We start from the raw sequence: 56850 nt of genomic DNA on the forward strand, positions 1-56850 counted from the left end.
AAGATGACTTGTCCATCTGCCTCTACTTCGAAGTTATCCAAATAGAAGCCATCCATCACGAATGCGACATCGGTCACATAGTTAAACTCGACTTGTACCTTTTTACCGACGAACTCGTTCAGGCTGATTTCTTCTTTGTCCCAGCCTTTGGTTACGTCATCGTATTTTTGAACTTCTTTTTTCTCGCCTGTATCCGTATCGATTACATTGACGTTCACGTAGTCATAGCCTTCCTCGATGCTTCTCCACGAATCGAATTTCATCGTTGCGGAGCTGACCCCTGTTAAATCGATCACATCAGACGTCATTTTTGTATTCAGCTTGTTGCCTTCATCCGAGAAGTACGAGTATCCGCCATCTTTTGGCTCCACCGGAGGTTTCTTTTCGACCTTCGGCATGTTCAGCTTGATGACCTTGCCGTCCTTCTCAAGGCTGCTCGCATCAATGAGTCGAAGGCTTCTCTTGCGCTTCTCTACATCCTTGTAGTCTAGCACATACGGATTAATCCAGTTTCCGCCGAACATTTGCTGCAGAACCATTTTGGACCAAGGATCAAGGCCAGTAGGTTCCGTTTGGAAAACCTTACCTGTGTGGCTACCAGACGACATGAGGGACCAAGCACCTACTGGCGAATCTTTTCCACCTCTTGTCGTGTCATACAAGTCTGGCAAACCGAGGTTGTGTCCGTATTCGTGAGTGAATACACCTGGTGCGCCATCCTCTGGTTGGATCATGTAATCAAACGCTTTGAGGCTTGTGCCTGGAATATCCACTGGTTTGCTCAAGGTCCAACGGTGAGACCAGATCGCATCTGGGTCTTCCCCTGTCTCTTCTCCGATCCCTGCATGAACGAGCATGAGGTTGTCTAGATTGCCATCCGGCTCCATCAGGTCTCCATCACCATCGATGTCATACGGATCACGCTGATCGTACAATTCCTCTTTCCCAGCAATGGATTCCCCAACTGCCTCAAGCGTCTCGATTACAAGATCGCGCGGATTGGAATCGTCACCGGCTTTCGAGTTTTCTCCATAATATTTGTAGCTATTTTCTGCCATTTGCCATGGCGTTACCACACCATCAACCGTCCACGTTTTTCCCGATTGCAGATAGAAGTATTTCGCCATCGTTGTCATGCTGATTCCTTCAGGAGTTTCGTATCCCTTCTGATCAAACAGCATCTCTTTATAATGCTTTTCGTTAAAGTCTTTCGTCCAAAGCGAGTCACTCACTTTTGGTAACTCGTTATGCTCCCGGTCAGGGAACTCGACAAGAGCAACAACGATGTTATCGGTATGTAGTCGTTTGGAAGAGCGCAATTCATCGCCGTCCTCCATCTCAGCCACTTTCTGAGATGCCTTCGCCAATGCTGCCTGCTGACCTCTGCTAGCTTCCCTACCATAAGAGGTCGACTCGTCAACACCGTGCGGTACTTTTTTGTCTTCCAAGTACTCGAGCAACGCCTCGTCAATCTCTTCCTGATCGGCGTCTTCATCAATGATTCCTTGCTCCATTAACCCTTTGATCAGTCGCTCCAGGTTAACAGTGGACAAGTCTACTTGCAGATCATGCTTGTCCTCTTTTGGTTTGGCCAAACCAGCTGTAGGTGCAGCCACGAAAGTACTAAGCACGAGTGAGGAGGAAAATAAAACGGATAAGAGCTTCTTGCCTTTCTTCACTACGGTTCACCCTCTTTTTCTATCTATTTGTGATGCATCGGAAAAATTAAACCCCCAATTCCGACTATTCATAATTATTGCGTGATACGTAATTTTTGCCAAATTCTTTCCTTCGACAAAAAATACTTCCCGTTCAAAAGAAATTTCTTAATAAGGCTATTGAACTATTTACAACAAGTGCCGAAATTTCGGCTAATCATTTATTTACAGGGTATCAGTTCGATATATTACCATCGTGTCTACCACCTAAAGACCTACAGAATTTTAGCGAATTTTGTCGAAAAAACTCGATATTTTTCTATCATATATTTCTTTCGCCTCCCTCTCTTTCTTGCAAAACAACTCGATTATCGGTACGATCGAATAAAAATGCTCGTGTTTTCCATGGAGGATTTTGATGCTGCAAACATTTGGTTTTTCTCTGTATGAGAGTAAAGTTTATGAAGCGTTGGCGTCTAGCGGCGAGCCTCTCGATGCAGCAATGGTCGTGAAGCATTCGGGGGTGCCAAAGGCAAAAATTTACGAGGTGTTGAATCGTCTGGTAGAAAAGGGGATGGTCCTTGACACCGTATCGGAAAAGAAAAAGCGGTATACAGCCCTTCCTTTGGACAGCCTGGTAGAAAAGCTGACCCGCCAATTTCAAACAGACGTCAAAAAATTGACCAGCTCCCTTTCTCATAAAGCCGTACGTGATGACCGGGTCTGGAGCCTGAAGGTTAATGAATCGATCCGCGCGGAATGCAAACAATTGATCCAACGAGCAACACGGTCTATTCGCATCTCTGCCTGGTCCGATGATTTTTTGGAGTATATACCCCTACTGGAGATGAAAGAAAAAGAAGGGGTGGAAATCGAAGCCTTGGTCATCGGGCAGATTAACACCAAGCTCTCCTGTGTTCATTCCTTTATCCCTGTGCAAGAGCATCAAGGCTTGGAGCGCTATCAGCTAATCGTAGCGGACCAAGATGAAATGATTTTTGCAGGCGAGGAAGACACGGGCTGGCATGCGATCAAGACACGTGGTCAACCGTTCGTCAAATTTTTTGCCGATTCTTTTTACCATGATGTCGCGCTGACAAAAATCACCCAAAAATATGTGGATCAACTATTTGACGATGAAGAAATCCGCAAGATGATCATCCGCCTCCGATACTGACAATACCTGGACTTTGGCTTTTGGCCAGAGTCTTTTTTATTTGTATGGAGAAATTTGTAGTTGCATAGGGCGAAAAAGGTTACTATTATGGTAGTAACCTTTTTACTGGAGAGGAGCTATTGTTTTGAATCCACGTGTCTTCATCTTAGCGATTGCTACCTTTGTTGTAGGTACGGTGGAATTGATTATCGGTGGTACGCTCGATCTGATTGCTCGTGATCTTCAGGTATCGATTAGCGCTGCCGGACAATTGATCACCATATTCTCCCTAGCATTTGCCATTGCCGCTCCTCTGCTCCTGCATGTGACGAGGCGTGTCGAGCGCAAAAAGCTATACATGTATGCATTAGCGGCCTTTTTCCTAAGTAATGTGCTCGCGGCACTTAGTCCGAGCTACGCTGTATTAATGACGGCGCGCATCTTGAGTGCAGCAAGCAGTTCCATCCTGATTGTGCTGTCGATTACCATTGCGACAAGTCTTGTGGAACCTGCTTATCGCGGCCGTGCCATTGGCGTTATTTTCATGGGGATTAGCGGTTCGCTCGTACTCGGCGTCCCTGTCGGATTGGCTCTGGGGAATGCCTTCGGATGGCGTGCCCCGTTTTGGCTAATTGCGGCTCTGAGTATTGTCGCGATGATTTTTATCCTCTTGTTTTTGCCAAAAGTTCGAACTGCACCGCCCATTCCGCTACGTGATCAAATGACTACCCTCCGTAGCGGCAAGCTATTCAGCGCATTGTTTATCGTCTTGTTAATGCTGACAGGTCACTTGACGCTGTATGCATACTTTACCCCTTATCTGCAAACGACGATGAATGTGGACGCAACGACTCTGAGCTGGATTTATCTCTTGTTCGGGATTGCTGCCGTTGCAGGCGGTGGTATTGGCGGTTGGATCTCAGACAAATGGGGAGCAACCAAGAGCATTCTGTTCATCATTCCAGTGTTTGGCTTGATCATGTGTGTCTTGCCATTTTTTACAGGCTCACTTTATTTGTTCTTGCCGATCATGGTAATCTGGAGTGCGCTTAGCTGGGCTATTTCGCCAGCACAGCAAAACTATTTGATCTCCTGCTCACCTGCTACCGCAGACATTCAATTAAGCTTGAATACTTCTGCCCAGCATTTAGGTATCGCCCTTGGCTCTCTGGCTGGCGGTCTCGTCGTCGAGCGGTCATCTGTCATCTACACGCCTTGGGTTGGAGCCGTGTTCGTCCTGCTTTCGTTCGGGTTTGCCTTCTACTCAATCTCACGTCCATTTCAAGCACAGGAAAGCCAAGTGGCGCAGCCTGCGTCAGGACAAAATGCATAGCGACTCGCAAAAGCAAAAAGCCGTCAACTATTTGACGGCTTTTTCTTATCATCCTAGAATTGTTTTCGTTACTTGCCTATTTCACTGGCAACCGGACGGTAAATCTCGTGATTCCTTGCTCGGACCAAACCTCAATTTTCCCCTTGTACTTGTGAACAACTGAATCTACGATCGTCAGACCCGTTCCACGCGAGCCACACTTTTTCTCTGTTTTCGTTGTATAGCCTTTTTCGAAAATACGTGCACGTTGTTCTGGCGATATTTCTGGTCCTGTATTTTCCACTTGGAAAATAACGTGTTCTTCATCACAACAAAAATAAATGCTGACCCGCTTTTCCCCATTCGCTAACTCAGCCGCTTCTATCGCATTATCAATAAGATTCGATAAAATTTTGATCAGATCAATGGAAGGAATGCTATCGATTGGATCAGAACATTCTTCAAATTGCATCACGATTTGTTTGGATTTAGCTTGCTCCCATTTGGTGTGAAGCAATACCATTAAGGCAGGATTCGCAAACCTCACGGTGAGGTCCAAAAGCTTGGTTTCTTTCAGCAACGACTGCACGTAATCTCGTGCTTTTGGATAATATCCGCATTCGATCAAACCATAGAGCACTTGCATGTGATTGACGAAATCATGGCGTATGGAGCGCATCGAACAAATGACTGAGCGCAATTCATCCTGATAGGTTTCTTCCGTCTCGTCAACTGCTGCCTTGATGGCACGTTGGTACCAGCGTTCCATGCAAAGAACCAGGAAGATCAGTACGACGACAAACAAACCTTGAATCGCAAAAACAGGAATGCTGCTACGAACGACATCATCTCCAATGTCCTCGACGATGGCTACGTCTGTATCTACTCCGATGATTCCGATGATTCTTCCTTCTCTATCTCTAAGCGGCGCGCCAGCAGACAAGTAGACCCCGTAATTTGGATCCCTGATAATATCTGAGTAGTACGTTGATGATCCTTCGTAAATCATTTGAATGTGCTTAGAAGATAGAACAATAGGCATACCGATATCAAAAGTTTGCTTCGCATTTGGAGGCCTTGCGACGATCATCGCGCGACCACTCTGCCTGTCTTCACTGATTTGAATCGTGTATAAATACAGCAGACCGAACTGCTCACGCGCTTGATTCAATTGCTGTTCGATTCGTTTATAGGCGGGGGTCCCTTTTACCGGATTTCGTAAAAACTCCTGATACGCGTCAACATCTAGACTGTCTGCTACTGTAGAGGCAGCTTTCATGCTTTGATTCGCAATGGAGAGTCGGACGGATTGAATCGTATTGAAATAAGAAATCGCGATGCTTACACAAGTCAAGATCAAAACAAGGATGCTAGAAACGAGCATAATGATTAGAACTCTGGGGTTTTTTGGGTGTGTTGGACTCGTCATAATCTCCTCAATCCATCTGTTCAAAAAGTCGTCTTTTGATTACGCAGCTGTACTAAAAACACGACTTTTTGAACATGTCTCTCTAATATTCTAGAGATTTCTACTGGAAATGTCTACATAATATGAATTCAGCTTCATTATACTTCTCGAAATCATACATTGAATTATGATTCGGAATATTTTTATAATAAGGCGAATACGAAATACCAATCTCTTTCCCTAGGAAAAAGGAGTGGGTTCGATGGAAGAAAAACTGTTTGCCCGGCTGCAGGAGATTTATCCTGAGCTTGTTACATTCAGACGTGATTTGCATATGTATCCCGAGCTTTCCTTTCAGGAGGAAAACACAGCGAAGAAAGTAGCAGACAAACTGGCTTCTTTTGGGATAGAAGTCCAAACCGGGGTCGGGGGCATGGGTGTTGTCGGTCTCCTGAGGGGTGGAAAGCCAGGAAAAACAGTTGCGTTGCGCGCTGACTTCGATGCCTTGCCCATTCAAGATGAAAAAGAAGTACCGTATAAGTCCCGCATTCCAGGCGTTATGCATGCTTGCGGTCACGATATACATACCTCCGGACTTTTGGGAGTCGCACAAGTGTTGAGCCAGTTCCGTGATGAGCTCCCAGGAAATGTGGTATTCCTGCATCAATTTGCGGAAGAGCTGCCACCTGGTGGCGCCAAAGCCATGGTGGAGGCGGGGTGCCTCGAAGGAGTCGATGTCGTGTATGGCGCGCACGTTGCCTCCGAGCTTCCCGTAGGCACTGTAGGGATTGGTCATGGCTACATTACGGCCGCAGCAGACAGCTTCGAGATCGTCTTGTACGGAAAAGGCGGACACGGTGCTTATCCTCATACCTCCGTTGATCCAATCGTATTGGGCAGTCAGGTTGTCATGAATTTGCAGCAGATTGCCAGCCGTCAGGTAGATCCGCTGAAACAAGTCGTTCTGTCTGTTTGCTCCTTCGTGGGCGGGGGCGAGGCGTTCAACGTCATCCCTGATCAAGTGAGGCTAAAGGGGACCGTCCGTACGTATGACGAGGAAGTGAGAGTCGCGGTCGAGCAGTCTCTGAAACGTATCGTGGAAGCCAGCTGCCAGGCAGTCGGCGCTACTTGCGAAATCATGTACCAACGCGGCTATCCAGCTACTTGGAATGATGAGACAGAGACTCCGCTTTTTGTAGCAGAAGCCAAACGTATTTTTGGTGAGGAGCGCGTTTTGAAAATCCCACCAGGCATGGGCGGAGAAGATTTTGCTTACTTTGCCCAAGAGCGCCCCGCTACCTTCTTCATGGTCGGTGGACGCAACCCGGAGATTCAGGCGACGTATCCACATCACCATCCCAAATTCGATGTCGATGAGCGCTCCATGATTCAAACCGGTCAGTTATTCATTGCAGCGTTGCTTGCCTATCAGGCACGTCATCAATAAGCAAACAAAGTTGAAAGGCAAGGGCCTCATGCTCCTTGCCTTTTTTCGGCGCCGTATTCACACCTCGTGTCCAACAATCCAGTCCAGTCTTCTGCTCTGGATACGGGCAGGGATCGTTTTTAACATGAAATGACGAGCCGCGATGGCCAACGGATTTTCCCATTGGGTGACTGCCCCCATCAAGCGGGAACCTTTCACAATCGCATTCGCCCGCTTCTTCCGTAGCTCTTCATACATGCGCAAAGCGTCAGCCGAGTCCGTATTATCTGCCACTGCCAAGCATCTTGCCAGCACAAGTGCGTCTTCCATTCCCTGACCCGCCCCTTGCCCCAGATTCGGCAGCATTGGATGTGCCGCATCGCCTACTAATGTAACCCGGCCCTGACTCCATCTCCTGAGTGGTGCACGGTCGTATATATCATGCCGCAAGATGGCTGCATCCTCTGTCGCCTCAATTACTGCACGTACTGGCTCATACCATCCATCAAGTCGGTGCAACGTCTCTCGCTTCCGGCCCAGCGGCCCATCTTTTTCTCCCTCAGGTGCATTGATGGCGGCAAACCAATGAATTCGATTGTTGCCGATATGAGAAAACCCGAAACGAATCCCCCTGCCCCATGCTTCAAAGCCTCCTCCTGATTCCAGTGGATAACGAGGGTCTTGGTAAGTAGCAATCCCGCGAATCGCCGTGTACCCGGAGTATCTCATCAACTCTTCACCGAATAGGCTCTTCCGTACACGAGAGTGAATCCCGTCCGCTCCGATCAGAATCGTTCCATGTGTACTTGACCCATCTACAAAAGCGGCATGAACCCTTCCTGCTTCTTGAGAAAAAGAAACGAACTGCTTGCCGAGTACCAACTCATGCGTCGAGATTTTCGCCAAAAGAGCCTGCTGTAGATCAGCCCGATGAATCAAGTAGCTGTCAGCCCCATACCGATCTGCTTGTTCCGCGACAGGCAGCTCGACTAACAAGTTTCCCTTCCAGTCGCGAATCCTTGCTGAACGGACAGCTGCCCCAAGCTCGCGTACTTCCTGTCCAACTCCCAGCTTATCCAATGCCTTCATGGCATTGGCTGCCAAAACGATTCCAGCACCGATGCCTTTATGCTCCTTTGCCTGTTCATAAAGCGTCACTTGCCAACCCTTTTGCTTCAAGGCAAGCGCCGATGCAAGCCCGCTCAAGCCTGCCCCGATGATCAGCGCGTGTTTTTCGTTGCTCATCGCCTTTTCTCCTATTAGAAAAGATTCATACTCAAATACCGCTCCCCTGTATCAGGCGCAATGCAAACGACCCGCTTACCCACTCCCAGCCTTTTGGCAATCGTGATGGCAGCAAAGACCGAGGCACCCGATGAAGGCCCAACGAGAATCCCCTCCAACGCTGCAAGCTGGCGCATGCTTTGTAGGGCGTCTTCGTCTGCGATTTGAATGATTTCATTATAAACGCTTGTATTGAGGATTTGTGGAACAAAACCAGGGCTCGTGCCGACCAGTTTATGTGGACCAGGCTTTCCGCCAGACAGAACCGGGGAGCCTTTTGGCTCGACAACAGCGATATACAGCTCCGGGAGCTTTTCCCGCAACGCTTCGCCTGTTCCGGTAATCGTTCCACCCGTCCCAGCTGTGGCGACAAAAGCATCCAACCGACCATTCGTTTGCGCAAAAATTTCTTCAGCTGTCGTCGTTCGATGGATATCCGGGTTTGCCTGATTCTCGAATTGCTGAGGAATAAAGCTGCGCGGAATCTCTTTTTGCAGCTCCTGCGCTTTGGCAATCGCCCCCGGCATCCTCAGCTCGCTCGGAGTCAAGACAACCTCTGCCCCATACGCTTTCAATATATTGATCCGTTCCTTCGACATATTGTCAGGCATGACCAAAATCGCGCGATAGCCTTTTGCTGCGGCATTCATCGCCAAGCCGATTCCCGTATTGCCGCTCGTCGGCTCTATGATCGTATCCCCCGGTTGGATCAGTCCCGCTTGCTCAGCTGTCAAAATCAGATTGTAGGCAGCGCGGTCCTTCACACTCCCGGACGGATTGAATTTCTCCAACTTCACAAAAACTTCTGCTGCTCCTTCAGGAACCATGCGCCTCAGTCGAACAATCGGCGTATTTCCAATCAATTCGGTAATGTTCTGGTAGACGCTCATCGTACTCCTCCTGGAAAATTTGCCTTATGATTATCTCTTAGTAATACTATAAGAATAATACAATTTTTCCGACCTGAAAACGATAAGGGTGCTCAAATGGGAAAAAGCTCTCGAATGAGAGCCTTGTTCCTGTCTAAAAACCATACTTTGCTTTTGTCTGATTCAGTACATTCGCCGCTTGTTGATACAGGCTGTTCGCGGTTTCTTTCACTTTTACTTGTCCGCTTTTGTCTACCGAGCCTTGGCGCTTCTTCGCCTGCGCGATGGAATCAGTGGCCGTCTTGATGGCCGCATTGATTGCTTTTTCCCGTTTCTCGGCATCCGGCACGCTCGCTTTGATTTCCGCCCAAATCGTTTGGATATCCTTCATGTCGGTCTCCATGATGGCGATCATTTCCTGCATGTTTTTGTTTTTATCCTGGATCGAACCATCCATGGTGTTCATCCCATCGACCAACACCTTCATACTGCCCAGCGTTCCTTGCATGACCTCGAATTCCATCTTGCTCAAGCCTGGCTGCGTCGAATAGGTCCGAATCTCTTCCAATAGTCTTTGCAGCTCCGCTATTTGATCGTTTGAAAACTGCGCTTCATCCGTAAATTGCAGCTCGTCCAAATACTTTGCCGTTTCAATCAGATCAGCCTCTAGCTTCCCTGTCTGTTCTACTTTTTTGGCGAAGTCGACACGCGCTGCTTCTTTGACTCTTTGTTCTGCTACTTCTTTCTTTTTTACTTCTGCTTCCTCGTTGATGCGCTTGGTTAATGTCGCCAATTTGCTTTCGTACGCGCTTTTGTTTGTGGCAACAAGACTCGTCAGTCCTTTATTTTCTTCCATAAGCAGGCCGTCAAATTGGAGCTCGTCGCCGTTCACTGTGCCGATGATATCCTGACCAGTTGCCGGATTTTTGAGGGTTAGCTGCTTCCCATCCATAGTACCCTCCAGCAAGATCGACTCGGTTTTTAGAACAGGGATGCTGTCTTCCGTTTCGACGATGGAGTCCGTCATTTCAACGTTTACTTTTTCGTTATTCACTGTGACACTTGTGTATAGCATGCGTGTATCGTCTTCGTACAAATACCCTTCCGCCAGTGTCACAGGACCAAAGAAACGATAGCCTGCGTATCCCAGCAATGCGACGATGACCAGAGCCATGACGATCATGATGCTTTTGTTTTTTCCCTTCATGCTGCGACCCCTTTACCCACAATTTCTATTACGTTTGACCTGTTTTTCCTGCCAAAACGTGCCATACTTCTATGATACATGAATCGCGGTGGTAAACCCTATGAGTCTAAAGGCCAAAACACTCATTAAAAGTACGTGTTCCCAAAATCGTGACTGAAATCGAGTGTTTGATTTTCTTCGATTGTAATCGTGGAGAGTTCATATTTGTAATGTAATAGACTAATCCTTACAAATGAATCCCAATTTCTGATGATATTCTCCAGCCGGCAAGTTACCAATCTCATAATTTCCATACCCATTTGCTTTTAATGCAAATAATCCCGAGTTTTTTGGAACTAAACCTATTGCAAATACACCCTCTTCTACATCGGTAATCGTATTTTTATCAAAATCTGTACGAATGAGCAGAATCTTTGCATTCACGTCCGGCTTCGACCCAACAAAATCGTTATACTGACACGTAATCGTACCCTTGAGTGCTCCCTTTTGAGTAAGAAGTGCTGGTTGTGCCACTTGTCCTACGACATTGCTTTGTTGACCTGCCGTTTCAACAGGATAAGCCGCTGGCGTCGCCACGTCCATTGCACTATTTCCCTCTGGCGGAACAAGTACAGCATTTGACTGCTGATTTGTGCCCGCCTCCTGACCTGTAGGCACCGAACTAATGGGTGCAGGCTGATTCGTTTCCTTTTTTGCTACGGGTCGCGATCCTAGCAGATCATCAAGGTTTTTCCCAGATAAATAGAAAATAGCACCGCTGGCAATTCCGAGGATGATGGTAACTACCAATAAAAAGTAAGGAGTTCTTTGAAAAATTCGGGCAACTTCGCTACTTTTGCTGTTTTGGCCTCTGCCATGGTACCCCTCTGTTAGCCTCTCTATCATGTAATGTGGGGATTTTTCCAATCAATATTTTACCAATAGATAGAATCTAGGTCTAGGCTCCTATGACTCGCACTGCACAGGGAACAGGAAAAAGCCGATGTCTACCAAACATCGGCTTCTCTCACTTTCATTCCGTTATACCTCAACCATTTCACGCTCGGATGGATAATACATGCCTGCTGCACCGAGCACCCCTGCTTCCGCTCCAATTGTCGTCAACTGGATGCTCGCTTGATTTGCCATCCGAGAGATAGAGCGCTCGCGAATGACGTTCTTCGCTTCTGCAAGCAGCAGCTGTCCGTTCTTCATCACACCGCCACCCATGACGATCACCTGTGGATTGAACAGGTGGATCAGATTAGTCAGTCCGACCCCGAGATAATAGCCTGCTTCCTTCATCAAGGTCATGCTGAGCAAATCTCCGCGAACCGCTGCCTCTCCGACCTCTCTAGCCGTTATCCTGCTCAGGTCATTCCCATTTTCAACGAGTAACGAGCTTGTAACACCTTGTAGAAGCTGTTCCCTGGCTCTACTTGCCAAAGCCAGTCCAGACGTGTAATTTTCCAGGCAGCCTCTATTCCCGCACACGCACAGCGGTCCTTCGGGATCAAGCGAAATATGCCCGAACTCCCCGGCACTATCGCCAACACCTGTAATCAGCCGTCCTCCACTGATAATGCCAGCACCAACACCCGTACTGACGGTTACATAGATCATGTCTTTCGTGCCTCGTGCACTTCCAAATGCCCACTCTGCTACCGCTGCTGCATTGGCATCATTGATCAATTGCACGGCTACGCCAAACCGCTCCTGAAGAATCGCGCCGATCGGCACATCGCTCCAGTTTAGATTGCTCGCAAAAATGACCATTTGGCGCTGGGTATCAATAATTCCCGCAGTTGCAATTCCGATACCGCGAATGCGTGATATATTGATGCCGCTATCGTCTAGGACAGTCTGCACCAAATCACCGATGCGTTCGATGACTGCTTGAGCTGCCTCTTCTGTTTGAGTCGCTGCGTTCGCCTGCCTGAGGATGTTGCCATGCTGGTCGACGATCGCGGCTATGATCTTTGTACCACCCAGATCAATCCCGATGGCATATGGTTTGTCTTGATTCATCTTCCGCTTCACATCCTTGCTGTCCATTCACGATTGAAAAATGGCGTCCAACGCTTGGGACGTATGCGCGATCAATTGCTCAGGCAACTGGCTGTATGGCGAGATTTCCGGGATGATGTAGCCTTCATACCCGATCTCACGCAACGCTTCCACCACGCGGTTCCATGGAATATCGCCAGCGAGCAGCGGTACGAAACCTGTGATGTTGCCTGTCGTTGTCTTGAAATCTTTGACGTGAATAGCTTGGATTCTCTTGCCCAAAATGCGAATCCATTGCTCAGGAAAACCGAATTGCAGGACGTTGCCTACATCAAAATAAGCGCCTACCCAAGGACTGTCTACTTCATCGATCAAGCGGGCCATCTCCAGTGGACTGAGCAAAAACTTGTTCCATACGTTTTCTACCCCGATGTATACCTGATGCTGCTCCGCCTTTTTCGCCAAGCGCTGCAATGCTTCACGCGCCCGCTCGTAGGCCATATCATACGACAACTCAGCCGTTACGAGACCTGGGACGACGAGAACGGTCCGTGAGCCAAAAATGCTTGCCGCCTCTATCATTTTCTCGACAACACGGATGCCTTGCTCGCGGATCGCTTCCTCATTGTGTGTCAACGGATATTTCCATAAAAGGGCAGTAGAGACGCTTGGCAGCTCCAGACCGAGCTCACGAGCCTCGTCTGCCAGCCCCTTCAATTCCTGCTCTGTCATCTCTAGATGAAAGGGAGCATCTCCCTCGTCCAAATTCAGTTCTACCCCTTGATAGCCATGTGCTTTCGCCTGGCGAAACATTTCTTGTACACTTGTCTCCTTTGGGAAGCACCAAGCATTGATTCCCTTTTGAAAAGCCATGCGCCTCACTCCCCTTTTCTCAAAATAGTGACAGGCTTTCCTTCTTGTGCCGACTGATTCGCTGCCAATGTTACTTCTAGCGTCTTTCTCGCTGATTCATACGGCGACAGAATCAAGCTGCGATCCCCTGTCAAAATCGCTGTGATAAACGCCCGATCTTGCTCCACGTACATATCCACTGTGCTCTCTGAAGTACGAGCTCCCTGCTCATCCATGATCGCTAATTGCTTCCCGTCAATCATGACGCGGAAATCTTTGCCCAAGATTTCTACATTTGTACGGTGATCCGGCTGGATGAAGCACGTATCCAGATGTCCTAGCGCCCCTGACTGAAACACCATACTGATGGAAGTCACGTCTGGAATATCGATGTTTGGAATGTCACGCGAGACGAGCAAGGCCATCTGCGCATAGACCTTCTCGATATCTCCGGCCAAATACCGCATCATGTCCAGCGTATGTGTCGCCTGCTCGACAAGCTGTCCACCTGACTTGCCCATTTCCCTCCACCAAGGTGTCGTGACGAACTTGGTCAAATAATGCCCGCGAACGAGTGCAATCGACTTGCCTTCCAAGTACGCTTTTGCTTCCTGCACGATATCGAGATAGCGCAGACAATAGCCAGTCGCGCTGATAATCCCTGCCTTTTCAATCGCTGCTTGCTTTTCGTTCACTTTCTGTATGTCCAGCCCAATTGGCTTTTCCACAAACAGATGAATCCCTTTCGCAGCCGCCGTTTCCTCAATCTCTTCATGCGCAAAAGGAGGGACGCACACAAACAAAGCATCCAGCTTTTCTGCCTCTACTAGCTCACGCCAAGAGGTGTAGCCATGCGCACCAATGCGCTCAGCAGTCTCTGCAGCCGCCTCTTGGTTCACGTCGCACACTGCAACGACCTTTACCCTTTCGTCCGTCAATAAGCCTTTCAGATGATGCTGCCCGATTCCACCTACGCCGATCATGCCTACACGTACACTCATGCGTCATTCACCGTCCTAGCGTAATACGACTGGTTGCTTCTGTTCAGCGGATTGATAAGCGGCGAGTGCTACTTCCACAGCTCGCAAGCCGTCTTCACCCGTAATCGACGGCGCTTTCTTTTCACGCACGCTGGTGACGAAATCTTTGACCAATTGACTGTCCATGTCATCGCCCCAGTTGACCCACTTCAAGCCTTTTTCATTGGAATAGACGTCCAGCTTTTGAGAAAAAGCGTCGAGCGAAATCGTGCCTTCTGTCCCGATAATTTCCATCGTCACGTCGCCCCATGTCGGGAAGGTCTTGTTGCGAGACCAGCTGCAATCGAGTGTGGCAAAAACACCGTTCTCAAATTCCATGGTCAAAATGCCGCAATCATCAATCGGCGTATCGGAAAACTTGCTGTCTATCTCCGCGTAAACCTCACGCACTTCAGAGTCCATGAACCAGCGCATCAAATCAACAACGTGAACCGTGTGATCGATCACTGCACCTCCGCCGGATTTCGCCGGATCGACGAACCAACCAAGAGGATTTTGTCCACGGTTCGTACCCCGGATCGCCATGATACGTCCGACCTTGCCTTGCTCCACCAATTGCTTTGCTCGAACAACAGCCGGATGGAATCGCACTGGGAATGCCGTTTGCAAAATAACGCCCTGTTCGCGGCAAAAGTCGATCATCTCTTGAGCAGCCTCTGCTGTTGTCGCCAGCGGTTTTTCGCACAAGATGTGCTTGCCAGCCTTCGCTGCCGCTAACGTATGCTCTTGGTGCTTGGCGTTTTCCGAGGTGACGATGACCGCATCGATATCCGTTGCGAGCAGCTCATGATAATCGGAGAAGAACGGAACGCCAAACGTTTCAGCCGCTGTCTTTCCGCGCACTTCATCCTCATCTGCTACCCCGACCAATTGAACCCCATCTAATTTCGCAACCGCATTTGCATAGCTGTATGCATGCATATGTGCAACACTGATGATTCCGAGTTTCATGTCCAGTCCCCTCCTACACCAAAGTTACGGGTTTACCCGTTTCGATTGACACAAGCGCAGCACGAGCGATTTCTACCGCTTTCACGGCGTCTTCTGCCGTCACGAGTGGCTCCAGATCACGGTCGATGCACTCGATGAAATGCTTCAGTTCTCTGAAATACGGGTTTTCACGCAACGGACTCTCCGGAACTGCGACTCCGCTCATGCCTGCTTGCTTCGAGCGATTAACCGCCACTAGCGGTTTTTCCTTCGAGCTGTCGTAGGAAATGATACCTTCCTTGCCTGCCAGCTCCATTTTCATCGCGAAGCCTTCATGTGCCCACGAGCCTTCCACATGTGCAATCATGCCGTTCTTGAAGCGAAGCGTAACCAGTGCGTAATCCATCCGGGCAAAACCTCGACCAAGCAATCCTTTCGCGTACACACGCTCCACATCCCCGAAGCACCAACGCAAAAAGTCAAAATCGTGAATGATCATATCTAATACAAGGCTGCCACTGTTTTTGTAGTCCGCGTACCAGTCGTTCCACGCTGTTGGGAAAATACCACCCCGGAACGTACGTGCCACACCAACGTTACCAATCGCACCATCATTAACCAGCTGACGGGACTTTTCGTACTCCGGGAAGAAGCGCAGGACATGTCCAACGAACAGCTTGACGTTCTTCTCCCGGCAATAATCAACGATAAAACGAGCCTCTTCTTTATCACGAGCCAACGGCTTTTCGCAAATGACATGCTTGCCTGCATCCGCAGCCTTTTTCACATAAGTTTTATGAAGGTACGTAGGCAAACACACGTCTACGATGTCGACCTGCGCCAATTTTTCCATAGCCTCTTCATAGCTTTCAAACCATTCTGTTTTTGTCTCGGCTGCCAGCTCTTTTCCTCTCTCGCTGCGGATATCGACGATCCCGACCAGCTTGACGTTTTCCATGGCAGCATACGATTTCGCGTGAACAGTCCCCATGGTTCCTGCTCCGATTACCAGAACATGATGCATAATGGTTTCACTCCTTTTTTCGAAAATGACTATTTGGACCCAGTTAGGGTAATTCCCTCGACAAAATGCTTCTGCAAGAAAATAAAGACGATGATCATCGGCCAAATGGCAAGAACGGAGCCCGCCATCAAAATCGGGTAGTTCGTCAAATTCGTGTGCTCGCCCGTCAAGTATGCCAAGCCAGCGGAGAGCGGCATTTTATCAGGCGTGCTGTTGACGATCAGCGGCCACATCAGGTCGTTCCAAGACCACAACGCTACGAAAATGGCGAGTGCGATCAAGCCGGGCCTCGCCAGCGGCAGCATAATTCTCCAGTAAATCTGAAAATGGTTGCAGCCATCGAGCTTCGCCGCTTCTTCCAGTTCTTTTGGCAGCGACATGAAAAACTGACGTAGAAGAAACGTACCGAATGCACTGAACAATCCCGGTACAATTAATGCTGTCAAAGTATTCAGCCAGCCAAGCTCTTTCATGATCATAAATTGCGGGAGCAGAAACACCTGACCTGGCACCATCAAAACGGTCAAGAACAGGATGAACAAGGCGTTTCGCCCTGGAAATTCAATTCGTGCGAATGCGTACGCCGCAAGCGAGCAAAGGAATACTTGTCCGACTACCTTCGCCACGGTTGTGATTACGGTATTCCAATAAAAGTCCAAGAAGGGCAGCATCTCAAAAATATGGGTGTAATTCTCCCATTGATACTTGGTCGGCAAAATGACCGGAGGCACCTGTGTCGATTCGCCTAGTGACTTGAGAGAAGTGAGAACCATCCAGACGAATGGCGCAATCATCATGAGAGCACCTGCAATCAACAGCAGATGAATCAACAACTTCTTGCCCATTTTGTTCCGACTCGTATAAACACTCATTCCATATCCCTCCCGTCTGTTCAGCTTTGATTAATCATAGTGAACCCATTTTTTCTGCAATTTCATTTGAATAGCGGTAACAATCAGGATCATCACCAGAAGCACGACAGCAACTGCGGCCGCATAGCCACCGTTCCCTGATTCAAATCCATTCGTAAAGAACAAGTACGCCATCGTCTGCGTTTGCTCAGTCGCCGGATTGCCCATTTTGCTTCCTAGCATCAGATAAATCAGGTCAAATACTTGAAAAGCCCCAATCAAGGAAGTGATACTGACAAAAAAGATCGAAGGAGTCAACAGCGGCAACGTAATCTTGAAAAACATGCGAACCGGTCCCGCTCCATCAATTTCTGCCGCTTCGTAATAGCTTCTCGGAATACCTTGCAGTCCGGCCAGAAAAATCACCATGTTGTATCCGATAGAGCTCCAAACGGCAACGATAATCACCGCATACAAAGCAATGGCGGGATCAGATATCCAGCGTGGGCCCTCAATGCCTACCAAGCCCAGCAAATAATTGATCAGACCGTAGTCAGCGTTGTACAACCATCTCCACACCATCGCCACCGCTGCCGCCATCGTCACAACGGGCAGGAAGTAAAGGGTGCGATAAATCGTAATCCCCTTAATTTTCTGATTAAGAAGCACAGCAATAAAAATGGAGATAGCGATACCGACAGGAACTGCGATCACTGTATAAATCAGTGTGTTTTTCAGCGCGATCCACAAGTAAGGGTCCTTGAACAACAACTCGTAATTATGTAAGCCAGCCCACTTGTACTTGCCGAATCCTCCCCATTTGGTAAAGCTCAAATAAATGGTTTGAACGATCGGCCATAAGTAGAAGACACCCAACCCGATCAGTGTGGGAGCAATCATGAGATACGCCCAGAACCAATCACTTCTCTTCATGCGATTCAACGATTTTTTCGTTTTTGGCTGGACGGCGGCGTGCATTTCAGGCTGCAACTGGCTGCTCATCGCATTCATTCCCTCCTTACATAAGCTTTTCAAAAAAGGATGGCCTCGTCCATGATGCGAAGCCATCCATCATGGAACTTTTATTCTTGGCTAAGCATTTCATTCATTATTTGCGCGAGCTCTTTGGAAGCATCCTCTACGCTCATTTGTCCAGCCCAAGCCTTGGTCATGAGCTCTGTTTCCAACTTGGCCCATTTTGCCGTGTCCTTCGAGATCGGATATGGTTTTGCTGCAGCTGCCTGATCAATAAAAATTTTCAGATGAAAGTTCGGCATAGATTGTACCCATGTATCCTGTGTTCCGTTAAATGCCGGAATCGCAGCACCCGATTTTGCCAGGATTTCTGCCCCTTCTTTCGAGCCCAAGAATTTCACGAATTCCCATGCTTCCTTCGGATGTTTGGTATTAGCCGAAATCACGTTGCCCAGGCCGTGAATGACGCTTGTGTTCTCTTTCCCTTTTGGAAGATACGTCACGTCCACTTTGTCCTTTGTATACTCATTCTTATTAAAAGCGGATGCCATCCATGATCCGTTGTACATCATCGCGATCTTGCCTGATTCAAATAGCTGTGTTGCCTCTGTTTCGGACAATTGCGCTGCTGTTGGCGATGATTTTTCGTTGATCAGGTCTGTCCAAAACTTGAGGCCTTCGATCGTTTCCGGTTTGTCATAGCCGGACGTTTTCTTGTCTTCCGAAATGATATAGCCACCGCTTTGATAGATCGTGTTATAGAAACCGTCTTGTCCATAAGGAGGTGCTGCAATTCCCCAAACGCCTTTTTTCTCATCAGTCAGTTGCTTTGCTGCTTCCTTCAGCTTGTTCCAATCCCAGTTTTCGTCTGGATACGGTACTTTTGCGTCGTCAAACAGTTTCTTGTTGTACCAAAGGCCAATGGTGTCGAAATCTTTTGGTAGCGCGTAGTTTTGTCCATCGTAGGTGTAGAGATCAACGAGAGCTTTCGGATAATTGTTCAGATCGATGCCATCTGCCTTGATTTGATCTGTAATTGGTAAGAGCATGTCATTCGCTGCGTATTTAATGATACGTGGACCATTAATCCAAAAAATGTCCGGCAAGGTGCCACCCGTTGCGGCGGCCTCCATCTTTGTCCAGTATTGCTTGTTAGGAGTTAGCTCGATCTTGATGTCCACGTTCGGGTTCTTTTCGTTAAACTTTTTCGCGATTTCCTCCATCGCAGACATTTGATTTTTGTCCCACAGCGCATATGTGAGCGTTACCTTTTCGCCTGAAGCAGCACTGCCAGTCGTTCCAGCTGGTGCAGAGCTCTGCCCGCCGCCCGAACATCCTGCCACTGCTACCAAGAGAGCAGCCATTGCAATCGAAACCAACTTCTTCATCAGAAATCCCTCCTCGATTTACGTTCTCCTCTATTACCCCCAAAATATTGCCAAACACGACACGCTCCCCTTTTCGACTCGCCCCCTTTCAACGATTTTTGATGGGTTGAACTTTCTTTTTCCAATGACCAAATAAAGTATGTAAAAAAGATGTTACAAGCTGAAGTGAAAAACCTCTTGTAACAAAACAGCAGCAGCAGCCTTGACCTCGAAATCAGCCCCCAATACAGTTGGACGGAATTCCAGTCCTTCGACCATCGTCCCCATCGCTTGAGCCATCACTTGTTTTTGGATGCGCTCAAACAACACTTGGTTGTCCCGGATCATTTCTCCCCCCAGAATGATCAGGCTCGGGTTGAACAAATTCACCAGATTCACAATCCCGATCGACATGTACGAAGCGATTTCATCGACGATGTCTTGGCATACTTGATCCCCTTGATGCAGTGCTTGGCGAAAGACATCAAATGTGATTCTTGTCATATCTCCGTCAGCCAAATCCATGACGAGCGTTTCTTTTCCACGTGTAACGGCTGACAGTATGCCTGAATAAATGGCTGGCCACGCCACGTAGTTTTCCAAACAGCCGACGTTGCCGCAGTCACAGCGCATCCCACTTCGATCGACTGTCGTATGCCCGAATTCACCTGCTCCACCTCGGCTTCCGCGGAAGATGGAACCGTTTACAACGAGACCCGAACCAACCCCTTCTCCTACGGTAACAAACAGGAGATTGTCAGCATTCAGTCCACCACCGAAGTTTTTTTCTGCCAGGGCGATTGCATTGGCATCATTGTCGAGCCATGTGTTTAGCCCAAAACGCTCTTCTGCCATGTCCTTTAACGGAACATCATGCAAGCGCAGCTTGGAGTTAAAACGGATGACCCCACTCGCTGCATCGACAATCCCTGGTGCGATGATGGAAATGCCCAGACAACGGCTGACATCATCCACTGACTGGAGAAAGTCCTCGATCGAATCCAACACATATTGGATTATCAGGTCACTCACTAGACCAGCTTTTACTGGATAGATTTTCTTTTGCTTTGTAGCCGCTTCCAAATTCATTTCAGCAATTGTAATCGCTGTATTCGTAATAGAGACGCCAATCAAAAACTTCCCGTCTGGACAGAAGCGAACCATAATTGGCTTACGGCCACCCTTTGACTCACCTGTTCCATCTTCTGCAACCATGCCGTCACGGATCAGCTCATTGACTGCCGAGGTGACAGTAGTTGGACTGATGCCCTGCTTTTTGGCGATATCACTTCGCGAGATGGGCCCAAACTGGCGAATGGTGTCGAGTATAATAAAGCGATTGAGCTCTTGGATTAGTTTCAGATCTCCAGTTCTGCGCATCGTATTCGTTCATCCTTTATTTTTCCAATGACTTTATAAAGTGATCATACTGAAATTTGTATTTTGTGTCAATTTCGTTTTTTCTTAGATTTCAATCAACTTTTTCTGATTGAATATTCCATATTCCTTCCCCAATAATCAAGCTGATATACTTATTTTGCCAAAACCTGTATGAGGTGACCTTATGATATCCATATCCCTGATCAGCTTTTTCTCCCTGTACTTGCTGTTCTCAGATAGCTATGACTCTTTTGAAGCTTCGGCTACTCCAGTCGTATCCGCTTCACCGGTTCATACCTACTCCTTTCTGCAAAAGACGTTGCCTCGTTTCGAAAATTTAGGATTGACGCGACAGGACAAGGTATTAACGCTAACCTATGTTCCAGAAGAGCATATCGCTTTAGGCGCCTATCTCACCTTGGATTCCAATAGTTCTGGAGACTTTATAGGAGGCTACGATGAAACGAAAACCATTCCACTAAAGAATGGCACTGCCAAGTTCGGTTACAACGGCCCATTAGCCACTCTCATCTGGAAAAACGGCTCCACCCACCATGAACTAACGTACCATTTTTATTATGAGGAAGATGTGGAAACCAAGCTGGTGGAGATTGCCAAAACTTATAACCAAAAGAACCTCCCTTAAACCGTTAGAAAAAGGAGGTTCTTCTCGTCAGCGCGTCTATTTTTGCATCGAATAACATAGGCAAGGTATACACGAGAGAAGCTTTGCCTTCCTCTTGCAAGATATACCGTAGCTGCAATGGATATTTTTTGAGCAAAGCGGCTACCGCTTCTTCCTGGGAGATTGCCTTCTTCGGATCAGACATCTCTCCATCGACCTTTTCATTGAGATCGATCCCCATGACTTTCCCATTGCTCCCGTTGATCGAGATATGCGTCAGCCAGTCCTCTACAGGAATCCCTTGCTCTTGCATCACAAAATGGAAGGCATTGATTTGTACTTTCATCATATTCTCCGGGCTGAAGTAGTAGGGATGCCCCCCTTTGCTTTTCCTATAATTCTCTAGCTGAGCCTTATGGCTTGGCTTATTTCTTATGTATGTTAAAATTTACAAAAAAGGGGAATGGGGCGTTAATATGAGTGAGCATCCCTTTTGGTTTAAAGCGACTGCAACTGTTGTTGTTGTCATTGTAATTTTAGCACTACTGACAAGTGTCGCTTTCTTTCAGCTATTAGCATTGGTAGGCCTTGTCGTTATCTGTGCCTCGAAAGGCGTATTGAAATGGAAAAAGAACAGAGACTGGGCTGTTATTATTTTGGGACTGGTTGCATTACAAATCGTTATTGTTATCAACGCATTCTATCACTTTTTTACATAAGCCACTTTATCAATTCGACATAAGTGGAAAATATTTCTTGATTACTATTATGAACATTAATATAATAATAGTGAATTTGGAATTTTAAGGAGGGGCTTCTATGAATACTGCAATTGCGATTCTTACTTTTATTGGAGATCTCATTCCATTAGTCCTCCAACTGTTAAAAGCCTTTGCTTAATTTCCAAACGAACAAATAGGGGCTGTTCCTCCGTCATTTTCATGACTAGAGGGACAGCCCCTTCTCTACTTATTGGGTATCTGCATTTCCTTCTGTTTCTGGCGTTTCTTCTGTTTCCTCCAAAATCTCCTCATCTACATAACCATCAACTGCTTCTACTGCCGCTTGCTGTTGAACTTGCCAGAGAGCCGCTACATTTGTTGGCTCCCAACCTACGAGGGAAGTGTGTGGTTGCAAACATTTGTATACCTTGCCTTGATAGCTAACCAGGTCACCAGGCACGTAGCTTACATTTGGCGCCCATGCTGGAGTTCCCGGATTTGCAGCATCTGTTACACCTACGACCTCGATGCTCTTCTGTGAAGAATTACCTGCTGCATCCTTCGCTACCACAGAGAAGGTATAAGACGTGTTAGGCGTGAGTCCTGTGACAGTTGCAGTCGTAGTCGTTACATCCGCTGCTAATGCTGTCCCGTTGTAAACCTCGTAATTCGTCACTGCGATATTGTCTGTAGAAGCAGCCCAGCTCAGGCTGATACTCGTGCCTGTTTTCCCTGTTACGGCTAGATTGGTAGGTGTGCTTGGAGGTTGATTGTCTGGCTGAGTCGTATCCGTCGTAACCGTTACCTCATTACTTGCTACTGAGGAATTACCCGCTGCATCTTTCGCCTTCACTGTGAATTGGTACGCAGTGCCAGCTGTAAGCCCGCTAATCGTCGTATTTGTACCGGTTACCGTTTTCGCAAGCTGAGTGCCATTGTATACTTCATAGCCAGTAACTCCTACATTGTCGGTAGCAGCTCCCCAACTCAGACTAACACTTGTAGCTGTTTTTGCAGTCGATTGAAGGTTAGCTGGTGCTGTCGGCGGTACGTTGTCGACTGGAGCTGTCCCGCCCAGAAGATCGCCATTCACTTTGTCTAGCAGAACCTTGTTACGGTCTCCGCTAAATTCCCAGAACATTGCGCCTGCCAGCCCTTTGGAAGTAATAAAAGAAGTTTTGTGTCCGATCGAAGTCACATCGTCATAGCTAATATATGTTTTCGAAGCCGGGTTGAAGAGGTAAGGCACTTTTGCCGCGTCATTCCAGTGGCGTGTGAAGCCATTTTTGTTCACATAATTATTTTGGATATCCGTGAAGTCAAGCATGCCAGGTTCCCACGTTCCTACTGAGGGCCCAGTGCAATTTTGATATTCTCCATTGTTAGCCGTTCCGCAACCCGACCAGCCCCTTCCGTAAAACGGAAGTCCGAGAACGAGCTTGCTGGCAGGAACACCGTCACGAAGATGACCCTCTACAGCTGTTTGGATATTATAGGTTTGAGCATTTGGCAAACCAGCTGCTCCTGCTGCCGGATCATAGGCCAACGGCGCGTTATGTCCAGTCTGCTTTTGGAAGGCTCCATAGAAGTCGTAGGTCATAATATTGATCCAATCCACAACCCGGGCAATATTTCCAAGCTCTGTATTTGCTGCATAACTAGGGCTGGCACCAGAGGCAATCGTCAAATAGTACTGTTTGCCATCCGTTACCTCAGCCACATCGAGTTTGTCTCTGACAGCCTGTAGCAACAACGTATAATTTTGCTTATCTTCTGGACGTTTGCTGTTTCCAGGCAAGCCTCCTTCAACTGGGTACTCCCAATCGAGATCGACCCCATCCATCTGATATTTCCGGATAAAATCTACCGAGGACTGTGCAAATATTTCCCGTGCAGCCGGATCTGCCGCTACATCAGAGAAGCGATTGGACCATGTCCAGCCCCCGATCGATATCAATGTCTTCAATTGAGGGTTTTTTTGCTTCAATTTTGCCAATTGATTCAAATTCCCGCGGATCGGCTGATCCCACGTATCTCCTGGAAAGGACTTTTGCACATCAATCCATGGATCTCCGAGAACAACCGTACCATTCGGGGCATTAATATTGCCTACTTCATTCTGGCAAGCCCACGTTTGTGGATTGGGACCCGTTGGATCTGGGTTGCCGTGTCTGCCATTCCAGCAAATATCCGCAAATGCGTAGTTAATATGCGTTACTTTATTGGGATCGATATCCGTTACATTGTAGTTTCGTCCATAAGCTCCCCATGAGGGATAGTAGCCAATAATTTTGTAATTGGATACCGCTGTCGCCTCCGCTTGATTTTCCTCTGCTTGCGCCGCCTGTGCCGCCATTGGCAATACGGAGGTGACAAGCAGGGCACCTACCATTAGCACATTCCTAACACATTTCTTGAATTTCATAGTATCCCTCTCGATCTTCATGGATTTTGTTACAAATCCATCTTATTACGACTTATATCACGATATGCTAATGTATTTACATAAATGGTAATAAAAGGGTAATTCTGCGCAAAAGAACATAAAAAAACCCTTCCTTCCGACCAAAGGAAGAAAAGGGAGGATAGGTGGACTGAGTTCGACTGCTGGCAATTGAATCGCATCCTCTTTTCTCTTCTACATAGAATGCATTAAAACAAGAAAAGGAGGATCACACTTGAAGATACCGAAAAGTTTATGCGATCGTATAGCCAAAATTCTGGGTGGGACAGGCATGTCAAATGATACTTGTTCTATCACGGTTAAGCGTAATCTCAATGCAACAATCTTGGGCAAACCGTATGATACTGAGCACGAAATTACCATTGAATCCCTTGATAAAGAAGGAAATACCTTGAATACGGGTGAATTTACACTCCTGCAATCCGAAGTCCAAAAGTTTATTGACGCTGTTCGTAAACAAGGGTTCATAGTTACTGCCCTGCACAATCACTGGCTCTTTGATAAGCCGCGACTCATGTATTTGCATCTTGAATCTGTTTAGCCCCCCATAGAGTTTGCAAAGAAGCTACGTCGTGCTTTAAATGTACTGGAATAACCGATCCTAGTGGCGCTAAGAGTATTGAAGCCTTAGCGCTTCTTTCATTGCCTTCCACTATCGTTTATCCACTGTACGAAGACACCACTCTCTCTTTCTCCATCCGATCCACAATGCGCACTCCGTAGATATAACCGATTCTCATTTTTCTTTGCGCTTCCGATGAGCCGTGCCTTTCAGGAATTCTGCAGTTATAATTGAGCCTCATATTTGAATAGCCCGCAAAGTGCAGTGACTTCCACCGTACCCGACAGGAGTTTTCCCATCAGTGTGTTACAGTAATCTTTGTATGCTACTTCATGACGGATTCCTAATAGTTCCCAAATTTCCATGATATGTGTTCTGTGATGACTAGCTACATAGTTTTGAAGCATCAGCATAGCATGAGCGTGGTTTTCCTTTGCTGCTACATACAAATCTTGTTTAAATTCTTTTCTTGCTTGCTTGTATTTTCGTTTGATGATTCTACTCACTGCCTCACCTCATTTACAAATCGTGTGTTGTGTTCAATGCAACATGTCGATCTATATGTTATAATTCACCAAAAAAGGAAGTCGGTGTGTCTTGTGAATAGGAACCCTCTTTGGTTTAATATCACTGCAATAATTGTCATTGTGATTGCAATAACTTCACTTATATCCGATGCTCCTTTTTTAGAAATATTAAATACACTTGGTTTGGTTGTTCTCATGGTTTCTTTAGGAACATTTGCACGGAGCAAAAACAAAGCTAGAGCTTACACTTTTTTTGGTCTCAGTGCATTTTTAGTTTTTGTGCTGGCTTTTCAATTTCTGACTTTGTAACAAAATTACCGATGTGATAAGTCACGCTACAACTTCGATCTCATCCAGCTCAATTGTGTAAATTTGTTTATCTATCTCATGGCCTTCAGGCGTGTTCTACTCTTCCCAATAGCAAACCGTTGTTTCTGCTAAAACACCTCTACGAAAGATCGTGCTACCCTTCCAGAAGCTCCGTTTACCTCGTCCATGTATTCGGGCTTTACGAGGTCGTCGCGCTCAAAACCATCGAACCCAAAATGATCGCAAACAGCCACCTTATAAACTAGCACCGTTACCCCTCCTTCTCGCCCTAACTATTTAGTAAAATAAGAATCGTTACCCCTTACGTATCCTAGCCAAAATACCAAAAATCATAAATTGTAGTGATGCCCTTGTCCCCTCCAACACCTCCTGCATATTTGGGTACAAGGAGGTGATATTTCTCATGGCAACACAGCCGATTACAATCGGAGCAAATAGCATTGCACGGATCGGAGACCGATTTTTCCTAATCGTTGAAGTGGAAGCAAAGGCGCCTGGAGTTGAAATTGACCCTGTTTTTGCGGTTCGTACATTTGTCCTGCCGCCTTCTCGGAGTTCGTAACTTGCTGTTATCGATGCCTCCTGCTCATTGAAGGTCAGATACTTGCACAGTCTGTATTTCCGTAGTGCATTCTCTACTGCCTTCTGAGTCAGTTTTCTATCCGGCTCTGGCAAGAAACTCATTTGCTGCATGCTCTCCCTCCTTTATGTGAGCTCGCTCCCATTTAAGAGGGCTTCTTTTTTATGAATAGATCTTTTCTGATGAATTTGCTTCTGGTTGCTCAGTATTAAGTTGTGTAATACGTGCTGGGATGTTCTGCATGTGTGGCATTGTTTCTTCAAGGTGCATGGCACAATTCAGGTTCCAGGCTGCTGCTGCCAAATGATCTTCTCGATTGTCTCCAGCCATGTATTGAAAGATGTGCCTCAGAGCGCTATCCATGAACTCACTGATCGGCATCCCTTTTTCCCAATTGCACCCATCGCCGTATTTGATTTCACCTAGCTCACTTCTCTGTGCTATTCGACGAATTGCTGCCGGTGAGAGCAAATCATACCTACCTTTTCCTGGCGCTCGATCTCGTTTTGCTCCAGTTTCAAACGTTTTGTGTTGTCCATCATCAGAGATTCCAGCAGGTGTCATTGTCTCCGCCCTCACTCCCGAAACAATTTTTTCTTTACCTGTTCTGCATGATCTGGACAAATGTCACAATCATCCCAAAGCTGAACAGCGCATGCTGTGCATATTTTCTTATTACACGTTTCAGTAAGTTCCTTAAAATCCACACTCGTGATAATCCCTGTCCCCGTCGCATAATCGCAGAGGCGAGTATGTTCCCGTTCATTGCACACTTCACATAGGTTTGTACCGTTCATACCCGCCCTCCTTTTCTGTACTCCTGAAATATTTTGTTAAACGAAAACAATTCATAAATTCCTTATTTCTCTTCACTTACCAAGATCGTTATAGTAATATGTGTTAGACCATATTGACATAAAAATTGAAGATTCTGGACGGAAATACCGGCCATTCGTCTCTATTTGAGGATAACCTCCAAATAGAGCGGGTGGTCTTTTTTGTCTTCAGGAGCTTCCACAAAGGAGCGGTTCTTATGAAAGTAGTTCTGTTGTCTGTCTTAGTAATGCTTCCTCTTGTTGCGGTACCCTTGTTGATCAACGGCATTAAACACAAAGAAGATCATCTGATTTTAGGTAGCGCTTCATTTTTTCTAGCACTCGTTCCATGGTTTTGGATGCTGTCTCAAATTTGACGTGTGTTGGCCCCTCGATCTTGAGGGGCTTACTTACGCAAACACCCTATGATCTTTTTTTCTCTTGTGTTAAATTGCTCCGGGAAACTGGTTCCCTTTCTTACCATCCAGGAGGCGTCCAGCCCGTTTTTTTCCAATGCAGTAACCGAATGCAGAGAAGCATGGAGCCCCAAATTACAGAGGAGATCAACATTATGTAGATGCTCAATCTGTCCGTGACGAGAATCTAATTACCGCGAATGGAAGCGGAGCATTGGAGCCTTCCATATTGGGTGCTTTTCCATTCTTTTAACGCTCTCATCTGGCCAAATCTCACAACTGCCTCCATATGCACCTCCTTCAATCATTCAAAATATTGTCAATTTTAACCGTTATTCGACAATTTCTTCTAAAGTTACGAGGATCGATTTCGTGATAGAATGGTATATATTGGTATTTGAGTAAGGAGATGATGGGTTCCTCTTTTCTTGCAAGAAATTGCTGCAACAATTGACCTCTACCCGATGATAGTTTCCAAACAACTTTTATCATGAAAGGTTGATGCTCATGTTTAAAAAAGCACTTATTATCCTGTCATTAAGTTCAGTCGTCGTAGTACCCTCTCTAGCCACACAAGTCCAAGGGGCAGCGCTCCCTACACAGGAAAAGGCAACCACCTACGCTTCCAATAAAAAAATCAGAAACGCCACGTATGGTGAAGAAATCTGGGTGTCGCTTACCTCACCTATTCCAGCCGGATGGGTTATCGTTAGAACTTTAGGAACGCAGAACCTGATCAGGAATGTGAACGGTGCTTCTTATGGCACGGAGGTAGAGGTGCTGCTCGCTTCACCTATCCCAATCGGATGGGTCATGGTTCGAGCCTTTAGAGGATCGAATGTAATCAGGAATGTGAACGGTGCTTCTTACGGTACGGAGGTAGAAGTGATGCTCGCTTCGCCTATCCCAAAAGGATGGGTCATGGTTCGAGCCTTTGGAGGATCGAATGTGATAAGAAATGTCAATGGTGCTCCTAACGGAACACAGATTGAGGTAATGCAAGCCTCGCCTGTTCCTGAAGGATGGATCATTGTCAGTTCAGGTGGAAATTCGAAAGTGATCAGGAAAGTTGGCTAAAACAAAGCGCACATGGCATGCATCTAGTCCGCGAGCTGACGTCGAAATGCAATCGGCATCAGCTTGTGGGCTTGTAAAAACATGTTCGGAATGAATGTGAAGCCACCGCTAAGTGATTAGAAAATACGATACTTGGTTTAATCAAGAATTTAGGTTTAATTATCACAAGTAATGTTTTGTCCTTGCATTAATCCTCTCGATCTCCGTTCCGTGCAACTCGTTATACGCGACATCAACGAATTTCACGTAATTCGAACCATCTCCATATGCCAACGAATCAATAAAATCAGCGAACTCTTTCCTTTTCTCGTCTCCAATGTCGGACCCTGCCCAACCTTCCTTGCTGCCGTCTGGCGCTACAAAAAAGCTCATGTATCCGTTCAAATTTCTTGTTACGATAGGTGAAGTCAGCACGCCGAACAGCTCCATTGCTTTCATATGGGCTTTTCCGAACTTCTCCCTGTCATAATCTGCTCCTGTCACCACAATGGCGTTATGTCTGATGGATCCCATGCGCTACCTCCTATTTATCAAATCGTATGTTGTGTTACCCATTTCGAAGTAACGGCTTCACCATCCGTACTCTCTACAAAACTATAAATATCTATTAATGCACTTTACTAAAAATCGTTTTTGTATTACCATTTATTGTAAATAAAACCATATTATTAGGAGGAACTAACCATGCACAAACAAGATTTGTTTGATTTAGATGTACAGGTTAAATTCGTAAATCAAGTACAAGATGGCTTTCCATTGTCTGAGTATGGTTGTACTAGTGGATGCCCAACTTATTGGCAATGCCCAGATTTTTCCTACAACCGATTTTGCTAAAAATTATAAATTTTTAAAATATTAACTCACTGGCGACAGTGGGTTATTGTTTTGTCTTAAGTAGGTAATTGAGCCATTTTCCTCAATTACCGTTTTGTTAAATATCTTTACTGACCATCTACCGTCCTTATTAAAAACACCTTCGCTCCAATAAACCCATGGGACCTCAAAAGCATAAAGATGCGTGTAGGAGGTGTGATTTCAATCACACGACGAGCTGATGGACTAACATGTCATGAAAACATCCCAGTAAGGAAATGCTTTTGGGAATACATTCCCCCAGAAAGAGTTGCTAATCCAGATGGTTATTGCCCTTTCCCTGGTCCGTAACAACAATCATGCCATTTGCTCTTAGTGGCCGTTCGAAAAAGAACGGCCATTTTGTTTTTTATACACACTATCTTTTGAGTTTCATTGACGCATCCAGCACAAACCTTATTGTTGTTTACTATCGATGCCTCAAGGTATATGCGGCAAATGTCCAATACTCGAAACATCGTTTTTTTCCCTCTCATCACTACATTAACTATTTAGTAAAATAAGACTCGTTACCCCTTACGTATCCTAGTCAAAATACCAAAAATCATAAATTGTAGTAATGCCCTTGTCCTCTCCAACATCTCCTGCATATTTTGGTACAAGGAGGTGATTTTTCTCATGGCAACACAGCCGATTACAATCGGGGCAAATAGCATTGCACGGATCGGAGACCGATTTTTCCTAATCGTTGAAGTGGAAGCAAAGGCGCCTGGAGTTGAAATTGACCCTGTCTTTGCGGTTCGTACAACGCCCCAACAAGCGAGGGCGCTCATTAAAGCAGGTGTAATGCGTACTATTATTCAGAACACACGACCGCGAGCTTGCCCAGGATTGAAAGTTGAATTTAAAGGTGTACTGTTCGCTAATGGTCGTTTTTTCTCAGTCTTCGACGTGGAAAACTCAACCGATATTTCAGTACTTGTAAGAATTAGCCGTCAACGAGCGCAAAGGCTTATCCGCAATGGAGCACGGAGAATTAAAGTTATTAGAAGACCTTTCTAAATAACTCGGTTGGGTCTTTTAAATTCAGTAATGGTTACCCTGCAGAGAAGTCGTTGCTGCAGGGTTTCCTTTTTTACACATTTTGTAAAACTGCCGGATCGTTTGTTATATTAAATAGAAAATCAAATGGATGTGGGAAGTATGAGGTCGATCCTCAAGAGACATTTTAGAAAAGGCAAGAGCCACAAGGTTTCAAACTCTTTAAGTGCGGAGTAAGAAGAAACGTAAATTTACCTACCAAACTCATCCTCCCACATAATCCTGAAATTGTTGGCTCCGTCCTCAAAAACAGCTTTCTAATTATCAAATCTTTTGCTGTGTTAAAACGACCAGGTAACCAATATCCCCAATTGCGTATTAAAACGTGAAGGGAGTGAATTTTGCATGATCGAATTTACATCAATTATTTTGATTACATTGCCCTTCCTTGGATGGTGTTTAATCGTAAGTTCAAAGTCCCTGCGTATAAGATGGATATATGTGCTGATCACATCTATTATTTATTGGGGGGTTGTCGCATTAATTAACTATCTTGACCCTACGCCCCCGCACTATGAGTAACAACTAACTACGACACTAAAATTCCCACAATTACCGATTTGTTAAGCACCAACAACATAAAAAAACCCTCCCTTCCGACCAAGGGAAGAAAAGGGAGGCTGGGTGGACTGGGTTCAAATCTCTAGTTCACCAAGTCGAACGAGTTCGACTACTGCCTGAGATCGACCTTTGACACCTAATTTTTGCATGACGTTACTAATGTGATTGCGCACAGTCTTTTCGCTGATGAAGAGTTGTCCGGCAATCTCTTTGGTTGTCTTATCTTGGACCAAGAGTTCAAACACTTCTCTTTCGCGATTCGTTAACAACGGCTTGGTTTGGTCGCTACCCTTCAATCGTGCCACCCCTCCTTGTGGGCTCTACAGGAACAAGGTTGAGGGATTACAGAGTCACCTTATCCTATGATGGGGGGTGGGTGATGGTGCCGGAATTTCAAGGATTTTAGGCTTTTGCCTTACATCCTATTCAGAAAATGGGCAATGGGTTCCGAACACCGCTGAGAAACCTCTTCGACATCCGTCGTGAATTTTTCCGTTCGAGACGACGATGGCCGCCAGTTGTCCCCCATTCAGATCGCGACGAGTTCGCCTCGTCTGATGAGATTGCCATCGGAACCCAAGGCCAACACCGCCCCCGACACTCCAGTCTATTCACCCGACACATATACTGCTCCCTACAATTCGACTTCATTCCATTATTTTTAACCGAATCAACCAAAAATACCCTTGATTCGTAAAAATCAAGGGCACCACAACTTAAATAAAAGGGGTACGATTATACGTTTGCTCGAACTTATCACGTAAACCTTTGGCTAACAAGCTAAACGATCCAATGGCGATCATGAATGCCCCCAGTGGTACGAGAAAAATCCACGTATAGTTACTGTAAATAAAGCCTCGATAAGACCCGAGCAGCCCTGCCCATTCGTGTGTAATGGAATGATACAGAATCGGATCAAAGGTCATTTCCGTACCACCTACAAATAGGTCAAATATACCGAGAAGCCCCATCAAGGTCATGACAGCGATCATTTCTGTCACCAAGATGATAATGAGCTGTTCCTTCAAATGCGGCAAGATGTGGCGAAAGACGATTTGATTCCGGCCAGCTCCCAGTGCAACAGCAGCCAAAACGTATTGTGACTCTTTAATTTGTTCGGCCTTTTGACGCACAGAAGAGGCTACAGAAGGTGTTCCAAGGACAGAGACAAGCCCAATGAAAAGCAGCACGAGCGTGAACATCGGCAGCTCCGAATTCACATTGATTCCTCGCAAAAGAAAATACACGGGGATAAACACAGGCATATAGCTCCATGCATTTTCAATCGCCATCCACCAACGCTGCTCTTTATCCTGGATGCCGATATAGAGTCCAATCCATGTACCAAGTAACACGCGAATAAATGCGATCACAAGGGTAATAAAAACGGTGTATGGCGCTCCATGGAGCAAGAGGGTCAGTAAATCATACCCCCATTTGTCCGTGCCGAGTAAATGTTCCTCTGACGGCGGTAAAGGTGGAGCGACCACGACTTGTTTACCGTTCACAACCTCCTGACGCATCTTCGCTTGATATTCCAGATCATAAGGAGCCAAGTAAGGCCCCGCCACAGCGATCACGATCAGAAAGAACACGAAAATACTACCAAGCCATAAAGAAAAATGGAATCGCTTCTTCATCCAAAAACCTCACTTATCCCTCATGCTGAAAAGTGACCAGCTGCTTAAATAAATGGGGTACGACTATACGTCTGTTCGAATTTATCACGCAATCCTTTGGCCAGTAGACTAAAGGAACCGATTGCAAGCATATAAGCAGCAAGTGGAATCAGGAAAATCCACGTGTAATTCGTGTAGACAAAGCTTCGGTAAGTCCCGAGCAATCCTGCCCATTCATGTGTGGTCGAGTGATACTCAACAGGGTCATAGTACATAGTCGTGCCGCCTACAAACAGACCAAATATCCCGAGAAGCCCCATCAACGTCATTATGGCGATCATCTCTGTCACCAGGACAATAACCAGATGCTCCTTCAAATGCGGCAGAATGTGGCGAAAGATGATCTGATCCCGTCCAGCCCCCAGCGAAGTCGCAGCTAAAACGTACTGGGATTCCTTGATTTGCTCCGTTTTTTGACGGATGGACGCAGCCACCGAAGGCGTCCCTAGTACTGCCACAACCACTACGAAAAACAATACGAGCGTAAACGTTGGCAATTCGGGATTGATATTGATTCCTTTCAATAAAAAATAGACAGGAATAAATATGGGCATGTACCCCCAGGCGTTCTCAATGGCAATCCACCAACGCTGCTGCTTGTCCAATATTCCAATATACAGTCCGATCCATGCTCCCATCAATAATCGCAATAACGCAATCATGAGCGTAATAAAAATGGTGTATGGTGCCCCATGGAGCAATTTTGTAAGCAAATCATAGCCCCATTTATCTGTACCCAGCAGATGCTCGCTTGACGGTGCCAAAGGCGGCGAAATGATCACTTGCTTCCCGTTCACCATTTCATTGCGCACTTTCACCTGGTAATCGATGTCATAGGGGGCCAAATAAGGTCCGGCTACACCGATAATCATTAGAAATACTACCAAGATACAGCCTAGCCATAAAGCCCAATTGAACCGTTTCCTCATACCATACCCTCACTCATTCCAAAAGAAGTCTGGGTTATTTATACACAACCGCGCGTTCAATCACATACAGAATGAGACGAATCAATACATAGACCAAAATGGATAGCAAAATAATACCTAAAAGTCCCATGACAGCAGCATTGAATTCGTATCCGCCATCTTTGCTGAAAATAAACCGGGTTAATCCTACGACGTTTAATAAGTACTCAACAATAAACAAGTTGGCTACCGAAATCGCAATCGTCTTCTTTAAATCAGCAATGAGAAACGGCTTGATATTTTTATAGACGTGGTGAATCAGAACATGCCAAATCCCCATCCCCTTGGCAAGTGCTGTTTTTATATAGTCTTCGCCGCCAATTTGTGCATACTTCAGGCTGACTACCTTCATGAGAAAAATCGTTGGTCCAATTGACAGTAAAGTGATCGGAAACCAGGTACTCTCAGAGTCACTTATGGGTGATAGGGTGATAATTCGAATGTTCGTCATCTTGTAAAATCCGACCGCACCCACAATCGAAACAACTATCAGGATAAAATCAGGAATCGTGGCAAGGAGATTCAAAACCTTTTGAATTTGACGTACAAACCGAAAGCGCTGCAATAGCAATCCAAAAATAATACTAGCAAGAACTGCGACACTAACACTTGCGAATAGTAGTTCAAAGGAGCTAATTGCAAATGGGAGGATATCCTCTGCGATGCTCCTTTCCGTTTGTCCCGAATAATAGGTTCCGAGGGAGCCTTCTGCAATCTGCTGAATCAGATATACCGTATGGACTACGATATTTCCCGGTTCGAACACGATTTCTTCCTTTTGCGTATATAGCATGAACGGCCCACCGCAAACGACAATAACTAGGAAAAACATCCCAATTAATTGTTTTACATAGGTCAAACTCTCATACCCCCTTACTATTTCCAACAATACACTATCTATTAAAAATCATCCAGACAATAGAAAATATTTTATTTTTTTGTTCTATTCAAACAGAAATAAAAAAGTGGCTGACCAGGATAGCCTGTCAACCACTTCTCCATTCTTGGGAACAGTTGATACGGAAAGATGATAGCTTATCGACTACTTCGCAGAAGAAGTAGACACACGCAGCTGCTCATTTTTCATGAGAAGATTTTGAATCGAAGCAGTGAAAGGTTTTCTTACTCCATCTTTCAAACGTGGAACCATTGGAATCATCTGATAGACCTCCTTTCTGACAATATCTTCTTAAGAATAGCATTTTTCCTTATTTACCGTCAATTACGGCTCCCAAATAAGAGGCGAGTTGATTGATTTCGGCCATGTAGATGTTTTCTTGTCCGTAATAGCCCTCCTGCTCCCCTGCAACCTGGGCAAATTTAGAATAGAGCCGGTTCAGATAAACATGGTTAGCATCTGCACTAAAGGTCACTTGTTTCACGTGTTCATTTTCTTCTTGGACCTGTCTGATAAGATGGCGGAAGCCTTTCAGAAATACCCTGCTACTTCGATATTTTTCTTCAACGATGACAGAATGGATATAGCAAATTTCGCCCGCTGGGTCTGGTTGCCTTTCTGCTGTCAAATATTGATAATGGCCCCATCCGACCAATTTACCTCGCTCGTCTTCTATCAGGATCAAATGAGAATCCGGGAGAAACGTCAAAATATGAGCAAGCGTGTCACTAAGGGAAAACATACGGCTAAATTCCAATCGATTGCGCATAAAGAATAGCGTGAATTGGGCAAAATCATTGTCACTGGTACATTTTCTAAATTGGACATGCATCCTTTGCACACTGCCTTTCTTTTTCTGTTCGTTAACGTATCGGCTGTTGGACGTTTTTGCCAATCGCCGAGTGTTGGGACGTGATGTACTGGTATACCTTCAAAGGTAAGGTCAAAACAACACAAGAGGCGAGAGCCGTCACGGTTGTTGTCTGTAAAGCACCCGCTAGGTCTGTTTCTCCAAAGTGATCGCCGTCCTCCAGAATCGCAAGTCGAATCTGCTCCTCAGATTCAGCAGATGTTTGAGATACCTCTACCTTTCCGCGTGCGAGGAGGTGAAACTTCTCTGCGGCTTCTCCTTCCCGAATGATCGTCTGTCCAGCCGTAAACGTCTCGGAATGGAAGAGATGCAAAATATCAGGCACGTCGACACCTGGAACATCCGTAACACCTTCTGGGCTGCTCAAAGCACTTTGCTTGTCCCATAGCCTTCTGTAATAGCCCCGCTTTTGCAACAGTTGAAAGTGTGTCCCTTGCTCCACTAGTTCTCCCTGCTCCAACACAAATATTTGATCCATGTCCGTTATGGACGACAAACGATGTGTCACCGTAATGATAGTCCGATCGCTGGAAAGCTTTGCAAAAGTCAGGTTAATAGAAGCCTCTGAAATGGGATCAAGAGCAGAAGTTGCTTCATCCAGAATGAGTAATGAAGGATTGCGCAGAATCGCTCGAGCAATGGCAAGTCGCTGCCTTTGTCCCCCAGAGAGGTTGCTTCCCCCATCCAAAACTAGTGTCTCGTACTTATCTGGTAGACTCATGATATAGTCATGGATCTCCGCTTGCTGTGCAGCCATCCTCAGCTCATCGGTGGTCGCATCGAGTTTGCCGAGCCGGATGTTTTCCGCTATTGTTCCGTGAAAAAGAAAGTTATCCTGAAAGACGACCCCTACGTGGTTGCGGAAGGCTCCCCGATTACATTCATCGAGCTTTGTGCCGTTTATCTCGATATGACCAGAACTAGGTTCATAAAAGCCAAGTAACAGCTGAACGATCGTGCTTTTTCCAGACCCGCTGGAGCCAACAATCGCAACTTTTGTTCGAGCCGGGATCTGCATGTTGACCTGATTTATAGACAACTGATTTTCCTGATAACCAAACGTAACATTTTTTACGGACACTTCAGTCATACGCAAATCGGGCTGTTCCGCTGTAGTACGGTCGACTTTTTCACCTGGTTCATTCAACACCTTCTGGATTCGCTCCATACTGACTTGTGCATCTGTAATCAGCGGGAGCGTAAAGGTCAGATTAAACACTGCATTCCCCATCGACGTGTACATGGTGAAAAAAGCGACAAGTGAACCGACAGAGATGCGCCCGGTGAGTGCCAGATAGGAACCAAAGGCAATGATCGTAAAGTTGATGAGTAATAAGCATAGCGCAGGAATTCGTTCCAATTTCGCTGCCATCAAATTTTTGCGATAGTTGCTGACCAACAGCAATTTGAGTCTTTCATTGAATTTATCGATCATGACATCTTGCAGGTTGAAGCCCTTGATAACCATTTGCGCTTTCGTATTTTCCTGAATATCATTCGTCATAGCAGCGAGCTGTTCTTTGTATGCAGCATTGACGGCGTGGGCACGTCGGCCAAGCAAATAAGGACCTGTAAAGATCAAGATTGCTCCCACCAAGATACACAACGCCATCACCCATTCCAAGTAAAACAACACCATCGTACTAATCGTCACGACCGCCAATGATTGAATACCCGTCGTGAAGAGAATGGCCAACGATCTGTCAATGACAGGCAAATCCACTGAAAAGTGAGAGATCAGTTCGCCCGAACGCGTTTTGTGGAAATAGCTAACCGGCAAATGCTGCATATGCGCAAACAATTTTTGCCGCAAATCATTTTGTACGCGTGCGTTTAGTTTTGCCAGCACATAATCACTGATAATTCCAGCACTGACACAGATAAACCCGCTAATCGCCAATACTATCATGATGACTGTGAAAACGTGCATATCTTTGGGAACAATCGCTTTGTCAATGATCATCTGGAAACTAAGAGGTGCCAAGGATAAAAAAAGCAAATCGAGCGCAAGCGTGAGGAAAAAAAGGGAACTCAGGAGCTTATAGGGGCGTATGTAGCCAAACAGGTTTTTGATGACGAACAGCATCGTAACGTCTCCTTCTTGGATTAGAAAAATGGTTCATGTTGAAACTTGGCTGCATAGGATTGCCAAGCCAAAAACGATGCGCGATATTCATCCAATGGACCGTTTGCCGTTTCCACAGAAGCTATTCGTTCTGCAATCTTGCTAAACAATTTACGTAAAGAGTCGTCCGAGGAAGTCCAGAATCGAAACTCCTTCACGTCTTCCTCCATATAGGCGATATATTCGGTTACATACTGAAGGGCATGCAAAAAAAGGCGACTGCTGCGATACTGTTCTAAAAAATAAACCACCTGAATTTGAACGATATGCTTGTCTTCGTACTGATTTTCACCTGTCCCGTAAATGTACGAAAAGGCACCGATCACTTCATCGTCATCGTTGAAGCAAAGAAATGCTTTCCCCTCCATTAAAACGGGACTCGCCAGAAAACTGAGCGTCACAGGAAAGGAATAGGGCATGCGAAGCTGGTCGTAGTTTTCCAATAAAAAGGCCATGTATTTCTCATAATACATCTCAGCTGAACAGATCGAGAAGTAATGATCCATCTCTTTCCATCCCTCCTTTGAATGATGATGTGTGGCTACGTATCCTTCACAAAAAAGACGGCCATTAGATTAGCCGCCTCTATCTTATCACAATAATTTGAATATCCAGTCTGCCCATGTCATGAAGATCGAGCGGTGCAGTCAATGCTGTCCCTGCCATGTCTTTCAAGTCATGCTGGTGTAAAAATAAGGGCGGGGTAATGTCTACAAGAACACCTAGATTGGACAAAAGCGTACTCGCATTCCCGGAAATCATGTTCCCCAACTCGGAAATGGCACTTTTTCCGAGCTCATCCATCTCTTGCACGGGGTAGCCGCCCATCATGGCCGAGACAATGCGCAAAGCCAATTCCTCTTGCAGACCGAAAAAGACCTCACCCTGTAATTGACCTGTCATTCCGATTCGAATCCATGTATGGCCTTCTACATGGCTCCATTCTCTTTCAGCTAACTCTCCACGCGAAATGTCGACATTGCATACTTGTTGAATCACGGACGAAGCTGATTCAAGAAATGGATCAAGGTACTGGACTATCATCTGCGTTCTCTTCCTTTCCCGGGCAATTCACTCTTAGAGGTTGTTCAAAAAGTCGTCTTTTGATCACGTAGTAGTACTGGAAGCCTATTCGACATCGAAAGAGGTGCTGAAAAGACGACTTTTTGAACATGCACTCTTATAGGACTATCATAATGTCGATTTTTGGCAGATGCAATAGGATTACGAAAACTTCATAGGCATAAGGTCACGGAAACAGGGTGTGCTGGGAAAATAATCCTCTACTTTTGTCTCATGACGAAAGGTATAGATGGCCGTGCACGTTCGCAAGTCTAATATTTCTACTCCGATCTCATGCTTACTCAATTGCCACATCGGAACCTGGACTCGATCAAAGGCAAAAACAGTATCTCCAAATGCCAAGCATTCCTGTATACAGCGGACAGCATCATACTGTTCGTCGGCCTCAAGCAAATGAACGGGCTCCAAACCGAATTGTTCGATCAGATGAATACGATCCCTCAATTGCTCTGCCCCACGCTTCCTTCTGGCGGTCCGTCTTGGTGATAGCACAGGGTACTCTCTCGTAACATATTCCCACATGATCCCGTGGTAAAACATCGAATAGTATCCTCCCACAAAAATTTAGCCCGGCAATAGCCTTTTCGCTGCTACTGACGGGCCCGCTACTCTATTTTTTCTTACCGACGACGTTCATCTCCGCTCGGGCTTCCCTACCCAGTGCATCAGTAGCGACAACTGTCAATTTTTGCTTGCCTTCCTCTACCTCATGAAGCACCAAACGAAATAGCCCACGATCATTCGCGTTGGTTTGAAAGCTTTTTGATCCATAGTTGATTTGGAGGTTAACAGCACCAGCACCTGTTACTTTCCCTTCGATTGGCAGCGCTTCACCTTCCTGTCCTTCTAGCTGTTTGTTCGGCAGCTGGATCGTCGGAGCTGGCACTGTTCGCGCCTTGTAGGATATACGCTGCTCCCCATTGCTTATAACGACCGACCCTGAATTGGCATCGACATACGCATACACCAGCAACATACTTTGATTACCTGCACCGTCTTTGCCTTCAAGCAAAATACGATTTTCTCCCTGCTTCATACTCAAAATTTGCGTTACGTATTTTTGGGCAGGAATTTCCAATTGCTCTTCTTCAAAGTAGGACACAATTTGCCCATTGATACTTACCTGACCTTTATATGTTTGATCTCTGTACATGAAGCGGACTGGAACCAGCATGTTCTTGGTTGCTGCATCGAACTGTACGTCTTCGCTGCCATCGTTTAACAATTGCAGTGTCGGAGGACTCGTATCGACGATGACCCGCTGCGTAAATTGGCGCTTGTTTCCATACATATCCATTGCACTGTACATCACATAATTGAGACCTTCCGTTAATCGCAGAATGGTTTCAAATGATCCATCCGTCGCCAGCTTTACTGGTGTTTTGTTAATCGACAAGCGGACTCTGTCCATCATATCCTCGCCTGTTACTATGCCCCTGAAGGCTACATCCGGCTGCTTGGATATTTTCAGATAAGGAAACAAATCATCCGGGAACTCCACAAAGGGCGGAGTGCTGTCACTTTTCCCGTTAATATGTGCCACACTGATATTCCCTGCATAATCATGCGCTACCACACTCATTTTTTTATCTGGCTGATTAATGAGCGTACTGGACACTTTTGGAGAATAGGGGCCTCCTACCCTTTTACCGTTTACATAAAGGAAATAGGCTTGGATATCTTTATCGCGGCTGCTCCACTGAACCCGGTTTCCTGACACAGAAGCTGTAATCACAGGAGCTTTTGTATCCACGCGGATGGGGAGTGTCATCGATTGCCAGTTTGCATTGCGGTCGTCTATTTTGGCCTTAATGGAGAATTGGTACTGTCCATCAGGTGCCTGTATATAGGCGCCTTTTTGCGGTGAAAAGATCTTTCCGTCCCAGCTCCACGCTTCCTTTTCCGTATAATAGTATGGTGTCCCCAGCTTGGATTGGTCGTACTTGCTCACTTTTTCATCACGCACAAGAGTGCGAATCGGCTTGCCTGACTGGTCTGTTACTTCGACGATAATATGACGGGCATTGCGCAAAAATGTAATCGAAGGAGCAGCGACATCGTAATGCCCATCCCCGTTTGGCGAAAAGGCAATATGATTGGGGTCGACTTTCGCACCGCCATCAGCTTTGACACCTGTAACTCCTAGATAATCCCGATAGCGCCATTTGTCATTGCGTTTATCGTGATACCAGCTCGTCTTGACACCTGTTCGTTTTTCCTGACTTTCTGCCTCCCATACGGGCTGATCCATAATCCTTGGTTCATCCCAGTCGCCGTAGAAGCCATAAAACGGCGTGCGCAACGTAGGCAACTCCTTATCATCTGGTTGAAAGGAAATAAATCCTTCTGCAAATTGATTGCGTGCTGAGCCTTTCGGAATCGTGAGCGTTACCTTCACTTCCTCTAACTTCCCCGGCGCAACGGTAATCTTAGGAGCGGAAAATTGCAATTCTGCCCCCTCGAAAAGGGTATCGGTCAGCATGTTGATCCCATTCTTGCGCAAGTCAGTCATGACACCAAACTCATTTTGCAGCTGATACGTAATGGGCTTTTTACCAAACTTGTTATTAATAAACAGAGAAAAGGTCGTTGAATCCCCAATTTCCCCCAATGAGACACCTGCTTTTCCTTTTGCATTCACAACAATGGCTGGCGTCTTGATTGCTTTTGCGATTTGCATCAGTCCTGCCCCTTGAACCCGTGGGCTGTAAGGAACTTTTTTTGCTTTCTCTTTATCCGCTGCGGGTACGCTGATTTGCGGATCGATAATCGGTTCTGCCGTATTCATCGCCGCAGCCTTTAACGTATCGACAAGCGATCTGCCTTGCAGGTTCCGCCCTTGCTTGAGATAACCTTGCTTCAGCAAAGCCATCCCGCCTGCCACATGTGGCGTTGCCATTGACGTACCACTTTTCACGGCATATTCAGATTCTCGCGTGAGTGACAAGATACCCCCACCTGGAGCTGCAATCTCGGGCTTGAACTGCAAATCAGGTGTTGGTCCCCATGATGAAAAAGCCGAGACCGTTCCTCCGTCTGGATAAGGCATTGGATTTTGTCCATATTCACCGTTAAAGGAGACCGTCACTTTCTTGCCTTTTTTAATCGCTTGTGCCATTTGCTCTCCCATGTGCTTCAAGATAGAGACAGCCGGGATTTGTTTGGCATGCTCCGCACTGATAATGAGTGGTCCCATTTCATTGTTGTAGATAACAGCACCCACTGCTCCTGCTTCTTTGGCGAGGCGCAGCTTATCGTCGAATGAAATGTCGCCTCGCTCGAGCAATACCACCTTATCTTTTACGGAAACATTGTAGTCTTCCTTCTTCCCTTTCCCCATATAGACAAGCGTGTACGGCTTCATCAGCGTCATGACCGGGTTTATTGCCCCTCCGCCTTCCACGTATCCCGATAAATACACGACTTTCTCCATACCGGGTACCCCTTGTACCGTGAAGCTATAGCCAGCGAGTGCTGTAGCATTGACAGAAGCAACTGAAAACGCATCAGGACTCAAGCCTGGAGAACCGATCATAGCGATATCCGGATTCTGCGCTCGTACCTTATCACTGCCGAAATACGCATCATTACCCGCGGCTGCCACTACTACGATCCCATTATCGACTGCTCGCTTTACTGCCATTTGCTCCACATTGGTTTCATCCACATAACCCGCTGAGGAACCGAGACTCAAGTTGATGACATCTGCTTTTTTCGTAATGGAATCATTGATCGCAAATAAAATCGATTCACCTAGCCCTGGAACCTCGCTTTGATAATTGGAAAATACTTTTTGGCTGATGAGCTGGGCTTCAGGAGCAACTCCTTTTACTTTTCCGTTCGCACCAATAATTCCCGCCACATGGATACCATGCTGAGATTCCGATACGTCTTCCGTTGTTTGCGTACGGTCAGCCCAGTTAAAGCCAGGGATCACCTTCTGGGAAGAGCCTGACTTTTGCATGGCTGAACGCTTATCATGCGGGGCAGGCAAATCGGGATGGCGCGGATTGACTCCCGTATCAATCACCGAAACGAGCATCCCTTCCCCTTTTACCCCCGATTCCTCCCAAGCCTTAGTCGCCTCAATCATTTCCAGTGAATCGACAGGCGCGGATTTTAATTGCTCACCTCGCAGTAGCAGTTCTTGTCGTTGCCATTCATCAGCCTTCGTCTTATATTCCTTGTCCGCCTTGCCTGTATGTAATGGCTCGTGCATTTCCGCGAGATCCTGCAAAATCTGCGTATGAATGGTCGCCGTTCCTTCAAACGCTGTTGTGCTGACAGTCGTTGCGGGAAGCAAAGCCAATATCAATCCAATGCTGCATACCTTTTTCTTCATCGTTTGCCCCCTTGCTGGAAGTCATTCCATTATGTTTTCAGTTTTCACTAGGAATCGCTTGGGTATTCCCTTCTTTTCGCAAAGGTTGACAAACGAAGTATTTTCAGCCTATATTTAAGTGCATTAAATATTACATATCCAAATATTCCTGATAACGAAGAAATAGATCAAATAAGGAGACGATGCGAGAATGCCCTCCCCTTTAACAGATACGCTTGAGCGCCTGCAGGAGGCGTTTCGTACCATTATGCGCACGATGGGAACGCAATTAGCCGAACCTGTCTCTGGTTTAACTGGCCCGCAATTCTACATTCTTCATCAGTTGGAACAGAAGGAAAAATGCACCGTTGGAGAATTGGCTGAATCAATGGGGGTCAAACCAAGCGCAATCACTGCAATGGTCGACCGTTTGGATAAACACGGCTTCGTCGCCCGTGATCGTGATGAGGAAGATCGCCGAGTGGTTTACATCAGCTTGCGCGATTCTGGCAAAAAAATTCTGCAAGTAGCCAAGCAGAATCGGAGAGAAAAGCTAAATAAAATGTTCTCTCACCTCAGCGAAGATGAACTCCAGCACTTCGTCCTCATTTTTGAAAAGCTGGCGATGGCGGCGGTCATCGAGGCGAGTGAATAAACTCCTTGTACGTTGCTGTTGTGGTGGGGAGAAAACAGGAGAAAACGCTCAGCTTCTAGGGCCACCTCCTGGGGGATTGACTGCACGACTCCATGCAAAAAGCGAAACCGCGGCCAAAGTGGTATCTTCAGGATGTTTTTCAGAGGTGGCCGCTTAAGGGCGTGTTTCGCTTTTTGCATGGAGTCTCGGTCGGTGTCCCTAAGATCTTCGCTGTTTTCTCCTGTTTCCCAGAGGGACGGAGCCTGGAGCCTAGACTGGAAATATTCTTCTCTTCACTACAGCGACATGTCCCCCCAATGCAGTAAGCACTTAAACAAACTTTCCTATAATGAAAAAAGGCGTGCATTCCGGATAACCGGTGCACGCCTTTTCTTCGTCTATTAGGAGAAGAAGAACTTCTTCACTGCATGTTTGGTTGTTTCTTTGTTCATGTGAGCGATCGAGGTTGTCAGCGGAATGCCTTTTGGACATGCTTGTACGCAGTTTTGCGAGTTACCGCAATCACCGATACCGCCATCTTCCATCAGGGCTTCCAGACGCTCATGCTTGTTCATCATACCCGTTGGATGCTGGTTGAACAGACGAACCTGCGAAATCGCGAACGGTCCGATGAACTCAGCCTTTGCATTCACGTTCGGGCAAGCTTCCAAGCAAACACCGCACGTCATGCACTTCGAAAGCTCGTACGCCCATTGACGCTCAACTTCCGGCATACGAGGACCTGGTCCCAGATCATGCGTACCATCGATTGGAACCCACGCTTTTACGCGTTTCAGCGCATCGAACATGCGGCTGCGGTCAATCGACAAGTCACGTTGTACAGGGAAGGTGCTCATTGGCTCAAGACGAATCGGCTGTTCCAGTTTATCAACCAGTGCCGAGCACGCTTGGCGCGGTCTTCCGTTAATAACCATCGAGCACGCACCGCATACTTCTTCCAAGCAGTTCGATTCCCAGTTTACTGGAGACGTTTTTTGACCTTGTGCGTTGAGTGGATTACGTTGAATCTCCATCAAAGCACTGATCACGTTCATACCAGGACGGTAAGGGATTTTGAACTCTTCCTTGTACGGAGTGCTGTCAGGGCTATCTTGACGAGTGATAATCAAATGAATCAATTTTTCTGCCATGATCAGTTTCCTCCTCTCTTATTTCTTGTCAGACGTATAGTCACGTTTACGTGGTGCGATCAGGGATACGTCGATGTCTTCATAGTAGATTTCAGGCGCAGTCGTTTCAGCATTGTACTTCGCCATTGTCGTCTTCATGAAGTTCTCGTCATCACGCTCAGGGAAATCAGGCTTGTAGTGAGCACCGCGGCTCTCGTCGCGCTTGAGCGCACCGATCGTGATCGCGCGGGACAGTGCGAGCATGTTCCAGAGATGACGGGTAAACGCCGCACCAGAGTTGCTCCATTTATTTGTATCGTTGATGTTGATTTTCTTGTAGCGTTCCATCAGTTCAACGATCTTATCATCCGTTTTTTGCAGACGGTCGTTGTAACGTACTACCGTTACGTTGTCAGTCATCCACTCACCCAATTCCTTGTGGATCAGGTAAGCATTTTCTGTTCCGTCCATTTTCAGGATGCTGTCGTATTTCGCTTGCTCTTGGCTAGCAAAGCCATCGAAGAGCGTGGAAGACAGATCATCAGAGGATTTGTTCAAGCCTTTGATGTACTCGATTGCTTTTGGACCCGCTACCATACCGCCATAGATCGCGGACAGGAGTGAGTTCGCACCCAAACGGTTTGCACCGTGCTGAGAGTAATCGCACTCACCTGCTGCAAACAGACCAGGGATATTGGTCATTTGGTTGTAGTCTACCCACATACCGCCCATGGAGTAGTGAACCGCAGGGAAAATCTTCATTGGAACTTTACGTGGGTCATCCCCAACGAATTTTTCGTAAATCTCGATAATACCGCCCAGTTTTACATCCAGTTCTTTTGGATCTTTGTGGGACAGGTCGAGGTATACCATGTTTTCGCCGTTGATACCCAGCTTCATATCTACGCAAACGGAGAAGATTTCGCGAGTCGCGATGTCACGCGGAACCAGGTTTCCGTATGCAGGGTATTTATCTTCCAGGAAGTACCAAGGCTTACCGTCTCTGTACGTCCATACACGGCCACCCTCACCACGAGCAGACTCGGACATCAGACGCAGCTTGTCGTCGCCAGGGATTGCAGTTGGGTGAATTTGGATCATCTCACCATTGGAGTAGATAACCCCTTGTTGATACGCCGCAGACGCTGCTGTACCTGTATTAATAATCGAGTTAGTCGATTTACCGAAGATGATACCAGGTCCGCCTGTTGCCAAAATAACGGCATCCGCACGGAAGGATTGAATTTCACCGGAACGCATGTTTTGCGCAGTAATCCCGCGACAGGTTCCTGTATCGTCCAAAACGGCTCCGAGGAAATCCCAATATTCGTACTTGGTTACCAGACCTTCAGCTTCATAACGGCGTACTTGTTCGTCCAATGCGTACAAGAGCTGTTGTCCAGTGGTCGCACCCGCAAAAGCGGTACGGTGATGTTTGGTTCCCCCGAAACGACGGAAGTCCAACAGACCTTCTGGCGTACGGTTAAACATAACGCCCATACGGTCCAACATATAGATGATGCCAGGTGCTGCATCGCACATTGCTTTAACTGGCGGTTGGTTTGCCAAGAAGTCTCCGCCATATACTGTATCGTCGAAGTGCTCCCATGTGGAGTCGCCTTCCCCTTTGGTATTTACCGCCCCGTTAATACCGCCCTGCGCACAGACAGAGTGGGAACGTTTTACCGGAACCAGGGAGAACAGCTGAACAGGAACGCCTTTTTCTGCTGCTTTGATGGTAGCCATCAAGCCGGCCAAACCTCCACCGACAATGATCAGTTTACCTTTTGCCATGAGTTTTGTCCCCCTATCCCTACAAAATGAAAGCCGACATCGCACGCAAGCCGATGAAGGTTACAATTACGAATACGCCCAAAGTCAGGAATGTTGCAATGCGTTGGGAACGCGGCCCAACTGTAATTCCCCAGTGAACCAGGAACGACCACAGTCCGTTGGAGAAGTGGAAAGTCGTGCTAATAATCCCGATTGTGTAGAATACGATCATTGCAGGACTGCTCAAAATGTTTGCCATCATGTCATAATCCACGTGTGCACCCAGTGCTTTTTGGATACGGGTTTCCCAAACATGCCAAACAATAAAAATGAGGGTAATGACTCCTGTAACGCGTTGCCACAAGAACATTTGGTTTCGGAAGTAACCGAAGTTCCCTACGTTATGCTTCGCTTGGAACGCAATGTAGAGACCGTAAACTGCGTGAAACAGGATCGGGAGGTAGATCAAGGCAAATTCAAGTACTAACAGAAATGGAAGGCTTTCAATGAAGCCTACTGCCTGGTTGAAAGCTTCAGGTCCACGAGTCGCTTGATAGTTGGCGGTCAAGTGGAACACGAGGAAGAGCCCGATCGGAAACAAACCAAGAAGTGAGTGTAGCTTGTGACTGAGAAAGCTATGGCCTTTCGCCATACAATGGTCCCCCTTTCAATGTATGTAACTCTCAATTCTGTGAAAAACGTCAAGCATCACCGCAAGCGGCCCAAAACGGTTTTCGACCGTTTTGATAGACCTTTCCCCAATATCCTAACCCATTGCCTCACCCATTAGACATAGCAAAACCGCCACGATCATTTTATGAAGAGCATCTTGACGCTGTTCACAAAAAGACTGCGTTCGCTAGATCATATGAATTTGTCGGAATGTGTCAAAATTCGAGAAAAAGTTGGGCAAAACTTTGACCAAATCCAATTGTACTCTTGTCGACACAGAGCGTCAAGACAATCAATGTACTAAATACATTGATAGAATAACTTTGTTTAGTCTAGCTATTTTTTCTATTACGATGTCATGAATATGAGCCCCTCCTCATAATCTAGTACAGACAGGAGGGAAGCACATATGAAAGAGAAGGATCAGCTTGCAGCACTGTTGCCGCCGGAGACCATTCCCTATGCGGAAAGAATGAACATGCCCTATCTTGGCTATCATCTTCTACGCGAAACGCTGACCAGCACCCTGCTAGGTGATAGTGAAAACCATATTCTCTATTGGATAGGAAAAAATATGGGACGCCAAATCCCTATTCAATCTGCAACAGGCCCGATTATGCCTTTTATTCGGCTCGGATTAGGCCAGTTAGACGTCGTAGAGGAGACCGGGCAAACTATCGTCTATTCGCTCACTCATTCTATTTTTAGCTATCAGTCTATAGAGAGACTAGGATGCAGTCTTTCTTTTGAGGCTGGGATCATCGCTGGTATGATTGAGCAGTGGAAAGAAAGAGAAGCATTCAGCAAAATCGAAATGGAAAGCCCTTCAGACATACGGATATCTGTGCAAGTAGCGTCATGAAGAAAATGCCCCCTCTACCTGTAACAAAGGGAGAGGGAGCATCCATCCATGTTTTATACTCCGTGCACGACCGCGGTTTCCTCGACATCCAGACCATATGCCGAATGAAGACTGCGAACAGCCAGCTCTGTCAAGGCTGCTGGAATGACGCAAGAAACCTTGATATCAGACGTAGATACCATTTTAATAGAAATTTCTTTTTCAGCCAGGACGCGGAACATTTCGGCAGCTACCCCTGGATTGTTGATCATACCCGATCCAACAATCGATACCTTGGTCAAGCCTTCCTCGAAATCGACTTTTTCAAAGCCAAGCTCGGTTTTGTTTCTGTCCAGCGTATCCAGTGCTTTTTTCAGGTCATCCGCTGCAACTGTAAAAGAAATGTTCGTAACAGACGCATCATAGGAGCTTTGGATAATGATATCGACGTTCACCTGATTGTCCGCTAGCGTATTGAACAGACGGGAGAGCGTCCCGACCTTGGCAGGCATGCCGACAACCGTGATTTTGGCTACATCTTCATCGTGTGCAACTCCACTTACTACTCTTCCTGTTTCCATGTTGGCAACCTCCTCAACGTACGTACCATCTTCGGCAGTAAAGCTGGAGCGGACGACCAGCCTTACTTTGTATTTTTTCGCAGCCTCTACTGACCTTGGATGAAGAACCCCTGCACCGAGGTTCGCCAGCTCCAGCATCTCATCATACGAGATCGTATCCAGCTTGCTCGCAGCTGGAACCATTCGCGGATCAGCTGTGTACACCCCGGACACGTCCGTAAAGATTTCGCATTTCTCAGCGTTCAAGCTCGCTGCGAGTGTAACCGCAGATGTATCCGATCCACCGCGGCCGAGCGTCGTAATTTCACCTTCGTCACTGATCCCTTGGAATCCTGCCACGATCACCACACGACCACGGCCGAGCTCGGATTGAATCCGCTCTGGATCAATCTGCTTGATCCGTGCTCTTCCGTGAATCGCCTCCGTGGTAATTCCAGCCTGCCAGCCCGTAAGAGAAATGGCGTCGTAGCCTTTTGTATGCAAGGCCATCGACAAAAGCGCGATCGATACCTGCTCCCCCGTGGTCAGCAGCATATCCATTTCACGCTCGGATGGGTATGCGCTAATCTGCTTGGCCATGTCTACCAACACGTCAGTAGATTTCCCCATCGCAGAAACAACGACTACCACATCATGCCCTTCCTCTTTGTAGCTGATAATTCGATCCGCAACTCGTAAAATTCGCTCAATGGTACCTACAGAAGTGCCTCCGTATTTCTGCACGATCAACCCCATGCGGCTTCTCTCCCTTTTTCTCATATCCAATGTTGGTATATATCTCGTATCGTATGGTTTTTCACTATTCTCTCTATAAGGAAAAGTCTTACATTTTTATTTTACAAAAAAGGCACCGACAAGGAATAAGACCTGCCGCTGCCTACTGTTTCGACATACCGGTTCCTCCCTCCCAATACACGCGGACAACGAAGATTGATAGTAAACACCATCAAAACTCACATTGACACACCGTGAGATAGCTCTCCATCTGACAATTGGTCATTGTGCAGATGACAGTCCTGCATTTGTTCAACGCAGACCCAGCATGGAGAAAAGCGGGTTTCCCTCCACACTTCGGCGAATTCCCCTTTCCCGTCCCCTTCACAGATACCCGATCTCAGGGTGGTACTCTTGGTTTTCGCGCCTCTACCTCACTCCATAATGGAAGTGAGGCTAACTATTCTGTTTGAATCGGATTATATCATGAGTCTAAAAATGGATCAATTCCTTTTTAGAGGTTGTTCCAAAAGTCACATTTGCTATGTGTCCAGCTTGCGCAGATGCCCGATGATTTCTTTCGCCAGCTTGTCGCCGATCCCTAATTGACGGAAGTCTTCAACGGTCGCCTCGCGCATTTTTTTCAACGAGCCGAAATGTGAGAACAACAGCTTGCGTCGTTTCTCACCGATACCCGGGATCTCATCCAACTGTGAGGAGAGCATCGTTTTCGTCCGGGATTGTCTGTGGAACGTAATAACAAATCGGTGGACTTCATCTTGGATGCGCTGCAACAAATAAAACTCATAGCTATCCCGTCTAAGATTTACAGGCTCTGGCGGATCTCCGTACATGAGCTGAGCAGTGCGGTGCTTCTCGTCCTTCGCGAGTCCACAGACTGGAATATAGAGGCCCAGCTCATTTTCCAGGACGTCCATGGCCGCACTGATTTGGCCTTTTCCACCATCGATCACAATCAGGTCAGGCATCGGCTGGTTTTCTTTCAGCAGGCGAGAGTATCGACGGCGAACGACTTCCCGCATGGAGCCGTAATCATCTGGTCCCTCGACGGTTTTGATCTTGAATTTGCGGTATTCCTTTTTGTCAGGACGGCCGTCTGTAAACACAATCATCGCAGACACTGGCTCTGTTCCCTGAATGTTGGAGTTGTCAAACGCTTCAATTCGATGAGGAACCGGAACCCCTAAAATGTGACCGAGATTGTGTACCGCTTGGACCGTACGAGCATCGTCCTTGGACATCAGCGCGAACTTCTCCTGCAAAGCAATACGGGCGTTCTCGGAAGCCATCTTCACGAGCTCATGCTTTTTGCCTCTTTTGGGAGCGTGGACTTTGATGCCCAGCCACTCACTCAAAAGCTCCGGTTCACTCTCTTCCGGGAGCAAAATTTCTTTTGGCAGCGCATTTTGCTTGTCGTAGTAGAACTGGCTCACATAAGACATGAAGTCTTCGGTTTCGCTACCATAGTATGGAAAGGAAGTCGTCTGACGCTCGATCATCTTCCCTTTTCGCATATAGAACACCTGAATGCACATCCAGCCTTTTTCCACAGCAAACCCGATAATGTCGCGGTCTACCGTATCAGTGAACGTGATCTTCTGCTTCTCCATCACCGCTTCGATGCTCTTGATCTGATCGCGGTATTCCTTGGCGCGTTCGAACTCCATGTTTTCTGCGGCTTGCAGCATTTTTCCCGTGAGGGTTTGCTTCATTTCCTCATGGCCACCATCGAGGAACCGGCTGATTTCGTCCACCAAACGCTGATTTTCCTCTGCCGATACCTCGTACACACAGGGCGCGAGACATTGTCCCAAATGGTAGTAAAGACAAACCTGCTTGGGCATGTTGCGGCATTTGCGCAACGGATAGAGGCGATCCAGCAGCTTCTTCACCTCGGAGGCATCTCCCGCATTCGGATATGGACCGAAATACTTGGCTTTATCTTTTAATACCTTACGGGTAATCTCCAGGCGTGGCTGCGCCTCATTCGTAATTTTGATGTACGGATACGTCTTGTCGTCGCGGAGCATGACATTATAACGCGGGTCGTGCTCCTTGATCAGGTTGCACTCGAGGATGAGCGCCTCAATCGCTGAGGATACCACAATGTACTCAAAGTCCACGATCTCACTGACCAACAGCTGCGTCTTCCCGTTATGACTGCCTGTAAAATAAGAGCGGACGCGGTTTTTCAGCACCTTGGCTTTTCCTACGTAAATGATTTCCCCGCTCGCATTTTTCATCAGGTAGCAGCCTGGCTTATCTGGCAGGACGGCCAGTTTATCTTTTAAGGAGCTGTTCATGGCTGCTCCCTCCTCTTTGCTCTATATCTGCCTTGTATCTATTTGTTCTTGTAGATTGGCTTTTCCAATACATACAGTTCATCTTCTAAGGAACTCATTCGTTCCACCAGCAGCTTGCGGCTGTCTTGCACCCCTTGATTGTAATAGAAGGGGCCGAGTTCCTTTGAAAAAAAGGCAATCAACTCTTCCGTCTCCAAATTGCCGAGTGTCTCCGACCGTTCTTCAATAAAATAGCGCTGTACTTGATGAACAAGATATTCCATTTGCTCTCTCGTCAATTTGGTTGGCATCGTATCCGGCTTCCTTCCCTTTTTCTCATCATAAGAGAATATACGTTCTATCCTTCATAGTACCATGGAATCAATACGAAAAAAACTGCCGCCTCATTCCATAGCGACAGTTTTTTATAGGCAGACCTAATGCTTGCGACCGCCCAAATATGCTTCTTTTACACGCTCGTCGTTTAACAATGCTTCTCCTGTGCCGTCCAATACGATTTGCCCTGCCTCCAGTACATACCCGTAATCAGCGATTTTGAGGGCCTGTTTGACATTTTGCTCCACAATGAGGACGGTTGTACCTTCCGCATTGATTTCTTTGATCACCTTGAAAATGTCCGCCACCACGATGGGAGCCAAGCCCATCGACGGCTCGTCCAAAAGCAACAGCTTCGGTCGAGACATCAATGCGCGGGCAATGGCTAGCATTTGCTGCTGACCGCCAGACATCGTCCCTCCCAATTGAGAAAGCCGTTCCTTGAGGATTGGGAACCAGGTCATCATCTTTTCCATGTCGTCCTTGATGCCTTGTGCATCGTTGCGCTGGAATGCACCCATCTCCAAGTTTTCCAGCACGGTCATCTTACCGAGGATCGCACGCCCTTCTGGTACCAAAGCCAGTCCGGCTTTTACGATTTGATGAGGTCTCGAACCCTCTATACGTTGACCACAAAACGTAATCGTCCCTGCTTCGGGCTTCAGTTGACCTGCGATCGTACGCATGGTTGTGGTTTTGCCCGCTCCGTTCGCCCCGATTAGCGAGACGATTTTGCCCTCAGGCACTTCCAGCGTGATCCCACGAATCGCCTTGATTTGACCGTAGGAGGTCGTCAAGTTTTGTATGTTCAGCATCTTATTCGTCCTCCTTGCCGAGGTAGGCTTCAATCACATCTGGATTGTTTTGTACCTCTGCTGGGGTTCCGTCAGCAATTTTGACCCCAAAGTTGATACATACGACCTTTTCACACAGGTTCATGACCAATCCCATATCATGTTCGACCAACAGGACCGTCGTCCCGTCATCACGAATCTTTTTGACCAGCTCCATGAGCGCTTTTGTCTCAGTCTCGATCATTCCGGCAGCAGGCTCGTCCAAAAGCAAAAGTTTTGGCTCAGTAGCCAGTGCCCGTGCAATCTCCAAACGCCGTTGTTGACCGTAGGCCAATGTATCCGAGCGCACATCAGCAATGTCAGACAAGCCTACGAATTCGAGAAGCTCCTCTGCTTTTTTGGTAACCGCCTTTTCTTCTGCACGTTGTCCCGGTGTTTTCAAAAGGGAAGCCCAAAAGCCCGCCTTCATGCGTAAATGGCAGCCTACCTTCACGTTGTCCAACGCACTCATGTGACCGAAAAGGCGAATATTTTGGAACGTCCTCGCAATCCCCATTTCAGTAATTTTGTTCGGCACTATTCCATTTAGTTTTTGTCCGGCAAAAGAAAAAGTACCCGTCGTTGGTTCGAATATACCCGTTGCCATATTGAAAATGGTCGTTTTCCCCGCACCATTCGGACCAATCAAGCCGACAATTTCGCCCTCTCCGACAGAAAAAGAAACGTCACGAAGAGCGGTGATGCCGCCAAAGCTTTTTCCTACGTTCGCAAGTTCCAGCAACATCTTATTCTCCCCCCTTCGCTTCCTTATCCGATGACTTGCCCCGCCGACGCTTGAACAGCTTCTGGAACGTATCGGCACCGATCAAGCCATGCGGACGGAACGCCATTACACCGACCATGATCAAACCGTACATGAGCATTTTGTACTCGGCCAAACCACGCAGTACCTCCGGCAGTGCCGTGAGAAGCAAGGCACCAAACAGCGGCCCCCATACGACTTCGCTGCCGCCGATCACGGCATAAGACAGAATCTCTACGACTTTATGATAGTTAAAATCATCTGGCGTAATGGTCGTCGTAATGTGAGCGAACAATCCTCCACACACCCCTGCCAAAATTGAACCGATCACAAAAGCAAGCATTTTATAATAGTTGACTTGCAATCCCATCGCTCGTGCTGCCGTTTCATCTGCTTTGATCGCTTCAAAAGCACGCCCCAGACGCGAACGGTTCAGACGAAGCGTCAGGAAAAGAGCGAAGGCAAACAGGAGCAGCATAAAAACAAAGGTCGATAATGACTTCATTTGCATGACCGAAATACCAAAGGTTTGCGCTTTTAACCCCATTGCTTTTTCAAAATCGTACAAGTAATTGCCAATCGATTGAAGTCCGGTCAATCCGAGGGCTCCATTCGTAATTTCCATATTAAGAAAAATAACGCGGATCACTTCACCAAAGCCAAGCGTAGCAATTGCCAGGTACAAGCCATGGAGCTTCAATGTCGGAGCACCGATCAAGAGTGCAATCAGCCCTGCCGCCAGTCCTCCGATCAAGATGGCGATAAACAGCGGCATGTCCGCTTGCTTTGTCAAAATACTCGCCGTAAAAGCACCAATGCTCATAAAGCCCGCATGTCCCAAGGAAAGCTGGCCCGTCGAGAGCGTAATGTAAATACTGATCGCTAAAATACTGTTTAACAAAATAAAAGTCAGTACCTGTAAGTTATATGGATTGAGAATGTCCAATGTCTGCACCTCCCTTACGCTTTGCGTCCAAATAGTCCTTCCGGCTTCAAGAGTAAAATGAGAATGATCAAGCCAAAAGCAACCGCATCCCGATACGACGAGTCTCCGTACGCGACAGTAAACACCTCGATAATTCCGAGCAATACGCCACACACCATGGCTCCAGGAATGCTGCCTACTCCGCCTAAAATCAAAACAGCCAAACCTTTGAAGCCAAGCGTCATCCCCATCGTCGGAATGAGAGCAGAGTACGCCATTCCGATCAATATACCAGCGACGCCTCCCAGTGCCGAAGCAAGCATAACGGTCACGACAATAACCATATTCGTGTTAATCCCCAAAAGATTTGCAGTATCCGTATTTTCAGCCGTCGCGCGAATGGCTTTTCCCATTTTCGTTTTTTGAATCCAGAAATGCAGGACGAACATCAGCAACACAGAAATCGCCAAAATAACGAGATCCACGCTGCGAATTTGAATGAGCCCCAAGTCAAAAGTGGCATCCCCAAAGGATTGTGGGAACGCACGGGAGTCAGCACCGAAAAACTTGTGCATGGCTTCCTCCATCAAAATGGCAAATCCGATCGTACTAATCAAGGATGCCAGATGGGGTACATTTTTTTTACGAAGGGGGCGAAGCGCTGTATATTCCAGCACGAGACCCAAAATGGCCGATATCACGACCGCCACGATCAGCGCTACCCCTAAAGGCATATTCAGGCTGGTCATCAATACCAAGCCAACCAGTGATCCAAAAATAAAAATTTGGCCGTGTGCCATATTAATGATTCCCAAGACACCAAAAATGAGCGTATAGCCCAATGCAATCAATGAATAAGTGCTACCAACTGTCAAACCGTTGACTAATTGTTGCCAAAACAAATGCCTCACCTCACTGTTAAGTGGTTAACATCCAACGATGATTGAGTTATTCTCGCTGGATCAGCAAGCGAAGAACTTCATCTGGTACTTTCTGATCCAGCGAGATAACTATAGAAAAAGAAGCCCGGAGCGACCCCGGGCACGATCCTATTCAAACGGGACGAATTTGCCTTCTTTTGCGACAACGACAACCGCATCACCAATCGGATTGCGTTTCTCGTCAAAAGACAGTTTGCCGGATACACCTGTGAAGTCTTTCAGCTGAGCCAATTGTCCGCGCAACTCTTCGCGATCTGCTTTGCCTGCGGCAAGAAGTGACTGCGACATGATATACAGCGAGTCATATGCTTGGGCAGCGAACTGGTCAGGCTTTTTGTTGTATTTGGCTTCGAATGCTTTTACGAAGGCTTGTACTTTATCATCTTTCTTTTCAGGGCTGAATGGAGTCGCAACGATCAAGCCCTCAGCAGCTGGACCTGCAATTTCAAAAACTTTCGGATTATTGAAACCATTTCCACCAAGAATTGTCCCTGTAAAGCCCAACTCACGTGCTTTTTTCACAACCATAGAGCCTTCTTTGTACAAAGCGGACACTAGCAAAGCGTCTGGGTTTGCTTGCTTCAGCTTAGTCAATTGGGCCGAGAAATCCACATCGCCATTTGCGAAAGTCGCTTCACCGGTAATCTCCAAGCCCAGCTTTTCAGCGGTTGCTTTCATGACCTTGTAACCATTCACGGAGAAGTCATCGTTGGATGCATGGATGAGTGCTACTTTTTTCAAGCCATTTTTCTCTACGGCTGCTTTCATAGCTGTCGGGATCGCAATGGATTCAGGCAAAGAATTGCGGAACACGTACTCCCCGATATCATTGATTCCTTCTGACGTGTTGGAGATACCAAAAATCGGGGTTTCCGCCTCGTTTGCAACTGGTCCTGCTGCAAACATTTCACCGGAAAGTGTTGGTCCGATGATAGCCACGACATTATCCTGATTAATCAGTTTATTTACCGCGTTAATCGCGCCTTCTTTTTCTCCGGCGGAGTCTTCAAACTTCAGTTCGATCTTGAGCTTGCCTTTGTTTGCTTCATTCAGCTCACCCAACGCCAGCTCCAATCCTGCTTTTTGTGCTTCTCCATAGGCTGCGCCAGATCCTGAGAGGAAACCAACAACACCGATTTTT

Annotated in this window: 58 protein-coding genes, 1 pseudogene and 1 riboswitch (2 of these 60 running past the window's edge); of the genes and pseudogenes, 15 read left to right on the top strand and 44 right to left on the bottom strand. The window is 46.8% G+C overall.

Translation table 11 applies throughout. From position 1 onward, the window contains the following. On the bottom strand, positions 1-1679 hold the 5' portion of the coding sequence (locus tag ACM6JA_RS26765) for an immune inhibitor A domain-containing protein (RefSeq protein WP_414854822.1). 583 nt of this gene lie to the left of the window's left edge; only the first 1679 of its 2262 coding nucleotides appear in the window; it begins with the start codon at positions 1677-1679; its stop codon lies off the left edge, out of view. A 397-nt stretch (positions 1680-2076) separates the two neighbouring features. On the opposite strand from ACM6JA_RS26765, the gene ACM6JA_RS26770 reads away from it, so the two are divergent. Beyond that, positions 2077-2835 (top strand): TrmB family transcriptional regulator, encoded by a 759-nt coding sequence (locus ACM6JA_RS26770; protein ID WP_414854823.1) that lies wholly within the window; start codon positions 2077-2079, stop codon positions 2833-2835. 124 nt (positions 2836-2959) lie between these two features. Beyond that, positions 2960-4147 carry an MFS transporter gene (locus ACM6JA_RS26775; RefSeq protein ID WP_414854824.1) on the top strand — a complete coding sequence of 396 codons (1188 nt, stop codon included), beginning with the start codon at positions 2960-2962 and terminating at the stop codon, positions 4145-4147. Between the two features lie 76 nt (positions 4148-4223). On the opposite strand, the gene ACM6JA_RS26780 is transcribed toward ACM6JA_RS26775, so the two are convergent. Further along, positions 4224-5555 carry a sensor histidine kinase gene (locus ACM6JA_RS26780; RefSeq protein WP_414854825.1) on the bottom strand — a complete coding sequence of 444 codons (1332 nt, stop codon included), beginning with the start codon at positions 5553-5555 and terminating at the stop codon, positions 4224-4226. Positions 5556-5796: 241 nt separating this feature from the next. On the opposite strand from ACM6JA_RS26780, the gene ACM6JA_RS26785 reads away from it, so the two are divergent. After that, on the top strand, positions 5797-6981 hold the full coding sequence (locus tag ACM6JA_RS26785) for an amidohydrolase (RefSeq protein ID WP_414854826.1): 1185 nt from the start codon (positions 5797-5799) through the stop codon (positions 6979-6981). Positions 6982-7038: 57 nt separating this feature from the next. Here the strand turns inward: ACM6JA_RS26785 and ACM6JA_RS26790 are convergent, their stop codons facing one another. The 13 genes from ACM6JA_RS26790 to ACM6JA_RS26850 all read right to left on the bottom strand — a co-directional run bounded on the left by ACM6JA_RS26790 (position 7039) and on the right by ACM6JA_RS26850 (position 20725). Continuing rightward, the gene (locus ACM6JA_RS26790; RefSeq protein WP_414854827.1) at positions 7039-8205 is read right to left on the bottom strand and encodes an FAD-dependent monooxygenase; all 1167 of its coding nucleotides are present in this window, start codon (positions 8203-8205) and stop codon (positions 7039-7041) included. Between the two features lie 14 nt (positions 8206-8219). After that, complete coding sequence (cysK, locus tag ACM6JA_RS26795; RefSeq protein WP_414854828.1) at positions 8220-9134, bottom strand: cysteine synthase A; 915 nt, start codon at positions 9132-9134, stop codon at positions 8220-8222. Between the two features lie 133 nt (positions 9135-9267). After that, on the bottom strand, positions 9268-10320 hold the full coding sequence (locus tag ACM6JA_RS26800; RefSeq protein WP_414854829.1) for a hypothetical protein: 1053 nt from the start codon (positions 10318-10320) through the stop codon (positions 9268-9270). Between the two features lie 219 nt (positions 10321-10539). Further along, positions 10540-11205, bottom strand: a complete 666-nt coding sequence (locus tag ACM6JA_RS26805) for a hypothetical protein (protein ID WP_414854830.1) — start codon at positions 11203-11205, stop codon at positions 10540-10542. A gap of 135 nt (positions 11206-11340) precedes the next feature. Next, positions 11341-12327, bottom strand: a complete 987-nt coding sequence (locus ACM6JA_RS26810) for an ROK family protein (protein ID WP_414854831.1) — start codon at positions 12325-12327, stop codon at positions 11341-11343. 27 nt (positions 12328-12354) lie between these two features. After that, complete coding sequence (locus tag ACM6JA_RS26815) at positions 12355-13179, bottom strand: sugar phosphate isomerase/epimerase family protein (RefSeq protein ID WP_414854832.1); 825 nt, start codon at positions 13177-13179, stop codon at positions 12355-12357. Positions 13180-13184: 5 nt separating this feature from the next. Beyond that, the gene (locus ACM6JA_RS26820) at positions 13185-14159 is read right to left on the bottom strand and encodes a Gfo/Idh/MocA family protein (RefSeq protein WP_414854833.1); all 975 of its coding nucleotides are present in this window, start codon (positions 14157-14159) and stop codon (positions 13185-13187) included. Positions 14160-14174: 15 nt separating this feature from the next. Then, entirely contained in the window at positions 14175-15149 is a 975-nt protein-coding gene (locus tag ACM6JA_RS26825) for a Gfo/Idh/MocA family protein (protein WP_414854834.1), read from the bottom strand. Between the two features lie 13 nt (positions 15150-15162). Continuing rightward, positions 15163-16152, bottom strand: a complete 990-nt coding sequence (locus ACM6JA_RS26830) for a Gfo/Idh/MocA family protein (protein WP_007726915.1) — start codon at positions 16150-16152, stop codon at positions 15163-15165. A gap of 29 nt (positions 16153-16181) precedes the next feature. Then, entirely contained in the window at positions 16182-17024 is an 843-nt protein-coding gene (locus tag ACM6JA_RS26835) for a carbohydrate ABC transporter permease (RefSeq protein WP_414854835.1), read from the bottom strand. Positions 17025-17054: 30 nt separating this feature from the next. After that, complete coding sequence (locus ACM6JA_RS26840) at positions 17055-18014, bottom strand: carbohydrate ABC transporter permease (RefSeq protein WP_082195893.1); 960 nt, start codon at positions 18012-18014, stop codon at positions 17055-17057. A gap of 71 nt (positions 18015-18085) precedes the next feature. Then, positions 18086-19366 carry an ABC transporter substrate-binding protein gene (locus tag ACM6JA_RS26845; protein WP_414854836.1) on the bottom strand — a complete coding sequence of 427 codons (1281 nt, stop codon included), beginning with the start codon at positions 19364-19366 and terminating at the stop codon, positions 18086-18088. 153 nt (positions 19367-19519) lie between these two features. Continuing rightward, complete coding sequence (locus ACM6JA_RS26850) at positions 19520-20725, bottom strand: ROK family transcriptional regulator (RefSeq protein WP_007726907.1); 1206 nt, start codon at positions 20723-20725, stop codon at positions 19520-19522. A gap of 184 nt (positions 20726-20909) precedes the next feature. On the opposite strand from ACM6JA_RS26850, the gene ACM6JA_RS26855 reads away from it, so the two are divergent. After that, on the top strand, positions 20910-21371 hold the full coding sequence (locus tag ACM6JA_RS26855) for a hypothetical protein (RefSeq protein WP_414854837.1): 462 nt from the start codon (positions 20910-20912) through the stop codon (positions 21369-21371). Positions 21372-21375: 4 nt separating this feature from the next. Here ACM6JA_RS26855 and ACM6JA_RS26860 read toward each other — a convergent pair whose 3' ends face one another. Next, positions 21376-21699, bottom strand: coding sequence for a hypothetical protein (locus tag ACM6JA_RS26860; protein ID WP_414854838.1), 324 nt, complete (start codon positions 21697-21699; stop codon positions 21376-21378). A gap of 127 nt (positions 21700-21826) precedes the next feature. Between ACM6JA_RS26860 and ACM6JA_RS26865 the strand changes: the two genes are divergently transcribed. Continuing rightward, positions 21827-22069, top strand: a complete 243-nt coding sequence (locus ACM6JA_RS26865; RefSeq protein ID WP_414854839.1) for a hypothetical protein — start codon at positions 21827-21829, stop codon at positions 22067-22069. A 250-nt stretch (positions 22070-22319) separates the two neighbouring features. Here ACM6JA_RS26865 and ACM6JA_RS26870 read toward each other — a convergent pair whose 3' ends face one another. Then, the gene (locus tag ACM6JA_RS26870; RefSeq protein ID WP_414854840.1) at positions 22320-24518 is read right to left on the bottom strand and encodes a glycosyl hydrolase family 18 protein; all 2199 of its coding nucleotides are present in this window, start codon (positions 24516-24518) and stop codon (positions 22320-22322) included. A 232-nt stretch (positions 24519-24750) separates the two neighbouring features. On the opposite strand from ACM6JA_RS26870, the gene ACM6JA_RS26875 reads away from it, so the two are divergent. Further along, positions 24751-25077: a DUF1259 domain-containing protein gene (locus ACM6JA_RS26875; protein ID WP_414854841.1), complete on the top strand. Its 327-nt coding sequence runs from the start codon at positions 24751-24753 to the stop codon at positions 25075-25077. A gap of 118 nt (positions 25078-25195) precedes the next feature. Here the strand turns inward: ACM6JA_RS26875 and ACM6JA_RS26880 are convergent, their stop codons facing one another. Beyond that, on the bottom strand, positions 25196-25339 hold the full coding sequence (locus tag ACM6JA_RS26880; protein ID WP_414854842.1) for a DNA translocase FtsK: 144 nt from the start codon (positions 25337-25339) through the stop codon (positions 25196-25198). Beyond that, positions 25323-25604: a hypothetical protein gene (locus ACM6JA_RS26885; RefSeq protein WP_414854843.1), complete on the bottom strand. Its 282-nt coding sequence runs from the start codon at positions 25602-25604 to the stop codon at positions 25323-25325. Before ACM6JA_RS26885 ends, ACM6JA_RS26880 begins: the two co-directional genes overlap by 17 nt. Before the next feature lie 93 nt (positions 25605-25697). Here ACM6JA_RS26885 and ACM6JA_RS26890 point away from each other — a divergent pair, with 93 nt between their 5' ends. Further along, positions 25698-25934: a hypothetical protein gene (locus tag ACM6JA_RS26890; RefSeq protein ID WP_414854844.1), complete on the top strand. Its 237-nt coding sequence runs from the start codon at positions 25698-25700 to the stop codon at positions 25932-25934. A gap of 128 nt (positions 25935-26062) precedes the next feature. On the opposite strand, the gene ACM6JA_RS26895 is transcribed toward ACM6JA_RS26890, so the two are convergent. Then, positions 26063-26203, bottom strand: a complete 141-nt coding sequence (locus ACM6JA_RS26895; RefSeq protein WP_414854845.1) for a hypothetical protein — start codon at positions 26201-26203, stop codon at positions 26063-26065. A 155-nt stretch (positions 26204-26358) separates the two neighbouring features. On the opposite strand from ACM6JA_RS26895, the gene ACM6JA_RS26900 reads away from it, so the two are divergent. Beyond that, a complete protein-coding gene (locus ACM6JA_RS26900; protein WP_414854846.1) occupies positions 26359-26517 on the top strand; it encodes a hypothetical protein in 159 nt (52 codons plus the stop codon). Between the two features lie 180 nt (positions 26518-26697). Here ACM6JA_RS26900 and ACM6JA_RS26905 read toward each other — a convergent pair whose 3' ends face one another. Together ACM6JA_RS26905 and ACM6JA_RS26910 are read right to left on the bottom strand one after the other, a co-directional pair. Next, complete coding sequence (locus ACM6JA_RS26905) at positions 26698-27099, bottom strand: dATP/dGTP diphosphohydrolase domain-containing protein (RefSeq protein ID WP_414854847.1); 402 nt, start codon at positions 27097-27099, stop codon at positions 26698-26700. A gap of 11 nt (positions 27100-27110) precedes the next feature. Then, positions 27111-27332, bottom strand: coding sequence for a hypothetical protein (locus tag ACM6JA_RS26910; RefSeq protein WP_414854848.1), 222 nt, complete (start codon positions 27330-27332; stop codon positions 27111-27113). Positions 27333-27568: 236 nt separating this feature from the next. Here ACM6JA_RS26910 and ACM6JA_RS26915 point away from each other — a divergent pair, with 236 nt between their 5' ends. The 3 genes and pseudogenes from ACM6JA_RS26915 (at position 27569) to ACM6JA_RS26925 (ending at position 28843) form a co-directional block, all read left to right on the top strand. Further along, a complete protein-coding gene (locus tag ACM6JA_RS26915; protein ID WP_414854849.1) occupies positions 27569-27727 on the top strand; it encodes a hypothetical protein in 159 nt (52 codons plus the stop codon). Between the two features lie 157 nt (positions 27728-27884). After that, a pseudogene (locus ACM6JA_RS26920) lies at positions 27885-27986 on the top strand (glutamine amidotransferase); the annotation flags it as partial. A 287-nt stretch (positions 27987-28273) separates the two neighbouring features. Next, on the top strand, positions 28274-28843 hold the full coding sequence (locus ACM6JA_RS26925; protein ID WP_414854850.1) for a hypothetical protein: 570 nt from the start codon (positions 28274-28276) through the stop codon (positions 28841-28843). Between the two features lie 162 nt (positions 28844-29005). Here the strand turns inward: ACM6JA_RS26925 and ACM6JA_RS26930 are convergent, their stop codons facing one another. Further along, entirely contained in the window at positions 29006-29356 is a 351-nt protein-coding gene (locus ACM6JA_RS26930) for a hypothetical protein (RefSeq protein WP_414854851.1), read from the bottom strand. A 171-nt stretch (positions 29357-29527) separates the two neighbouring features. Here ACM6JA_RS26930 and ACM6JA_RS26935 point away from each other — a divergent pair, with 171 nt between their 5' ends. Then, positions 29528-29677 (top strand): hypothetical protein, encoded by a 150-nt coding sequence (locus ACM6JA_RS26935; protein WP_414854852.1) that lies wholly within the window; start codon positions 29528-29530, stop codon positions 29675-29677. Positions 29678-30334: 657 nt separating this feature from the next. Further along, positions 30335-30718 (top strand): hypothetical protein, encoded by a 384-nt coding sequence (locus tag ACM6JA_RS26940; RefSeq protein WP_414854853.1) that lies wholly within the window; start codon positions 30335-30337, stop codon positions 30716-30718. A 674-nt stretch (positions 30719-31392) separates the two neighbouring features. Here the strand turns inward: ACM6JA_RS26940 and ACM6JA_RS26945 are convergent. From ACM6JA_RS26945 to ACM6JA_RS26990, 10 genes are all read right to left on the bottom strand, one after another. Beyond that, positions 31393-31614 carry a helix-turn-helix domain-containing protein gene (locus ACM6JA_RS26945; protein ID WP_003387736.1) on the bottom strand — a complete coding sequence of 74 codons (222 nt, stop codon included), beginning with the start codon at positions 31612-31614 and terminating at the stop codon, positions 31393-31395. A 420-nt stretch (positions 31615-32034) separates the two neighbouring features. Beyond that, positions 32035-32958, bottom strand: a complete 924-nt coding sequence (locus tag ACM6JA_RS26950) for an ABC transporter permease (RefSeq protein ID WP_414854854.1) — start codon at positions 32956-32958, stop codon at positions 32035-32037. Between the two features lie 44 nt (positions 32959-33002). Beyond that, positions 33003-33926 (bottom strand): ABC transporter permease, encoded by a 924-nt coding sequence (locus ACM6JA_RS26955; protein WP_414854855.1) that lies wholly within the window; start codon positions 33924-33926, stop codon positions 33003-33005. 34 nt (positions 33927-33960) lie between these two features. Continuing rightward, positions 33961-34824 (bottom strand): ABC transporter permease subunit, encoded by an 864-nt coding sequence (locus tag ACM6JA_RS26960; RefSeq protein WP_007726885.1) that lies wholly within the window; start codon positions 34822-34824, stop codon positions 33961-33963. A 349-nt stretch (positions 34825-35173) separates the two neighbouring features. Continuing rightward, positions 35174-35632 (bottom strand): GNAT family N-acetyltransferase, encoded by a 459-nt coding sequence (locus tag ACM6JA_RS26965; RefSeq protein WP_414854856.1) that lies wholly within the window; start codon positions 35630-35632, stop codon positions 35174-35176. Between the two features lie 94 nt (positions 35633-35726). Continuing rightward, the gene (locus ACM6JA_RS26970) at positions 35727-37820 is read right to left on the bottom strand and encodes an ABC transporter transmembrane domain-containing protein (RefSeq protein WP_414854857.1); all 2094 of its coding nucleotides are present in this window, start codon (positions 37818-37820) and stop codon (positions 35727-35729) included. A 20-nt stretch (positions 37821-37840) separates the two neighbouring features. Next, the gene (locus ACM6JA_RS26975; RefSeq protein WP_414854858.1) at positions 37841-38365 is read right to left on the bottom strand and encodes a hypothetical protein; all 525 of its coding nucleotides are present in this window, start codon (positions 38363-38365) and stop codon (positions 37841-37843) included. A gap of 79 nt (positions 38366-38444) precedes the next feature. Next, positions 38445-38903, bottom strand: coding sequence for a chemotaxis protein CheX (locus tag ACM6JA_RS26980; RefSeq protein WP_007726879.1), 459 nt, complete (start codon positions 38901-38903; stop codon positions 38445-38447). 180 nt (positions 38904-39083) lie between these two features. Continuing rightward, the gene (locus ACM6JA_RS26985) at positions 39084-39482 is read right to left on the bottom strand and encodes a hypothetical protein (protein ID WP_414854859.1); all 399 of its coding nucleotides are present in this window, start codon (positions 39480-39482) and stop codon (positions 39084-39086) included. A gap of 70 nt (positions 39483-39552) precedes the next feature. Next, on the bottom strand, positions 39553-43284 hold the full coding sequence (locus ACM6JA_RS26990) for a S8 family serine peptidase (RefSeq protein ID WP_414854861.1): 3732 nt from the start codon (positions 43282-43284) through the stop codon (positions 39553-39555). A gap of 190 nt (positions 43285-43474) precedes the next feature. On the opposite strand from ACM6JA_RS26990, the gene ACM6JA_RS26995 reads away from it, so the two are divergent. Continuing rightward, complete coding sequence (locus tag ACM6JA_RS26995; RefSeq protein ID WP_007726876.1) at positions 43475-43918, top strand: MarR family winged helix-turn-helix transcriptional regulator; 444 nt, start codon at positions 43475-43477, stop codon at positions 43916-43918. A 380-nt stretch (positions 43919-44298) separates the two neighbouring features. Here ACM6JA_RS26995 and sdhB read toward each other — a convergent pair whose 3' ends face one another. From sdhB to ACM6JA_RS27010, 3 genes are read right to left on the bottom strand one after another with little or no spacing between them, the layout of a single operon-like run. Continuing rightward, positions 44299-45048, bottom strand: coding sequence for a succinate dehydrogenase iron-sulfur subunit (gene sdhB, locus ACM6JA_RS27000; RefSeq protein WP_007722466.1), 750 nt, complete (start codon positions 45046-45048; stop codon positions 44299-44301). Positions 45049-45066: 18 nt separating this feature from the next. Continuing rightward, positions 45067-46821 carry a succinate dehydrogenase flavoprotein subunit gene (gene sdhA / locus ACM6JA_RS27005; protein WP_007722462.1) on the bottom strand — a complete coding sequence of 585 codons (1755 nt, stop codon included), beginning with the start codon at positions 46819-46821 and terminating at the stop codon, positions 45067-45069. A gap of 19 nt (positions 46822-46840) precedes the next feature. Then, entirely contained in the window at positions 46841-47452 is a 612-nt protein-coding gene (locus ACM6JA_RS27010) for a succinate dehydrogenase cytochrome b558 subunit (RefSeq protein ID WP_007722458.1), read from the bottom strand. 429 nt (positions 47453-47881) lie between these two features. On the opposite strand from ACM6JA_RS27010, the gene ACM6JA_RS27015 reads away from it, so the two are divergent. Then, positions 47882-48334: a YslB family protein gene (locus ACM6JA_RS27015; RefSeq protein WP_409177976.1), complete on the top strand. Its 453-nt coding sequence runs from the start codon at positions 47882-47884 to the stop codon at positions 48332-48334. A gap of 53 nt (positions 48335-48387) precedes the next feature. Here the strand turns inward: ACM6JA_RS27015 and ACM6JA_RS27020 are convergent, their stop codons facing one another. The 8 genes from ACM6JA_RS27020 to ACM6JA_RS27055 all read right to left on the bottom strand — a co-directional run. Then, positions 48388-49629 carry an aspartate kinase gene (locus ACM6JA_RS27020; RefSeq protein WP_173619064.1) on the bottom strand — a complete coding sequence of 414 codons (1242 nt, stop codon included), beginning with the start codon at positions 49627-49629 and terminating at the stop codon, positions 48388-48390. Positions 49630-49860: 231 nt separating this feature from the next. Continuing rightward, positions 49861-50048, bottom strand: a riboswitch (Lysine riboswitch). Between the two features lie 102 nt (positions 50049-50150). After that, on the bottom strand, positions 50151-51932 hold the full coding sequence (uvrC, locus tag ACM6JA_RS27025; protein ID WP_414854862.1) for an excinuclease ABC subunit UvrC: 1782 nt from the start codon (positions 51930-51932) through the stop codon (positions 50151-50153). A 38-nt stretch (positions 51933-51970) separates the two neighbouring features. Continuing rightward, positions 51971-52222, bottom strand: coding sequence for a DUF2164 domain-containing protein (locus tag ACM6JA_RS27030; protein WP_414854863.1), 252 nt, complete (start codon positions 52220-52222; stop codon positions 51971-51973). Positions 52223-52348: 126 nt separating this feature from the next. Continuing rightward, on the bottom strand, positions 52349-53062 hold the full coding sequence (locus tag ACM6JA_RS27035) for an ABC transporter ATP-binding protein (protein ID WP_414854864.1): 714 nt from the start codon (positions 53060-53062) through the stop codon (positions 52349-52351). Between the two features lies 1 nt (position 53063). Continuing rightward, on the bottom strand, positions 53064-53825 hold the full coding sequence (locus ACM6JA_RS27040; protein ID WP_414854865.1) for an ABC transporter ATP-binding protein: 762 nt from the start codon (positions 53823-53825) through the stop codon (positions 53064-53066). Between the two features lies 1 nt (position 53826). After that, positions 53827-54798, bottom strand: a complete 972-nt coding sequence (locus ACM6JA_RS27045; protein ID WP_414854866.1) for a branched-chain amino acid ABC transporter permease — start codon at positions 54796-54798, stop codon at positions 53827-53829. Positions 54799-54803: 5 nt separating this feature from the next. Continuing rightward, positions 54804-55670, bottom strand: coding sequence for a branched-chain amino acid ABC transporter permease (locus ACM6JA_RS27050; protein WP_414854867.1), 867 nt, complete (start codon positions 55668-55670; stop codon positions 54804-54806). Positions 55671-55817: 147 nt separating this feature from the next. After that, positions 55818-56850, bottom strand: partial view of an ABC transporter substrate-binding protein gene (locus ACM6JA_RS27055; RefSeq protein ID WP_414854868.1) — the 3' portion only. 155 nt of this gene lie beyond the right edge of the window; the window shows 1033 of its 1188 coding nt (coding positions 156-1188); its start codon lies beyond the right edge, outside the window — the gene reads right to left on this strand; its stop codon occupies positions 55818-55820.

Origin of the sequence: Brevibacillus sp. IT-7CA2, assembly GCF_949767855.1 — a bacterium.
Taxonomy (GTDB): Bacteria; Bacillota; Bacilli; order Brevibacillales; family Brevibacillaceae; genus Brevibacillus.

What these genes read in the sequence shown, in the direction of transcription:
- ACM6JA_RS26770 (WP_414854823.1), top strand. Translation starts at nt 2,077, where the DNA reads ATGCTGCAAACATTTGGTTTTTCTCTGTATGAGAGTAAAGTTTATGAA.
- ACM6JA_RS26780 (WP_414854825.1), bottom strand. Translation starts at nt 5,555, where the DNA reads ATGACGAGTCCAACACACCCAAAAAACCCCAGAGTTCTAATCATTATG.
- ACM6JA_RS26785 (WP_414854826.1), top strand. Translation starts at nt 5,797, where the DNA reads ATGGAAGAAAAACTGTTTGCCCGGCTGCAGGAGATTTATCCTGAGCTT.
- ACM6JA_RS26790 (WP_414854827.1), bottom strand. Translation starts at nt 8,205, where the DNA reads ATGAGCAACGAAAAACACGCGCTGATCATCGGGGCAGGCTTGAGCGGG.
- cysK (WP_414854828.1), bottom strand. Translation starts at nt 9,134, where the DNA reads ATGAGCGTCTACCAGAACATTACCGAATTGATTGGAAATACGCCGATT.
- ACM6JA_RS26800 (WP_414854829.1), bottom strand. Translation starts at nt 10,320, where the DNA reads ATGAAGGGAAAAAACAAAAGCATCATGATCGTCATGGCTCTGGTCATC.
- ACM6JA_RS26805 (WP_414854830.1), bottom strand. Translation starts at nt 11,205, where the DNA reads ATGATAGAGAGGCTAACAGAGGGGTACCATGGCAGAGGCCAAAACAGC.
- ACM6JA_RS26810 (WP_414854831.1), bottom strand. Translation starts at nt 12,327, where the DNA reads ATGAATCAAGACAAACCATATGCCATCGGGATTGATCTGGGTGGTACA.
- ACM6JA_RS26815 (WP_414854832.1), bottom strand. Translation starts at nt 13,179, where the DNA reads ATGGCTTTTCAAAAGGGAATCAATGCTTGGTGCTTCCCAAAGGAGACA.
- ACM6JA_RS26820 (WP_414854833.1), bottom strand. Translation starts at nt 14,159, where the DNA reads ATGAGTGTACGTGTAGGCATGATCGGCGTAGGTGGAATCGGGCAGCAT.
- ACM6JA_RS26825 (WP_414854834.1), bottom strand. Translation starts at nt 15,149, where the DNA reads ATGAAACTCGGAATCATCAGTGTTGCACATATGCATGCATACAGCTAT.
- ACM6JA_RS26830 (WP_007726915.1), bottom strand. Translation starts at nt 16,152, where the DNA reads ATGCATCATGTTCTGGTAATCGGAGCAGGAACCATGGGGACTGTTCAC.
- ACM6JA_RS26835 (WP_414854835.1), bottom strand. Translation starts at nt 17,024, where the DNA reads ATGAGTGTTTATACGAGTCGGAACAAAATGGGCAAGAAGTTGTTGATT.
- ACM6JA_RS26840 (WP_082195893.1), bottom strand. Translation starts at nt 18,014, where the DNA reads ATGAATGCGATGAGCAGCCAGTTGCAGCCTGAAATGCACGCCGCCGTC.
- ACM6JA_RS26845 (WP_414854836.1), bottom strand. Translation starts at nt 19,366, where the DNA reads ATGAAGAAGTTGGTTTCGATTGCAATGGCTGCTCTCTTGGTAGCAGTG.
- ACM6JA_RS26850 (WP_007726907.1), bottom strand. Translation starts at nt 20,725, where the DNA reads ATGCGCAGAACTGGAGATCTGAAACTAATCCAAGAGCTCAATCGCTTT.
- ACM6JA_RS26855 (WP_414854837.1), top strand. Translation starts at nt 20,910, where the DNA reads ATGATATCCATATCCCTGATCAGCTTTTTCTCCCTGTACTTGCTGTTC.
- ACM6JA_RS26860 (WP_414854838.1), bottom strand. Translation starts at nt 21,699, where the DNA reads ATGATGAAAGTACAAATCAATGCCTTCCATTTTGTGATGCAAGAGCAA.
- ACM6JA_RS26865 (WP_414854839.1), top strand. Translation starts at nt 21,827, where the DNA reads ATGAGTGAGCATCCCTTTTGGTTTAAAGCGACTGCAACTGTTGTTGTT.
- ACM6JA_RS26870 (WP_414854840.1), bottom strand. Translation starts at nt 24,518, where the DNA reads ATGAAGATCGAGAGGGATACTATGAAATTCAAGAAATGTGTTAGGAAT.
- ACM6JA_RS26880 (WP_414854842.1), bottom strand. Translation starts at nt 25,339, where the DNA reads ATGAGGCTCAATTATAACTGCAGAATTCCTGAAAGGCACGGCTCATCG.
- ACM6JA_RS26900 (WP_414854846.1), top strand. Translation starts at nt 26,359, where the DNA reads ATGGCAACACAGCCGATTACAATCGGAGCAAATAGCATTGCACGGATC.
- ACM6JA_RS26905 (WP_414854847.1), bottom strand. Translation starts at nt 27,099, where the DNA reads ATGACACCTGCTGGAATCTCTGATGATGGACAACACAAAACGTTTGAA.
- ACM6JA_RS26910 (WP_414854848.1), bottom strand. Translation starts at nt 27,332, where the DNA reads ATGAACGGTACAAACCTATGTGAAGTGTGCAATGAACGGGAACATACT.
- ACM6JA_RS26915 (WP_414854849.1), top strand. Translation starts at nt 27,569, where the DNA reads ATGAAAGTAGTTCTGTTGTCTGTCTTAGTAATGCTTCCTCTTGTTGCG.
- ACM6JA_RS26925 (WP_414854850.1), top strand. Translation starts at nt 28,274, where the DNA reads ATGTTTAAAAAAGCACTTATTATCCTGTCATTAAGTTCAGTCGTCGTA.
- ACM6JA_RS26930 (WP_414854851.1), bottom strand. Translation starts at nt 29,356, where the DNA reads ATGGGATCCATCAGACATAACGCCATTGTGGTGACAGGAGCAGATTAT.
- ACM6JA_RS26935 (WP_414854852.1), top strand. Translation starts at nt 29,528, where the DNA reads ATGCACAAACAAGATTTGTTTGATTTAGATGTACAGGTTAAATTCGTA.
- ACM6JA_RS26940 (WP_414854853.1), top strand. Translation starts at nt 30,335, where the DNA reads ATGGCAACACAGCCGATTACAATCGGGGCAAATAGCATTGCACGGATC.
- ACM6JA_RS26950 (WP_414854854.1), bottom strand. Translation starts at nt 32,958, where the DNA reads ATGAAGAAGCGATTCCATTTTTCTTTATGGCTTGGTAGTATTTTCGTG.
- ACM6JA_RS26955 (WP_414854855.1), bottom strand. Translation starts at nt 33,926, where the DNA reads ATGAGGAAACGGTTCAATTGGGCTTTATGGCTAGGCTGTATCTTGGTA.
- ACM6JA_RS26965 (WP_414854856.1), bottom strand. Translation starts at nt 35,632, where the DNA reads ATGCGCAATCGATTGGAATTTAGCCGTATGTTTTCCCTTAGTGACACG.
- ACM6JA_RS26970 (WP_414854857.1), bottom strand. Translation starts at nt 37,820, where the DNA reads ATGCTGTTCGTCATCAAAAACCTGTTTGGCTACATACGCCCCTATAAG.
- ACM6JA_RS26975 (WP_414854858.1), bottom strand. Translation starts at nt 38,365, where the DNA reads ATGGATCATTACTTCTCGATCTGTTCAGCTGAGATGTATTATGAGAAA.
- ACM6JA_RS26980 (WP_007726879.1), bottom strand. Translation starts at nt 38,903, where the DNA reads ATGATAGTCCAGTACCTTGATCCATTTCTTGAATCAGCTTCGTCCGTG.
- ACM6JA_RS26985 (WP_414854859.1), bottom strand. Translation starts at nt 39,482, where the DNA reads ATGTTTTACCACGGGATCATGTGGGAATATGTTACGAGAGAGTACCCT.
- ACM6JA_RS26990 (WP_414854861.1), bottom strand. Translation starts at nt 43,284, where the DNA reads ATGAAGAAAAAGGTATGCAGCATTGGATTGATATTGGCTTTGCTTCCC.
- ACM6JA_RS26995 (WP_007726876.1), top strand. Translation starts at nt 43,475, where the DNA reads ATGCCCTCCCCTTTAACAGATACGCTTGAGCGCCTGCAGGAGGCGTTT.
- sdhB (WP_007722466.1), bottom strand. Translation starts at nt 45,048, where the DNA reads ATGGCAGAAAAATTGATTCATTTGATTATCACTCGTCAAGATAGCCCT.
- sdhA (WP_007722462.1), bottom strand. Translation starts at nt 46,821, where the DNA reads ATGGCAAAAGGTAAACTGATCATTGTCGGTGGAGGTTTGGCCGGCTTG.
- ACM6JA_RS27010 (WP_007722458.1), bottom strand. Translation starts at nt 47,452, where the DNA reads ATGGCGAAAGGCCATAGCTTTCTCAGTCACAAGCTACACTCACTTCTT.
- ACM6JA_RS27015 (WP_409177976.1), top strand. Translation starts at nt 47,882, where the DNA reads ATGAAAGAGAAGGATCAGCTTGCAGCACTGTTGCCGCCGGAGACCATT.
- ACM6JA_RS27020 (WP_173619064.1), bottom strand. Translation starts at nt 49,629, where the DNA reads ATGGGGTTGATCGTGCAGAAATACGGAGGCACTTCTGTAGGTACCATT.
- uvrC (WP_414854862.1), bottom strand. Translation starts at nt 51,932, where the DNA reads ATGAACAGCTCCTTAAAAGATAAACTGGCCGTCCTGCCAGATAAGCCA.
- ACM6JA_RS27030 (WP_414854863.1), bottom strand. Translation starts at nt 52,222, where the DNA reads ATGCCAACCAAATTGACGAGAGAGCAAATGGAATATCTTGTTCATCAA.
- ACM6JA_RS27035 (WP_414854864.1), bottom strand. Translation starts at nt 53,062, where the DNA reads ATGCTGAACATACAAAACTTGACGACCTCCTACGGTCAAATCAAGGCG.
- ACM6JA_RS27040 (WP_414854865.1), bottom strand. Translation starts at nt 53,825, where the DNA reads ATGTTGCTGGAACTTGCGAACGTAGGAAAAAGCTTTGGCGGCATCACC.